This window comes from Hymenobacter nivis, from assembly GCF_003149515.1.
Classification (GTDB): Bacteria; Bacteroidota; Bacteroidia; order Cytophagales; family Hymenobacteraceae; genus Hymenobacter; species Hymenobacter nivis.
Genome location: NZ_CP029145.1, coordinates 802,175 through 858,551 on the forward strand (window position 1 = coordinate 802,175; position 56,377 = coordinate 858,551).

General features: G+C 63.6%; 54 protein-coding genes and 1 pseudogene (2 of these 55 cut by a window edge). 25 read left to right on the forward strand and 30 right to left on the reverse strand.

Going from position 1 to position 56,377, the window contains the following annotated elements; translation table 11 throughout:
• Together DDQ68_RS03370 and DDQ68_RS03375 are read right to left on the reverse strand one after the other, a co-directional pair.
• A protein-coding gene (locus DDQ68_RS03370) for a hypothetical protein (RefSeq protein ID WP_162549784.1) crosses the window boundary here: on the reverse strand, positions 1-400 show its 5' portion. Its footprint begins 362 nt before the window's first position; 400 of the gene's 762 nt are visible here — the first part of the coding sequence; the start codon lies at positions 398-400; its stop codon lies beyond the left edge, outside the window.
• Entirely contained in the window at positions 397-2,136 is a 1,740-nt protein-coding gene (locus DDQ68_RS03375; RefSeq protein ID WP_109654837.1) for a S8 family serine peptidase, read from the reverse strand. Before DDQ68_RS03375 ends, DDQ68_RS03370 begins: the two co-directional genes overlap by 4 nt.
• 124 nt (positions 2,137-2,260) lie before the next feature.
• Here DDQ68_RS03375 and DDQ68_RS03380 point away from each other — a divergent pair, with 124 nt between their 5' ends.
• Positions 2,261-3,058, forward strand: coding sequence for an OmpA family protein (locus DDQ68_RS03380; RefSeq protein ID WP_170121917.1), 798 nt, complete (start codon positions 2,261-2,263; stop codon positions 3,056-3,058).
• A gap of 350 nt (positions 3,059-3,408) precedes the next feature.
• On the opposite strand, the gene DDQ68_RS03385 is transcribed toward DDQ68_RS03380, so the two are convergent.
• The 7 genes from DDQ68_RS03385 to alaS form a co-directional block, all read right to left on the reverse strand.
• Positions 3,409-4,806 (reverse strand): M20/M25/M40 family metallo-hydrolase, encoded by a 1,398-nt coding sequence (locus DDQ68_RS03385; RefSeq protein ID WP_109654839.1) that lies wholly within the window; start codon positions 4,804-4,806, stop codon positions 3,409-3,411.
• Between the two features lie 47 nt (positions 4,807-4,853).
• The gene (locus tag DDQ68_RS24200; RefSeq protein WP_281271075.1) at positions 4,854-4,988 is read right to left on the reverse strand and encodes a hypothetical protein; all 135 of its coding nucleotides are present in this window, start codon (positions 4,986-4,988) and stop codon (positions 4,854-4,856) included.
• A 148-nt stretch (positions 4,989-5,136) separates the two neighbouring features.
• Positions 5,137-5,454, reverse strand: coding sequence for a transposase (locus tag DDQ68_RS24925; protein WP_162549785.1), 318 nt, complete (start codon positions 5,452-5,454; stop codon positions 5,137-5,139).
• 813 nt (positions 5,455-6,267) lie between these two features.
• Positions 6,268-7,722, reverse strand: a complete 1,455-nt coding sequence (gene gatB, locus DDQ68_RS03395) for an Asp-tRNA(Asn)/Glu-tRNA(Gln) amidotransferase subunit GatB (RefSeq protein WP_109654843.1) — start codon at positions 7,720-7,722, stop codon at positions 6,268-6,270.
• 234 nt (positions 7,723-7,956) lie between these two features.
• The gene (locus DDQ68_RS24205) at positions 7,957-9,591 is read right to left on the reverse strand and encodes an OmpA family protein (RefSeq protein WP_109654845.1); all 1,635 of its coding nucleotides are present in this window, start codon (positions 9,589-9,591) and stop codon (positions 7,957-7,959) included.
• 273 nt (positions 9,592-9,864) lie between these two features.
• Positions 9,865-10,767 (reverse strand): energy transducer TonB, encoded by a 903-nt coding sequence (locus DDQ68_RS03405; protein ID WP_109654847.1) that lies wholly within the window; start codon positions 10,765-10,767, stop codon positions 9,865-9,867.
• Positions 10,768-11,051: 284 nt separating this feature from the next.
• Positions 11,052-13,736: an alanine--tRNA ligase gene (gene alaS / locus DDQ68_RS03410; RefSeq protein ID WP_109654849.1), complete on the reverse strand. Its 2,685-nt coding sequence runs from the start codon at positions 13,734-13,736 to the stop codon at positions 11,052-11,054.
• Between the two features lie 60 nt (positions 13,737-13,796).
• On the opposite strand from alaS, the gene DDQ68_RS03415 reads away from it, so the two are divergent.
• The 3 genes from DDQ68_RS03415 (at position 13,797) to DDQ68_RS03425 (ending at position 16,754) form a co-directional block, all read left to right on the forward strand.
• A complete protein-coding gene (locus tag DDQ68_RS03415) occupies positions 13,797-14,150 on the forward strand; it encodes a MerR family transcriptional regulator (RefSeq protein ID WP_109654851.1) in 354 nt (117 codons plus the stop codon).
• Positions 14,151-14,376: 226 nt separating this feature from the next.
• The gene (dprA, locus tag DDQ68_RS03420; RefSeq protein ID WP_109654853.1) at positions 14,377-15,510 is read left to right on the forward strand and encodes a DNA-processing protein DprA; all 1,134 of its coding nucleotides are present in this window, start codon (positions 14,377-14,379) and stop codon (positions 15,508-15,510) included.
• A 428-nt stretch (positions 15,511-15,938) separates the two neighbouring features.
• Positions 15,939-16,754 carry an aminotransferase class IV gene (locus tag DDQ68_RS03425; RefSeq protein ID WP_109654855.1) on the forward strand — a complete coding sequence of 272 codons (816 nt, stop codon included), beginning with the start codon at positions 15,939-15,941 and terminating at the stop codon, positions 16,752-16,754.
• Here the strand turns inward: DDQ68_RS03425 and DDQ68_RS03430 are convergent.
• From DDQ68_RS03430 to DDQ68_RS03470, 9 genes are all read right to left on the reverse strand, one after another.
• On the reverse strand, positions 16,749-17,081 hold the full coding sequence (locus DDQ68_RS03430) for a hypothetical protein (RefSeq protein WP_109654858.1): 333 nt from the start codon (positions 17,079-17,081) through the stop codon (positions 16,749-16,751). The genes DDQ68_RS03425 and DDQ68_RS03430 overlap by 6 nt on opposite strands.
• A gap of 42 nt (positions 17,082-17,123) precedes the next feature.
• Entirely contained in the window at positions 17,124-17,651 is a 528-nt protein-coding gene (locus DDQ68_RS03435) for a hypothetical protein (protein WP_162549786.1), read from the reverse strand.
• A gap of 8 nt (positions 17,652-17,659) precedes the next feature.
• On the reverse strand, positions 17,660-18,454 hold the full coding sequence (locus tag DDQ68_RS03440; protein WP_109654862.1) for a thymidylate synthase: 795 nt from the start codon (positions 18,452-18,454) through the stop codon (positions 17,660-17,662).
• A gap of 358 nt (positions 18,455-18,812) precedes the next feature.
• Positions 18,813-20,264, reverse strand: coding sequence for a hypothetical protein (locus DDQ68_RS22470; RefSeq protein WP_162549787.1), 1,452 nt, complete (start codon positions 20,262-20,264; stop codon positions 18,813-18,815).
• A gap of 291 nt (positions 20,265-20,555) precedes the next feature.
• On the reverse strand, positions 20,556-21,482 hold the full coding sequence (gene rsgA, locus DDQ68_RS03450; protein ID WP_109654864.1) for a ribosome small subunit-dependent GTPase A: 927 nt from the start codon (positions 21,480-21,482) through the stop codon (positions 20,556-20,558).
• Positions 21,483-21,563: 81 nt separating this feature from the next.
• Positions 21,564-22,814, reverse strand: a complete 1,251-nt coding sequence (locus tag DDQ68_RS03455) for a 3-deoxy-D-manno-octulosonic acid transferase (protein ID WP_109654866.1) — start codon at positions 22,812-22,814, stop codon at positions 21,564-21,566.
• 83 nt (positions 22,815-22,897) lie between these two features.
• The gene (locus tag DDQ68_RS03460) at positions 22,898-23,497 is read right to left on the reverse strand and encodes a peroxiredoxin (protein ID WP_109654868.1); all 600 of its coding nucleotides are present in this window, start codon (positions 23,495-23,497) and stop codon (positions 22,898-22,900) included.
• Positions 23,498-23,660: 163 nt separating this feature from the next.
• A complete protein-coding gene (locus tag DDQ68_RS03465) occupies positions 23,661-24,437 on the reverse strand; it encodes an enoyl-CoA hydratase-related protein (RefSeq protein WP_109654870.1) in 777 nt (258 codons plus the stop codon).
• Between the two features lie 254 nt (positions 24,438-24,691).
• Complete coding sequence (locus DDQ68_RS03470; RefSeq protein ID WP_109654872.1) at positions 24,692-25,942, reverse strand: aspartate kinase; 1,251 nt, start codon at positions 25,940-25,942, stop codon at positions 24,692-24,694.
• A gap of 91 nt (positions 25,943-26,033) precedes the next feature.
• Here DDQ68_RS03470 and fbp point away from each other — a divergent pair, with 91 nt between their 5' ends.
• The gene (gene fbp / locus DDQ68_RS03475) at positions 26,034-27,047 is read left to right on the forward strand and encodes a class 1 fructose-bisphosphatase (RefSeq protein WP_109654874.1); all 1,014 of its coding nucleotides are present in this window, start codon (positions 26,034-26,036) and stop codon (positions 27,045-27,047) included.
• Positions 27,048-27,145: 98 nt separating this feature from the next.
• Here fbp and DDQ68_RS03480 read toward each other — a convergent pair whose 3' ends face one another.
• The 3 genes from DDQ68_RS03480 to yihA all read right to left on the reverse strand — a co-directional run bounded on the left by DDQ68_RS03480 (position 27,146) and on the right by yihA (position 29,038).
• A complete protein-coding gene (locus DDQ68_RS03480; protein ID WP_109654876.1) occupies positions 27,146-27,676 on the reverse strand; it encodes a DUF5606 family protein in 531 nt (176 codons plus the stop codon).
• Between the two features lie 205 nt (positions 27,677-27,881).
• On the reverse strand, positions 27,882-28,331 hold the full coding sequence (locus DDQ68_RS03485; RefSeq protein ID WP_109654878.1) for an energy transducer TonB: 450 nt from the start codon (positions 28,329-28,331) through the stop codon (positions 27,882-27,884).
• A gap of 89 nt (positions 28,332-28,420) precedes the next feature.
• Complete coding sequence (gene yihA, locus DDQ68_RS03490) at positions 28,421-29,038, reverse strand: ribosome biogenesis GTP-binding protein YihA/YsxC (RefSeq protein WP_109654880.1); 618 nt, start codon at positions 29,036-29,038, stop codon at positions 28,421-28,423.
• 414 nt (positions 29,039-29,452) lie between these two features.
• Between yihA and DDQ68_RS03495 the strand changes: the two genes are divergently transcribed.
• The 4 genes from DDQ68_RS03495 to DDQ68_RS03510 all read left to right on the forward strand — a co-directional run bounded on the left by DDQ68_RS03495 (position 29,453) and on the right by DDQ68_RS03510 (position 34,111).
• Complete coding sequence (locus DDQ68_RS03495; protein ID WP_109654882.1) at positions 29,453-31,693, forward strand: OmpA family protein; 2,241 nt, start codon at positions 29,453-29,455, stop codon at positions 31,691-31,693.
• Positions 31,694-31,841: 148 nt separating this feature from the next.
• Positions 31,842-32,570, forward strand: a complete 729-nt coding sequence (ubiE, locus tag DDQ68_RS03500) for a bifunctional demethylmenaquinone methyltransferase/2-methoxy-6-polyprenyl-1,4-benzoquinol methylase UbiE (RefSeq protein ID WP_109654884.1) — start codon at positions 31,842-31,844, stop codon at positions 32,568-32,570.
• A gap of 5 nt (positions 32,571-32,575) precedes the next feature.
• On the forward strand, positions 32,576-33,322 hold the full coding sequence (gene porT, locus DDQ68_RS03505; RefSeq protein WP_162549788.1) for a type IX secretion/gliding motility protein PorT/SprT: 747 nt from the start codon (positions 32,576-32,578) through the stop codon (positions 33,320-33,322).
• A 33-nt stretch (positions 33,323-33,355) separates the two neighbouring features.
• The gene (locus DDQ68_RS03510) at positions 33,356-34,111 is read left to right on the forward strand and encodes an SDR family NAD(P)-dependent oxidoreductase (protein ID WP_109654888.1); all 756 of its coding nucleotides are present in this window, start codon (positions 33,356-33,358) and stop codon (positions 34,109-34,111) included.
• Here the strand turns inward: DDQ68_RS03510 and DDQ68_RS03515 are convergent.
• Together DDQ68_RS03515 and DDQ68_RS03520 are read right to left on the reverse strand one after the other, a co-directional pair.
• Entirely contained in the window at positions 34,108-34,770 is a 663-nt protein-coding gene (locus DDQ68_RS03515; RefSeq protein ID WP_109654890.1) for an alpha/beta hydrolase, read from the reverse strand. The two genes, DDQ68_RS03510 and DDQ68_RS03515, sit on opposite strands and share 4 nt — an antisense overlap.
• 82 nt (positions 34,771-34,852) lie before the next feature.
• Positions 34,853-35,350: a cytidine deaminase gene (locus DDQ68_RS03520; RefSeq protein WP_109654892.1), complete on the reverse strand. Its 498-nt coding sequence runs from the start codon at positions 35,348-35,350 to the stop codon at positions 34,853-34,855.
• 75 nt (positions 35,351-35,425) lie between these two features.
• Between DDQ68_RS03520 and DDQ68_RS03525 the strand changes: the two genes are divergently transcribed.
• The 3 genes from DDQ68_RS03525 (at position 35,426) to DDQ68_RS03535 (ending at position 38,761) form a co-directional block, all read left to right on the forward strand.
• Positions 35,426-36,787: a saccharopine dehydrogenase family protein gene (locus DDQ68_RS03525; RefSeq protein ID WP_109654894.1), complete on the forward strand. Its 1,362-nt coding sequence runs from the start codon at positions 35,426-35,428 to the stop codon at positions 36,785-36,787.
• Positions 36,788-36,912: 125 nt separating this feature from the next.
• Entirely contained in the window at positions 36,913-37,980 is a 1,068-nt protein-coding gene (locus DDQ68_RS03530; protein ID WP_162549789.1) for a hypothetical protein, read from the forward strand.
• A gap of 88 nt (positions 37,981-38,068) precedes the next feature.
• A complete protein-coding gene (locus tag DDQ68_RS03535) occupies positions 38,069-38,761 on the forward strand; it encodes an ABC transporter ATP-binding protein (RefSeq protein WP_162549790.1) in 693 nt (230 codons plus the stop codon).
• A 14-nt stretch (positions 38,762-38,775) separates the two neighbouring features.
• Here DDQ68_RS03535 and DDQ68_RS03540 read toward each other — a convergent pair whose 3' ends face one another.
• From DDQ68_RS03540 to aroQ, 5 genes are all read right to left on the reverse strand, one after another.
• Complete coding sequence (locus tag DDQ68_RS03540) at positions 38,776-39,501, reverse strand: tRNA1(Val) (adenine(37)-N6)-methyltransferase (RefSeq protein WP_109654899.1); 726 nt, start codon at positions 39,499-39,501, stop codon at positions 38,776-38,778.
• A 229-nt stretch (positions 39,502-39,730) separates the two neighbouring features.
• Positions 39,731-40,204 (reverse strand): ribonuclease H family protein, encoded by a 474-nt coding sequence (locus tag DDQ68_RS03545; RefSeq protein WP_109654901.1) that lies wholly within the window; start codon positions 40,202-40,204, stop codon positions 39,731-39,733.
• A gap of 131 nt (positions 40,205-40,335) precedes the next feature.
• Complete coding sequence (locus DDQ68_RS03550) at positions 40,336-40,896, reverse strand: MarC family protein (protein WP_109654903.1); 561 nt, start codon at positions 40,894-40,896, stop codon at positions 40,336-40,338.
• Positions 40,897-41,062: 166 nt separating this feature from the next.
• On the reverse strand, positions 41,063-42,142 hold the full coding sequence (locus DDQ68_RS03555) for an aminotransferase class V-fold PLP-dependent enzyme (protein ID WP_245897271.1): 1,080 nt from the start codon (positions 42,140-42,142) through the stop codon (positions 41,063-41,065).
• Positions 42,143-42,270: 128 nt separating this feature from the next.
• Complete coding sequence (aroQ, locus tag DDQ68_RS03560) at positions 42,271-42,717, reverse strand: type II 3-dehydroquinate dehydratase (RefSeq protein WP_109654907.1); 447 nt, start codon at positions 42,715-42,717, stop codon at positions 42,271-42,273.
• A gap of 179 nt (positions 42,718-42,896) precedes the next feature.
• Between aroQ and xerD the strand changes: the two genes are divergently transcribed.
• The 13 genes and pseudogenes from xerD to DDQ68_RS22475 all read left to right on the forward strand — a co-directional run bounded on the left by xerD (position 42,897) and on the right by DDQ68_RS22475 (position 54,777).
• A complete protein-coding gene (xerD, locus tag DDQ68_RS03565) occupies positions 42,897-43,796 on the forward strand; it encodes a site-specific tyrosine recombinase XerD (protein WP_109654909.1) in 900 nt (299 codons plus the stop codon).
• 72 nt (positions 43,797-43,868) lie between these two features.
• Positions 43,869-46,799: an FtsK/SpoIIIE family DNA translocase gene (locus tag DDQ68_RS03570; protein WP_109654911.1), complete on the forward strand. Its 2,931-nt coding sequence runs from the start codon at positions 43,869-43,871 to the stop codon at positions 46,797-46,799.
• A gap of 131 nt (positions 46,800-46,930) precedes the next feature.
• Positions 46,931-47,578 (forward strand): outer membrane lipoprotein periplasmic chaperone LolA1, encoded by a 648-nt coding sequence (gene lolA1 / locus DDQ68_RS03575; protein ID WP_109654913.1) that lies wholly within the window; start codon positions 46,931-46,933, stop codon positions 47,576-47,578.
• Between the two features lie 149 nt (positions 47,579-47,727).
• Positions 47,728-49,035 (forward strand): DUF2851 family protein, encoded by a 1,308-nt coding sequence (locus DDQ68_RS03580; protein WP_109654915.1) that lies wholly within the window; start codon positions 47,728-47,730, stop codon positions 49,033-49,035.
• A complete protein-coding gene (locus tag DDQ68_RS03585; protein WP_109654917.1) occupies positions 49,032-50,360 on the forward strand; it encodes a hypothetical protein in 1,329 nt (442 codons plus the stop codon). Before DDQ68_RS03580 ends, DDQ68_RS03585 begins: the two co-directional genes overlap by 4 nt.
• A gap of 74 nt (positions 50,361-50,434) precedes the next feature.
• Entirely contained in the window at positions 50,435-51,067 is a 633-nt protein-coding gene (locus DDQ68_RS03590) for a NeuD/PglB/VioB family sugar acetyltransferase (protein ID WP_109654918.1), read from the forward strand.
• Positions 51,068-51,128: 61 nt separating this feature from the next.
• Positions 51,129-52,073: an oxygen-dependent tRNA uridine(34) hydroxylase TrhO gene (gene trhO, locus DDQ68_RS03595; protein ID WP_109654920.1), complete on the forward strand. Its 945-nt coding sequence runs from the start codon at positions 51,129-51,131 to the stop codon at positions 52,071-52,073.
• A 172-nt stretch (positions 52,074-52,245) separates the two neighbouring features.
• Positions 52,246-53,118 (forward strand): nucleoside phosphorylase, encoded by an 873-nt coding sequence (locus tag DDQ68_RS03600; protein WP_109654922.1) that lies wholly within the window; start codon positions 52,246-52,248, stop codon positions 53,116-53,118.
• A gap of 426 nt (positions 53,119-53,544) precedes the next feature.
• On the forward strand, positions 53,545-53,940 hold the full coding sequence (locus tag DDQ68_RS24585) for an IS1 family transposase (RefSeq protein ID WP_109658304.1): 396 nt from the start codon (positions 53,545-53,547) through the stop codon (positions 53,938-53,940).
• Positions 53,940-54,011 (forward strand): annotated as a pseudogene (locus DDQ68_RS24590) (hypothetical protein); the annotation flags it as partial. The gene DDQ68_RS24585 and the pseudogene DDQ68_RS24590, both read left to right, overlap by 1 nt.
• Before the next feature lie 70 nt (positions 54,012-54,081).
• Entirely contained in the window at positions 54,082-54,255 is a 174-nt protein-coding gene (locus tag DDQ68_RS24210) for an IS1 family transposase (protein WP_162549791.1), read from the forward strand.
• Positions 54,256-54,300: 45 nt separating this feature from the next.
• A complete protein-coding gene (locus DDQ68_RS03620) occupies positions 54,301-54,483 on the forward strand; it encodes a hypothetical protein (protein ID WP_109654927.1) in 183 nt (60 codons plus the stop codon).
• Between the two features lie 3 nt (positions 54,484-54,486).
• Positions 54,487-54,777 carry a hypothetical protein gene (locus tag DDQ68_RS22475; RefSeq protein WP_162549792.1) on the forward strand — a complete coding sequence of 97 codons (291 nt, stop codon included), beginning with the start codon at positions 54,487-54,489 and terminating at the stop codon, positions 54,775-54,777.
• Positions 54,778-55,495: 718 nt separating this feature from the next.
• Here DDQ68_RS22475 and DDQ68_RS03625 read toward each other — a convergent pair.
• Positions 55,496-55,795 (reverse strand): hypothetical protein, encoded by a 300-nt coding sequence (locus DDQ68_RS03625; RefSeq protein WP_109654929.1) that lies wholly within the window; start codon positions 55,793-55,795, stop codon positions 55,496-55,498.
• A 54-nt stretch (positions 55,796-55,849) separates the two neighbouring features.
• A protein-coding gene (locus tag DDQ68_RS03630) for an aldehyde dehydrogenase family protein (RefSeq protein ID WP_109654931.1) crosses the window boundary here: on the reverse strand, positions 55,850-56,377 show its 3' portion. Its footprint extends 489 nt past the window's final position; only the last 528 of its 1,017 coding nucleotides appear in the window; its start codon lies beyond the right edge, outside the window; it ends in the stop codon at positions 55,850-55,852.

A 56,377-nucleotide genomic window follows, 5' to 3' on the forward strand; every position in this document is an offset into this window, starting at 1 on the left:
AGCGGTGCAGGCCGGTACTGGGAAAGGTTTTGGCGGCCGTTTGGTCGAAGCCGTAGCGCAGGTAGGCGTAGCGCAGGTCGGCAACCGCGGCCACGTTTTGGGTGAAGCGCCGCTTGAGCCGCCCACCCAACTGCAGCTCGGCCGACGGTAGCCCGTGGCGCAACGGGGCGTCAGGGGCCCCGGGGCCCGCCACCAGCCCCGCCCCCACGTAGAGGTGGCCGAAGTAGCGGCGGTTGGGGCCCGTGCGGTTCAGCAGGGTATCGTCGGCCACGTTGGCGCGCAGCAGTACTTGCTGGGCGCGGGCCGCGCCCGGCAGCAGCAGGGCCACCGCCAGGGCGCGGGCGGCGGGCCCCAGGTTCGTCCAAAATTCGCGCAAGCGTCGTTCCGTAAGTAGGCTCATTCCGAGTACGTGGCCGTGTAGCCTTTGAATTCCACCCGCAGCGCGTCGCCGCCGCGCAGCAGCCGGCGCGGCACTTGCAGCACCAGGCGCTGCGTTACGGCGCGCACTTCGTAGCGGCGCAGCACGCCGCGGCGGTCGGCAAGGTGCCAGTAGAGGTAAGGGGGGAAATCGGGCGCCGGGGCGGGGGCCGGTTCGCCGGGCGGCGGGGGCCCCGGGGCGTCGAGCAGCTCGGCCACTAGGGGCAGCTCCTGGGCCGGGCGCGTGGCCGCGGCGGGCCGCAGCACTATGGCCACCAGCGAATCGTTGGGCACAAAATCAAAGGTAGGCCCCACGGGGCTTACGGGACCTTTTTCCAGGAAAAAAGCCGCTCGGGGTAGGCCGTAGCCGCTGGCGTAGTCGAAATATGGGTAAAGGCCGCCCGCCTCCCGCAGTTGCCCGTAGAGCTGGGCCGCCGTGAGGCCCCGGCGCTGCTGCCAGGCGCAGGCCGCAAAGCCCGCTACCAGCGGTGCGGCAAACGAGGTGCCCTCCAGCCGCTCGTAGCGGCCACCGGGCGTGGCACTCAGTACGATGCCGAAGGCCGACACGTCGGGCTTCACGCGGCGGTCGGCACTGGGGCCTACCGAGCTGAAGGCTAGGTGCAGGCCCGTGGCGGGGTCTAGCCCGCCCACGGCCAGCACCGAGTCGGCGTCGGCCGGCGTACCAATGCGCACCCAGTCGGTGTCGCCATCGTTGCCGGCAGCGCAGACAACCAGCATGCCCTTGCGGGCGGCCAGGGCGGCGGCGCGCCCCACCAGGCTGCGGCGGCCGTTCATTTCTTCGGGGAAGTAGCGCTGCTCGGTGTAGGCCAGCGAGGAGTTGATGATGTCGGCGCCCTCGCGGTCGGCCCACTCGGCGGCGGCCAGCCAGGCTTCTTCCTCGCTCAGGGTTTCGCGCAGGGCCCGCTCGGTGCGGGCCAGCAGGTAGTCGGCGGCGGGGGCCAGGCCCAGGGCGGGCCCGGTGGCCAGGGCCGCGCTGGGGCCCCCGGGCAGGCGGCCGGCCAGGCAGCCCAGCACCTCGGTGCCGTGGCTACCGCCGCGGTACACGTCGGGCCGGTTAGCCAAAAAGTCGTGGGCGGCCACGATGCCGTGGCGCGCCCGCAGCGCCGCAAACGCCGGGTGCCGGTCCACGCCCCGAAATCCTACATCAAACAGCGCAATGCGCAGTCCGCGGCCGTCCAGGCCGGCGCGCTGCCAGGCAGGGGCCCCCAGCACGGCGGTTTGGCGGCGGGCCAGCAGGTAGTCTTCGGGCGAAATGTAGGGCGGTTCGTCGGCCGGCTTTTGGCCCGCCGGGGCCCCTGCGCGCCGCGCTGCCACGGCGGGCCGCGCCGGCTGCTGCGGCCACGCGGCCACGGCGCGCACGCCCGGCAGGGCCCCCAGCGCGGCGGCCTGGGCGGGGGTGGCGCGCACAGCCACGGCGTTGAACCAGCGGCTGACGAGCGTCACGGTATCCACGGCGGCGCGGATGTGGGCTACGTAGTCGGCGCGCACGGGCCGGTCCGATTCCTCGAAGGCGGGCAGGTGCTGGCGGGCGCGGCGGGCGCGGGCCGGGGCCGAGAAGTAGGTTTGGGGGTCGAAGGCCGTCCCGTCTTTATCGGCCAAAGCCACCCAGTAGCGGGCGGGCGGCGCCGCCGATTGGGCCCGGGCGGCGGGGGCCCCGGCCAGGGCCCCCAGGCAAGCAACAAGTAGGAAACAGCGCACGACAACAGCGGAAAGCCCAAAGGTAACCCTGGCCGGCCGCGCCCGTTTTAAGCCCAACGTTGCGCGGGCCCGCCGGCTACCGCTGGGCCCAAGCTTTTTTCTCATCCTACTAGCTTTATACTCCATGATGCGTTCCTTCGCCCCCGCCCTGCTCGTGGTTGCCGCGCTGGCCCTGCCCGGCTGTAACCAGAAAGAAATTGCGGCCCTGCAACAGCAAAATAGCGACCTGACCAGATCACGCGACCAACTTCAAGTCGAAAAATCGGCCCTCGCGTCCGAGAAAAACCGCAGCGAGGAAAGCCTGCGCGGTAGCCTGCTCAACAAAAACAACCAAGTGAACCAGCTCAACTCCACCCTGGGCACCACTGAGCAGGACCTGGCCGGCAAAAACGCCCGCATTGCGGAGTTGCAGCGCATCCTCGACGAGAAGGACGCCGCCACCAAGGCCCTGCGCCAGCGCGTGAGCGACGCCCTGCTCGGCTTCAACGCCCAGGACCTGCAAGTGAACGTGAAGAACGGCAAGGTGTATGTGTCGCTTTCCGAGCAGCTACTCTTCAAATCGGGCTCGACGAAAGTGGATCCCAAGGGCCAGGACGCGCTGCTCAAGCTTGCTAACGCCCTGAAAGACAATAAGGACGTGAACGTACTGGTGGAAGGCCACACCGACAATGTGCCCATCAAGGGCGGCTTGGTGAACGGTGCCAAAGATAACTGGGACCTGAGCGTGCTGCGGGCCACCGAAATCACGCGCCTGCTCACCTCCGCTGGCATGGACCCCGGCCAGGTAACGCCCTCGGGCCGTGGCCAGTACCTACCCGTCGTAGCCAACGACACGCCCGCCGACAAGGCTTTGAATCGCCGCACCGATATTATTCTGACGCCAAAACTAGACGAGCTATTTTCGATTTTGAACCCCAACTAATTTGGGTGCCCTAGCGCACAGAAAAGGCCTGGTTAGAAACAACCAGGCCTTTTTGCGTCAAACAGACTGTCAACCACTTGGACCAATTTATTATTTTGGGCGGTGGTCCAAAGCGAGATGATTTCGGTATTTCACTCAATTTGTGGTGTATGAATATTCGTCCTTCCAGCTTTCCTGACGTGTTTTTAAGCTGACTTAATTAACAAACTAAAGGTCCGGCATCATCCTGCTTTGGACCACCGCCCGTTCAGTAAATGCCTGAAAATGCACACCGCCCGAATTAAAATTATCATCGATAACCATAACCTCAATATCACCCTAGATTAGACCACCACCATAAATTCTTTCAGTTACAAACTATACTTGGCTAGCAAATAAATCAGCGCGGCCATGCTGCCGGCTCCTAGTTCCAGCTCGCGGCGGTTCACCTTGTCGAACGTATCGGCGGTAGTGTGGTGGATGTCGAAGTAGCGCTGCGAGTCGCAGTCGTAGCCGATAAGGGCTTTGGGGTGCACGGCGGCTTCGAGGGGCTCGATGTCGGTACCCGCGTGGCCGGGCATAATGTCGGCGGCGTGGTAGGGGCGCAGCAGGGGGGCCCAGGCCGCGATTTTGCGCTGCACCTCGGAGCTGCCCTGCATGGCAAAGCCGCGGGGCGTGAAGCCGCCGCCGTCGCTCTCAATGGCCGCCAAGTGGGTTTCCTTGTTTGCCTGGGCCAGGCGGGCGTACTCGTTGCCGCCGCGGGTGCCATTTTCCTCGTTCATGAAGAGCACGGCGCGTACGGTGCGCTCGGGCTTGAGGCCGGCGGCGTGCAGCAGACGCAGGGCCTCCATGCTCTGCGTCACGCCGGTGCCGTCGTCGTGGGCCCCCTGGGCGAGGTCCCACGAGTCGAGATGGCCGCCGACGGTGATGATTTCCTGCGGGAATTTCGAGCCCCGGATTTCGCCCACCACGTTGTAGCTTTTTACGTCGGGCAGCATCTGGCAGCCCATTTCCAGCTCAAATTTCAGGCTTGGGTCGGCCTTCAGCAACAGGCTGAGGCGGTCGGCAGCCAGGGTGCTGAGGGCCGCGCCGGGCACCTGCGGCGCCCCCGCTGCGTACTGCGTAGTGCCGGTGTGGGGGTTGTCGTCGCGGGCGCTGGTGAGGGAGCGCACCAGGGCCCCCACGGCGCCGCGGCGGCCGGCCTCGGCGGGGCCGCTGCGGCGCTGGTCGCCGGCGGCGCCGTAGGCCTGGCCCGGCTCAATGAGGGCATCATCGAAGGGCCGGTTGAAGAACACGAACTTGCCCTTTACAGCGGCGTCAGGCAGCTTTTTCAGCTCGTCGAGACTGTGCACCTCCACCACGCCGGCACGCAGCTTGCCGCTGGTGCCCACCGAGTTGCCCAGCGCGCACACGGCCACGGGCACGCTCTTGCCCTTGTTGCCAATGATTTCGCCACGCTCCTTGGGGCCCCGCACCCAGTGCGGCACCATCACTTCCTGCAAGTACACCTTGTCGAAGCCCGCTTTTTCCATCGTGCGCTGGCCCCACTCCACGGCCAGTTGGGCCTGGGGCGAGCCCGAAAGCCGCCCGCCAATGGTGCCGGTGAGGTAGCGCAAATTCTCGTAGCACTGCCCGCGCAGCAGGGCCTCGTCAAAGATGCGGCGGATATTGAGCGAGTCGGTTTTGGGCCCCGCGGGCGCGATTTGGGCACGGGCGGCGGGGCCACCAGCCAGCAGGCCGGCCAGGAGCAAAGCAGAAAAATAGCGCATCGGTTGAACAGTAAAAAGGCGAGGCAATCGGCCAAAAGTACCCACTATTACCGCTTGGGCCACACGCCGGGCCACAGCCCGCACTGCCGTAGCATCCGGGCCACGGGCGAATCGGGCTGCAGCAGCGGGATGAGTTCAGCGTAGGGAATGGTGGTGTCAATCGGGCCGTATATATAGCGCACTATTTCATAAGTCCTGTGCTGAAATAACAGCCCTTCCTCAACCATACCAAGCCCATGATTGGGCAACGGCACCAGCAGCGGATTGACTTCGGACGTGTTTATTAGAGCAAATCCCATGTCATTGTGCATGATACCCACAATGGTCAAACTAGTTTTTGGCATCCTGTTCGGTTATCCACCCGGCCGCGGCCCGGATGGCGTCCTCGAGCAAGTCGCGGGTACGCGCCTGGGCCGTGCGCAACCAGGTTTTGAGTTTACTAAAGGCTAACCCAATCGGGTTGAAGTCCGGAGAATAGGGCAGCAGGCACAGCAGACATGCCCAGTATTTTTGAACAATTTCGTCTAAGCCCGCTACTTTGTGGACCGAGAGGTTATCGCACACCACTACGTCGCCGGGCTGCAGCGCGGGGCGGGGCACTTGGTCGAGGCAAGCGGCAAACACGTCCCCGTTGACGGCCCCGTCCACGCTCCGTAGGCGCCCAGCCCGTCGGGGGTGAGCGCGGCGATGAGCGTCACGTTGGGCCCGGCGTGCAGCGGCCCGGCTTGGTCCACGCGCCGGCCGGCCGGGCCACGGCCGTAGCGGCGGCAATAGGGCAGGTTCGTACGGGTTTCATCGACGAAGACAAAACGCATCATCTCTTCGCGCTGAACGTGTTCTGTAAACGAGCGCCGTAACTCAACGACGCGCTCCGTGCCGCGTTCGGCGGCGTGAATGCTTTTTTTACGGTCCCAGCCCCGCCCGATGACGGCGCCCCCAGGGCCGATTGACTCAGCTTCGAGCCCCCGGCCGCCACTAGAGCCGTGCAGCGTTCGTTCAGTTCCACATCGGGCTGCGCCACCAGACAGGCCACCAGGTGGAGGCACCCCGCCGGGTCCAGGCGGGGCGCCGGGCCACCACCGGCCGGAAGAACAGCCAGCGAGCCGCTCTTACGTTTTCGACTTAATAGCTTGTTCACAAAAGAAATAGGGACGCTGAATTGGGCTGCCACCTGATAAATCCGAGCCTTTGACTCAGTACAGGCTGCCGCGATGCGTTCCCGCAAATCAATCGAATATGCTTTCGTACCTAAAGTTGCGTGAAACTCTATACAATAACTTGGGAACCGTTCTAACTGCCCATTGGGTTCTTGGAGACTTTTAGTGGAGCTGAGGCAATTTGAGCATTTGCTGTGGTACAAATTACTGAAATTAAATAGGTTATGATTAACCGCCTATCCGCTAAGTAGCTGCTCCACTAAAAGTCTCCAAGAACCGCCCATTGTTAACTGACAGCTGATTTTCAGCCTTCTAGGGCGGCGCGCAGCAGCTGGTTGGCCTGCTTGGGGTCGGCCTTGCCACCGGTGAGCTTCATGAGCTCGCCCATGAACATGCCGGTGAGCGATTTTTTGCCGGCCCGGTACTCGGCCACTTTGGCCGGGTTGGCGGCCAGCACCTGCGCCACCAGGGCCCCCAGCGCGTCGCCGTCGGTTTTGCTGAGCAGGCCCAGGGCCTCGGCTGCCCCAGTGGCGTTGGCCGTGGGATGCTCCAGCAAGTACGGAAATAACTGCTTGCTGGCCACCGAGTAATTGATCTTGTCCTCGTCAATCAGTTCAATGATGCCAGCAAGCTGGGCGGGGTCGAGCGGGAAGTCTTCCATCGCCAGGGCCCGCTCGTTGAGGTACGACTTCACGGGGCCCATCACCCAGTTGGCGGCGGCCTTGGCGTTGGGCGTGAGGCGGGCCAGGCCGTCGAAGTACTGGGCCACTTCCTTCTGGTCAATCAGCACCGAGGCGTCGTAGTCGCTCAGCCCCAGCTCGCCGGTGAAGCGGGCGTAAAGCTGCTGCGGCAGCGCCGGCAGCTCGGCCTGGATGCGGTGCAGCCAGGCGTCGTCGATGATGAGCGGCGGCAGGTCGGGCTCGGGGAAGTAGCGGTAGTCGTTCAGCGTCTCCTTGCTGCGCTGCCCGTTGGTGGTGCCGGTCACGGCGTCGAAGCCGCGGGTTTCGCTGGCCACTTCCTCGCCGGCCTCCACGAGGGCAATCTGGCGCTCAATCTCATAGGCAATGGCGCGCTGCACGTTGCGGAAGGAGTTCATGTTCTTCACTTCCACCTTCACACCGAACTCGGGGGCTCCGTGCAGCATCACCGAGATGTTGGCGTCGCAGCGCAGCGAGCCTTCCTCCATGTTGCCGTCGCAGATGCCGAGGTACTCCACCAGCTTTTTAATTTCGGTGAGGTAGGCGTAGGCTTCCTCGCTGGTGCGGATGTCGGGTTCGCTCACAATCTCAATCAGCGGCACGCCGGCGCGGTTCAGGTCGACCAGGGTTTCGGTTTCGCCGGCCAGGTGTATCGATTTGCCCGCGTCCTCTTCCATGTGGATGCGCGTGACGCCGATGCGCTTCACTTCCTCGCCCACCCGCACGTCGAGGTAGCCGTCGTAGCAAATCGGGGTTTTGTCCTGCGTAATCTGGTAGCCCTTAGGCAGGTCGGGGTAAAAGTAGTTTTTGCGGGCAAACAGATTGTCGCGTCGGATGTGGCAGTTAGTGGCCAGGCCCATTTTCATGGCAAAGTCCACGGCCGTACGGTTCACCTTGGGCAGGGTGCCGGGGTGGCCAAGGGTGATGACCGAGAGGTTGGTGTTGGGGGCCATGCCATACTCGTTCTCGTCGGACGAGTACATTTTGCTGCGCGTGAGCAGCTGGGCGTGTACTTCCAGCCCAATCACGGGTTGGTACTTGGCAAGCAGGGCGTCGTCCATATAATACAGCGAATGAGTAGGCCGCGGCCAATGCCGCCGCAACCCAGCTGCAAGTTAAAACCGATTCGGCCCCCGGTTTTGTTCGCGGCCGGCCGGCGTACCCGGGCCGGGGCCCCATACCGGCGTTTTTCACCGGGGCCCCAGCAGCAGCTGGGGCGGGGGGGGCATAAAAAAAGCAGCCCGCTCAACGGAGCGGGCTGCTTTTCAATAGGAGCCAGAAAGGCTGGCCGGCGCTTACTTACGCTTGGCAGGGGCCTTTTTAGCGGGAGCCTTTTTCATCGGCGCCTTGCGGCTGCGGGGCGAGCCGGTGCCGATGGTTTTCTTGCCCGGCAACTTCTTGCCTTCGGCTTTCAGCTCGCTGATGGTGGGGGCGGCGCCGTATTTCACTTCGGCGGCGTTGGTTTCGCCGGTGAGGTAGGGGTCGAAGTCCACGCGGCGGTTTTTAGCCTGGCCGGCGGCCGTCTTGTTGTCAGCAATCGGGTGGGTCTCACCGTAGCCACGGGCCTCGATGCGCTCGGCGGGGATGCCTTTGCTCAGCATGTACTTACGGGCCGCGGCGGCGCGCTCGTAGCTCAGGCGCAGGTTGTAGTTGTCGTCGCCCTTGCTATCGGTGTGGCCGGCGATGCTGAGCGAGTAGTCGGGGTACTCGTTCATGATTTGCACCATCTGCTCCAGCTTGGGGAACGACGAAGGCTTCAGGGTCGACTTGTTGAAGTCGAAGTTGATGTACTTCGTGGCTTCGTTGAGCACCTTCTTGGTTTCGGCCTTCATCTCGGGGCAGCCTTTGTTGCTGGCGGGGCCGGCACGGTCGGGGCACTTGTCCTGGTAGTCGGGCACGCCGTCACCGTCGCGGTCCAGCGGGCAGCCGGTGGCGTCCACTTTCACACCAGCGGGCGTATTGGGGCACTTGTCGAGGTAGTCGGCCACGCCGTCGCCGTCGGCATCAAGCGGGCAGCCGGTGGCGTCCACTTTCACGCCGGCGGGGGTATTGGGGCACTTGTCGTCGTTGTCGGCCACGCCGTCACCGTCCGCATCCGGGCAGCCTTGCAGGGCAGCCAGGCCTTTCACGTCGGGGCACTTGTCCTGGTAGTCGGCCACGCCGTCGCCGTCGGTGTCAACCGGGCAGCCGTTAGCATCCACTTTCACGCCAGCGGGCGTGTCGGGGCACTTGTCTTTGCGGTCGGGTACGCCGTCACCGTCGGTATCCTTAGACTTACCCAGGTTAGCGGTCAGGCCGGCCGAGAATTGCAGGTAGCGGTCGTGGTTGTAGTAAAAGCCGGTGGCGTTGCTGGCCGAGCCGTCGAGCTTGTCGTCGCCGGTGACAAGCATGTGCTCGCCCGCCTGGGCAAACAGGCTGAAACCAGGCGTGATGCGGAAGTCCAATCCAATGGCGCCAGCGGCGTCAAAGGAAGTAAAATCAATGTGGTTAGCTGCCGCGGTCGGCGAGGCGTAGCGGTCGGAGTTGACGCGGGCCACGCCCGGCTGAATCAGGAAATAGGGCCGAATGGCGGCCTCGTCTTTCAGGGGTAGCTTGAACTTGAAGCCCAGGCCGTAGGTGCTGATGTTGGCGTAGAAACGGGTGCCGTTGTTGGCGGATGCGCCCGTGGGCGACGGAAAGCGCAGCGTGGCTTGGTTGGCCGACAGGTTGATGTCGAAGCCTTTGCTGATATAGCGGCTCAGGGTGAGGCCGCCGCCGTAAGTGCCGCCCTTGGCCTTGAAATAGGTATTACCCAGGTCGCCCATGTACTGGAGCGTGGTGGCGTACCCGCTGATGCCAAACTTTTTATCGGCCGACTGGGCTTGGCTGCGCGGGGCCGCGGCCAGCAGACCCAGGCCCAGCAGAGTCGTTGTAGATAACAGGTGTTTCATAAAGATTTGGGTAAAAAATGGGGAACTTCCCCGTTGGTATGCGTGTCAAAAAAAGTGCAAATTATGGCGCCTAGGCTGCGCTACAGTGCCGAAATACGAGAGACACTGAAAGGAGGTTTTGCGCAATCCGCATTAGTAATCAAAAAAAACGCCCCGCATCCTTCGGCGCACGGGCGCCAGCCCCCGGGCGCAGGGTGCTACGCAGGGCCCCACGCCCCGCGCCAAGCAACCATTGGGGCTGGAGGAAGCTCACCGCAGGGCCCCCAGCCGGCTTTACAGCCGCCGCCTCGGGCTGGGGCCCTGCGCCGGCGTAACGTAGAACACCACTGGCACGCGGCAGGTGGAGCGCACGGTTTGGCCGTCGAGCTGCCCGGGGCGGAACCTTTTGGTTAGGCCGCGCACCGCGGCCAGCACCTTCTCGTTCAGCCACGGAGCCGACGATCGGGCCACGTAGGGGTCGGCCACCTCGCCCTGCTCGGTGATGGTGAACACGACGTCGATTTGGCCCACCGGCCAGCGGGCCGCGCCCGGCGCCACGGGCAGGATTGCGCCCGGCGCCTCGCCCGGCGCCGCCCCGTAGGCACTTTCCCACATCATCGGGCCCGACGTGGCGAAGCGGTGCATTTCGGTGGCGTTGGGCCGCACGTGCCGCGTCACGTCGTGGTACAGCACCAGGGCCCCACCCGGGTACAGGGGCGGCTGCTCGTAGGGAAAGTACGGTACGGGGCGGCCGTCGGGGCCGTAGCAGGCCCCCAGCATGTTCTGGTCGGCCACGAACCGGTCGCGCCGCTTCAGAGTGCCGTCGGGGTAGTAGGTGAGCAACTCGCCCTGGCGGCGGCCCCGGAGGTATTCTTCCTTGGTGCACAGGCGGCCGTCTTCGTACCACGTTGTGCGGGTGCCGTGCACCACGCCCTGGCCCAGGTCGAGGTAGGGCGTGTAGGCTTGCAGGGCCCCCGCGGCGTAGTAGCGCCGCACCACGGCGCTGCTGCTACTGTCGGGGCGCAGGGTCTCGACGCGGTAGGCGGCGCTGTCGGGGCCCGGCAGCGGGCGTTCGTCGGCGTCCAGGTAGGCTACCGTCGTCTGCGGAAACGCGGGCGCGGGCGCGGTTTGAGCACGCGCCACGCCCCCCAGCCCCCAGGCCACTAGCAACGGCAGCAAGAATCGAAATGCAGGCATCGGACGGTCCGGGTAGGGTTCGGCCAACGGAAAAGAAACTGGGGCCCCGGCCCGGGGTCCCACGGCACCAAATGTAAGCCTTAACGAACCTCTTGCCAACGGCCTACGCCCACCAGGGCCCCGGGCGGGGCGGGGCTACGCAGCAGAGCTTTCCGAGGGGATTTTTAGCAAGCGCACGCAGCCCCGGCCAAAAGCCCCCTGGCATGCAACAGGACCCCGGGCCCACGCACCGTTGCACGCACCCCCGGGGCCCTGTTTCTAATTTCCAACGGATGCCGGAGGCGTTAGCCTAGTAGCTGGATAACCAACCCCTCCGCCTTGGCGATGGCTGTGCCCAGGCCCGCCAGGTTTTTGCCGCCGGCGGTGGCGAAGAATGGCTGGCCGCCGCCGCCGCCCTGGATTTCCTTGGCCAGCTCGCGCACCAGCGCGGTGGCGTTGAGCTTGCCGGCTTTCGCCAACTCGTCGTCGAGCATCACGGCCAGCTGGGGCTTGCCGTCGATTTCGGCGCCAAGCACCAGCACGAGGTTGGGCACGGCCTGGCGTAGGTTGAAGGCCAGGGTTTTGAGGCCCTCGGCGCTGGTGGCCTGCACCTGGGCGGCGAGGAAATTTACGCCGTTCAGGGGCTTCACCTGGCCGGCGAGCTGGTCCTTCTGCTGGTTGATGCTTTGCTGGGCAAACTGCTCAATTTGCTTGCGCAGGGCCCCCATTTCCTCGGTTTGCTTTTCGAGCGACGTCAGCAAGTGCTGGGGATTACCGAGGGCCCCGCGCACCTGGGTGAGCAGGTCAAGCTGCTGGTCCACGTAGGCTTCGGCGGTGCCGGCCGTCACGGCCTCGATGCGGCGCACACCGGCCCCCACGGCACTTTCGGCCACGATTTTGAAGTAGCCGATGCTGCCCGTGTTGGCCACATGCAGGCCGCCGCACAGCTCCACCGAGTAGTCTTTGTCGAAGGTGATGACGCGCACGAACTCGCCGTACTTCTCGCCGAACAAGGCCATGGCACCCAGCGTTTTGGCCTCGGCAATGGGTACGTTGCGGCGCTCGATGAGCGGGATTTGCTGGCGGATGCGCTCGTTCACGAGCTGCTCAATCTCGCGCAGCTGCCCGTCAGTCACCTTCGTGAAGTGCGAAAAGTCGAAGCGCAGCAGCTTGTCGTTCACCAGCGAGCCTTTCTGCTGCACGTGCTCGCCGAGTACGCGGCGCAGGGCAGCTTGCAGCAAGTGCGTGGCCGTGTGGTTGTTGCGGATGAGCGTGCGCCGCACCGCGTCGGGCCGGGCCCGGAAGTCGGCCGTCAGTTCCTGCGGCAACTCCAGCACGGTGTGGATGATGAGGTCGTTCTCGCGCTTCGTGTCCAGCACGCGCAGTCGGTCCACGTCGCTTTCGAGGTAGCCGGTGTCGCCAATCTGGCCGCCGCTTTCGGCGTAGAACGGCGTCTGATCGAGCACCAATTGGTACTCTGTTTTGCCCTTCTTGTCGATTTTGCGGTAGCGCAGCAGGCGGGCGGTGGCCTCGTCGTGGTCGTAGCCCACGAACACGTTGGGCCCCTCGGCTTCGGCCACCGTCACCCAGTCGCTCTGCTCGGTTTCCTGGGCGTTGCGGCTGCGGTTTTTCTGCTGGGCCAGCGCCTGCTGGAAGCTGGCCTCGTCCACCGTCAGGCCCTTTTCGCGGGCAATGAGGGCGGTGAGGTCGAGCGGGAAGCCGAAGGTATCGCTCAGCTCAAACGCCGTGGCGCCGTCGATAACGCCGCCATTCTGGCGGGCGGCTTCTTCCAGCGCATCCAGCCGACGCAGGCCGGTTTCGAGCGTTTTCAGGAAGGCAATTTCCTCTTCCTCAATCACCCGCGTCACGAAGGCCTGCTGGGCCTTCAGCTCGGGAAAAATGCTGGCCATCTGATCGGCCAGCACCGGCACGAGCTTATATAGAAATGGTTGCTTCTGGTTGAGGCTTGAAAAGGCGTAGCGCACGGCCCGGCGCAGAATGCGCCGGATCACGTAGCCGGCCTTCACGTTGCTGGGCAGCTGGCCGTCGGCAATGGTGAAGGCGATGGCGCGGATGTGGTCGGCCAGCACCCGGATGGCGATGTCGGTGCGCTCGTTTTCGGTGACCGGCTGGTCATGCACGGTGGCCGGCGAGGTGCCGTGGTACTCAATGCCTACCTCCTTGGCAATGAACTGGATGAGCGGCTGGAACACGTCGGTGTCGTAGTTCGACTTTACGCCCGACACGGCCATCATCAGGCGCTCGAAGCCCATGCCCGTGTCCACGCTTTGGGCCGGCAGCTTGATGAGGGATTTGTCGGCCAGGCGCTGGAACTCCATAAATACGTTGTTCCACACCTCTACCACCTGCGGATGGTCGGCGTTCACAAGCTGGCTGCCAGGGGTTTGGGCGCGCTCCTCAGCGGTGCGCAGGTCCACGTGGATTTCGGTGCAGGGGCCGCAGGGGCCCGTGTCGCCCATCTCCCAGAAGTTGTCCTTCTTGTTGCCGGGCAGGATGCGGTCGTCGGTGGTATACTGCCGCCACAGGGCCTGCGTTTCGGCGTCGGGGCCCAGGCCGTCGCCTTTATCGCCCTCGAAATAGGTGACGTAGAGCCGGTCTTTCTCGATCTTGAACACGTCGGTGAGCAGCTCCCAGGCCCAGGCAATGGCGTCCTTCTTGAAGTAATCGCCGAACGACCAGTTGCCAAGCATCTCGAACATCGTATGGTGGTAGGTGTCGTAGCCGACTTCCTCCAAATCGTTGTGCTTGCCGCTCACGCGCAGGCACTTCTGGGTATCGGCGATGCGCTTGAAAGGCGCAGGCTTATTGCCCAGGAAGTAGTCCTTGAACGGGGCCATGCCGCTGTTGATAAACAGCAGCGTGGGGTCGTCTTTCACCACCAGCGGGGCCGAGGGCACGATGTGGTGGCCTTTGGAGGCGAAGAAATCGAGGAATTGCTGGCGGACGTGCGAGGCGGTGGGGAGCGACATAGAAAAACGGCCGAACGGAGATTTTTGGGTACTTTTCGGCTGAATCGCAAAGGTAACCCCATGCCCTACAAAGAGCGCACCATCGAAAAACAGTACTTTACCATCGGCGAGGTGGCAGCCCAGTTCAAGGTGGCCGAGTCGCTGGTGCGCTTCTGGGAAACCGAGTTCGACGAGTTGAAACCGCGCCGCAGCAAAAAGGGCAACCGCCTCTACACGCCGCAGGACATCGACACGTTCCGCACCATTTTCCACCTCGTCAAGGAGCGCGGCTACACCATCCCCGGGGCCCGCGAAATGCTCAAGCAGAAGGGCCCCCAGCTCAAGGATAAAATCGACGCCGTGCAGGGTATCGAGCGCGTCCGGGCCTTTCTGGTGAGCCTGAAGAAGGAGCTGGACATGGCCCGGCCGGAGTAGCGCGGGGCCGCTGGGGGCACCAGGCCCCTGGGGGCCCAACCAGTCATTTTGCGGTGCTGGTGCTGGCTCCTGGGCCGTCATGCAGAGCGCAGCGAAGCATCTTTTCTGCGGCAGCAACCATAATTAGTTAAGCAGGAAAGATGCTTCGCTGCGCTCTGCATGACGGCCTAATTGACTCACAAAAAGTAGTTTATCAATATTTTATACCCCGACTTATTCCCTATCGATGCCCCAAACCGTTACTGACGATTTATTCCACGAACTGGCTCTGACGCTCATTCCCGGCATCGGCCCGCAGATTACGCGGCAGCTGATGAGCTACGGCGGCTCGGCCAAAAACGTGCTGCTGATGCCGCCGGGTAAGCTGCGGCGCATTCCCGGCGTGGGCCCCAAAATAGTAGCCAGCCTCACGGGTCCTGAGCGCGCCACGGCCCTGGGCCGGGCCGAAAAGGACCTGCGGCAGGCCGGGAAAGAGGGCGTAGAAATCCTGTTTTATACCAGCAAGCGCTACCCGCACCGCCTCAAACTCATTCCCGACGCGCCCGTCATTCTCTACTACCAGGGCCCCGCCGACCTCAACGCGCCCAAAATCGTGGCCATCGTCGGCACCCGCCAATCCACGGAGTACGGCCGCGAGCAAACCGAGCGCATCGTGCGGGGCCTGGTGCCGCACCAGCCGCTGGTGGTCAGCGGCTTGGCCTACGGCATCGACATTCTGGCCCATCGCGCTGCATTGCAGGAGGGCCTGCCCACGGTGGGCGTGATGGCCACCGGCCTCGACGTCATCTACCCCGCCGCACACCGCAAAACGGCCGAGAAAATGCGCGAAGTGGGCGGCCTGCTCACCGAATTCCCGTTCGGCACACCGCCCGACCGCTACAATTTCCCGGCCCGCAACCGCATCATCGCCGGCCTGGCCGACGGCACCGTAGTGGTGGAAGCTACCGCCAAGGGCGGGGCCCTCATCACCGCCGAGCTGGCCCTGAGCTACGACCGCGACGTGCTGGCCGTGCCCGGCAACCTGGGCGCACTGGCCTCCGAGGGCTGCAACGCGCTGATTAAAAATAACAAAGCCGCCATCTATACCGAACCCCGCGACCTGGAGGTGACCCTCAACTGGGACGCGGCCCTGCACTCGGGCAAGTTCAAGCCCGCCCCCGCCTACGCGCCCGACGATTTCACGGCCGATGAATTCGCGCTCATCGCCGTGCTGGCCGCCGCCCCCGGCCGCGAAGCCCAGATGGACGACCTCGCCTGGCGGGCCCAGTTGGCCATCCACGCCGTGGCCGCACTGCTGCTGGGCCTGGAGTTCCGGGGCGTGGTGCGGGCCCTGCCGGGCAAGAAGTTCGCGCTTGTCTGAACCACGGATTTATCGGATTTGTCGGATTGCGCGGATTTTGGGGACGATTTACGGGGGTTGGCTAAAAAATTTTAACGAGGCTGTTTAGGAAATCGTCAGACCGTCATGCTGAGCGCAGCGTAGCGGAGTCGAAGCATCTCTACTGCTCAACTAATCAGGATTACTGCCGCGGGAAAGATGCTTCGACTCCGCTTCGACTCCGCTTCGACTCCGCTGCGCTGCGCTCAGCATGACGGTCAGCCTAGAATTCTCGAACTTCCTAGACAGCCTCAACAACAGCTTGGATTATGCACGGCCCAGGCTGCTGGCTTTTCCGCCGGCTACTCGGTAATCGTTGAGAAACTCCATCAATCCCCAGGTTCCGCGCCAATTGCTGGGGCCCCCACCGACCACCTTACCATACCCGTTTCACTGCCCCCGCCGCCGCTATGTTTCTGCTTCACAACGGCCAGCTGGTGGCCGCCGATTCCTTCGCCCTGCCCCTGCCCAACCGCGGGCTGGCCTTTGGCGACGGCTTTTTTGAAACCCTGGTTTTCACGAAAAACCACCTGCGCTACGCCGACGGCCACCTCGCCCGGATGCAGCAAGCCGCCGCCGCCCTGTACCTGACGCTGCCCGCCGCCCTGGCCACGCCGGGGGCCCTGGCCGCCACCCTGGGAGCCCTGGCCGCCGCCAACGGCCTGCCTACCGCCCGCCTGCGCTTGCAGCTCTGGCGTGGCGGCGGCGGCCGCTACGCCCCGCCCACCGCCGCCGTCGAGTGGTTGGCCACCGCCGAAGCTTTCGCACCCGACGAAACGCCGGTTGCGAAAGCCGATTTTGCCCAGGAAACGCATTCCCTGTTTTCGCCGCTCAGCTTCTGCAAGGGGCCCCAGGCGTGGCTCTACGTGCGCGCCGCCCACGAGCGCCAGCAGCGTGGCCTGGACGAAATTATCCTCTGCGACGCGGCCGGACACGTGGCCGAAGCCGGTGCCGCGGCCATTTTCTGGCTAAAAGATGGGGTCCTCTTCACGCCGTCGCTGGCCAGCGGCTGCGTGGCGGGCGTGCGCCGGGCCCAAGTGCTACAAGCTGCCCAGGCGCAAGGCGTAGCGTGCCGGGAAGGGCTTTTTCCGAAGGAAGAATTATCGGCAGCCGACGCGGTTTTCACGGCTAACGTGGCGGCGGTGCGGGCGGTGCAGCGCATTGGCAGTGCTTACTTTATCAAGCAAATAAGTCTCCCACTACTATACTTACTAGACACCTTATAATCCAGTCAGTTTACCAACGCCGTAGAGAACCGCACTTATTCCCAGCAGCGCCAATGCAATCAATAACCCCGCGGTTGAGTATTCTGCGGCGAGCAGCGTATGCTGCCGGCCCAAGCGGTGCAGTTCTACCGGCCCGTGGTTGTGCCATAATTCCGCAAAACCGTTAGCACTTTTCCACCACGCGCGCCCCCAGCCGATGCCGAGCAGCAAGGGGTAAAATAAAATGTGGAACACCCAGGCCAGGGCCGACAACAGGGCCCCCAGCAAGGGGTAAAAAATCATATCGGCCAGAACATTACCGAGGAAACCGAGCAGTTCGCCTAACACAAGGGCAAGGTATTCCGCAGCGCGCAACTTGGCCCGGGGCCCCTACTCCGCGATGAAGCGGATGGGCACGAGCAACGAATCCTGCGCGGCCTTGGAGCGCACGAAGCGCAGGGCCCCCAGCACCCGCTGCGCCTCGGCGTCGAGGGCGTGGAGGGCGGCGGGGAGGTAGGCAGTTTCGGGCTGGGCCAGCTCGCGCTTAGTGACGCGCGGGGGCTGGCGCACCGAACCGTCGGGCCGCACCTGGATGCTCACCAGCAGGCGGCCGGTGGGCAGCAGGGCGTTGGGCTGGGCCGCCGTGGGCCGGGCAGCCTCCGGGAACTTGGCCTGCGCCGACACGAAATCGAAGAACTTGTTGCGGCCCGCCGACTGTCGCTCGGGGTCGGGCTCGTGCCAGAAGCGGGGCAGCACGGGCGAAACCAGCTTGGGGGGCCCCGGCGCGGGCAGCGGCTGGCGGCGCTGCGGCAGCATTGGGAAGCCGGGGGCGGCGTACTCGCCGGTTTGGGCGCGGGCCGGCCGGGCGGCCAGTAGCCCGCTCCCCGCCAACATCAGCCCAATTATCCAGTTTTTCATTCGGATCATTATACGGCCACCGGGGCCTTAATGGCCGGCCACGGGTCGTAATTCTCCAGCTTAAAATCGTCGTACTGGAAGCCGAAGATATCTGCCACGGCCGGGTTAAGATGCATCTGGGGCAGCGGGCGCGGGGCGCGGGCGAGCTGCAACTCCGCCTGTTCCAGGTGGTTGCTGTATAAATGCGTGTCGCCGCCGGTCCAGATGAACTCGCCGGGTTGGAGGCCCGTCACCTGGGCTACCATCAGCGTGAGCAGCGCGTAGGACGCAATGTTGAACGGTACGCCCAGGAATACGTCGGCCGAGCGCTGGTAGAGCTGGCACGAGAGGCGGCCATCGGCCACGTAGAACTGGAACAGGGCGTGGCAGGCGGGTAGCTTCATGGCCGGCAGGTCGGCCACGTTCCAGGCCGACACCACCATGCGGCGCGAATCGGGCGAGGTTTTGAGCTGCTGGATAATTTGGCTGATCTGATCGATGTGGCCGCCGTGGCCGTCGGGCCACGAGCGCCACTGGTGGCCGTACACAGGGCCCAGGTCGCCGTTGGCATCGGCCCACTCGTCCCAGATTTTTACGCCGTGCTCTTTTAAGTAGGCAATGTTCGTGTCGCCCTGCAAAAACCACAGCAATTCGTGGATAATACTCTTCAAATGCACCTTTTTGGTGGTGACGAGCGGAAAGCCCTCGGCCAGATCGAACCGCATCTGGGGCCCAAAAACCGACTTGGTGCCGGTGCCGGTCCGGTCGGTTTTGACGGTGCCGGTGTCGAGGATTTGGCGAAGTAATTCTTGGTATTGGCGCATAACCAGCCAAAGGTAAAACGACCAGGGCCCCCACCAAGGCTTTGCGGCCGCTCACGGGTCTTGCTCAGGTTTTTTGGTACCAAAAACCAAGATGGTACTTTGCATTTGGCACACATAGAAAATATTTAAACTTTTTGAAGTGAAATTATGGTTTGTAACGAACTATAGTTTAGGGCGGTGGTCCAAAGCAGGATGATACCGGACCTTTAGTTTGTTAATTAAGTCAGCTTAAAAACACGTCAGGAAAGCTGGAAGGACGAATATTCATACATCATAAATTGAGTGAAATACCGAAATCATCTCGCTTTGGACCACCGCCAAAAAGCATTTGATTCAGCGGCCACTGGCGACTGTGCCTTTACCGGGGCCCTAGCGAATCGGCCCCCGGCACCGCTGCTGGCGCGTCCAGCACCGAATCGGGTGCGGCCGGGGCTTCCCTGGCTACCTCGAGGGGGGCGGGAGCCTCGTTGGGCACGGCGGTTTCGGTGTCGGTGGTTGGAATTGCGGCAGGCTCCGTAAACGCCCGGGTCTGCGTTGAGTCGGCCGCGTTTTCATCGTCCGAATCACCCGTTGGGCTGACGAAAGGGGCCGGCGCCAGTTGCGGGCCCCCTACGCGCACGGGGCCCCAGGCGTGCAGCAAGCTCCAGCCGCCCACACCCAGGCCCGCCGCCACGGCCAGCCCGGCCGCTAGCCGCGCCGCGGCCCGGGCCGCCACCGGCAATCGCCAGGGGCCCCGGGTCGGCCGGCGTGCGGATGCCCTGGCGGCTAGCGCCCGGGGCCCGGCTGGGGCCGCCAGCGCCGCGGGCGTGGGGCTAGCGGGCGCCGCCGCCTGGGCCCGCAGCTGCTCGATGAGGTGCCCCAACTGCTGAATGCGCTCGTCGAGGGCTTGGTTGCGGGCGGCGGTTTCGGCGCGCCACGCAGTGGCTTGAGTGGCTTGCTGGGGCCGCTCGGCGGGGGCAGGAGCGGGGGCGAGGGGGCGGGCCAGCTGGGCGCGCAGCTGGGCAAATTCCTGCTCGTGGGCGGCCTGGTGGCGGGCGGCGGCCTGCCGGTGCTGGTGTAGCTCGGCCAGCAGCTCGCGGCGCAGCTGCTCGTGCTGGGCCAGCGCGGCGGCTGGGGCATCGCCGTAGGGCGGGTCGGCGGGCACGTCGGCCGCCCCTAGCCACTGCCACAGCTGCCGCGCCTGCTGCATCCAGAAACTGGCCGGGGCCCCCGGCGCCGCGTCAAATTGCTCGGGCGAATTTGATTCTTCCTCCGTGCCAAACGCGGCTTGCCAGCGCCGGGCCAGGGCCCCCAGCGCCGCTGCATCGAGGGCGTGGACGTCGGCGCGGGCGGTTTGCAGGCGCCGCGGCAGTTGCGCGGGGCCCCGCACGAGCTGGAAGTCGCCGGCCGATTGGCGCAGGTGCTCCTCGGCCTCGTTGCCGAACGTAACGGGTGTAGCAAATACCGCCGCGCCGGCCAGGAACACCGCGGGCGCGCCGGGGCCCTGGCTCAGCTCGGTCCCGAGCCAGGCGGCCACGGCGGCGCGTTGCTGCCGGTAGTGGGCGTAGGGGTTGGGGGCCCCGCCGCGGCCCGCCAGCGGCTGGCCGCTGAGCTGCCAGGCGCCGTGCGCCAGCGCAGGCACCCGCAGCGCACCGCCCTGCGGTACCAGCACCAGCGCCGTGGCCTGTTGCGGCCGCAGCACCAGCGCATCGATGTCGAGGCCCGCAGGCAGCGCCGCCAGGTTGCCCAGCAGCAGGGTGGTGGGGCCCCCGGCGGCTCCAGCCGCCGCCAGGGCCGCGTGCACGGCCTCGTACTGTGCCTGTCGGTCCACATCGGCAAAAGGTGCATACAGGCCAGTGGTACAGCATAGCAGAGGGTGCGCCGGGGCTATTCGTGGCCGCTACCAGCCCGGCCCTTTGGCTTCGCAAATTTACGGGTTTTGCGGGCGGAAATCGGTGGGCCGTAGCGCGTTCCGCCACTAATGCGTAGCGCGGACTTCAGCTTCGTTGACCTTCGGCTGTAGTCTGCGGCTCTGAACAGTCGCCTAATGATAATCGGTAGGACGAAGCGAGAGCCGGGGCCCAAAACCGAAGGTCAGCGAAGCTGAAGTCCGCGCTACGCATTAGTGGCGGTTGTCGTCGTCGGCCAGCATGCTCAAGTAGCTGTCGTAGCGGGGTAGGGCGATGCGGCCGGCGTCCACGGCTTCGCGCACGGCGCAACCGGGCTCGTGCACATGCTGGCAGTTGTGGAAGCGGCACTGGTTGAGCAGGGCGCGCATTTCGGGGAAGTAGCCGGCCAGCTCGGCGGGCTTGATGTCGACGATGCCCAGCTCCTTGATGCCGGGCGTGTCGATGATGTAGGTGCCGGGGCGCACTTCCAGCATTTCGGCGAAGGTGGTGGTGTGCACGCCCTTGTCGGAAAACTGGCTGATTTCGGCCGTTTTGATGTCTAAATCGGGTACCAGGGCGTTGATGAGCGTGCTCTTGCCCACGCCTGAGTGGCCCGAAAGGAGCGAGGTTTTGCCGTCGAGCAGCGCATCCACGGCCGCCACGCCGGCGCCAGTGCTGGCCGTGCACGCGCGGCTGGCGTAGCCCAGCGAGCGGTACATGCCGGCAATTTCTTCCTGGTAGGCCAGCCCGTCGGCATCCAGCAAATCGGCCTTGTTGAACACCAGCACCACAGGAATGTGGTAGGCCTCGGCCGTCACCAAAAACCGGTCGATAAATCCGAACGACGTGGTGGGCGATACGAGCGTGACCACCAGCAGGGCCTGGTCGAGGTTGGCCCCTACAATGTGAGCGTGCCCCGTGGTGTGCACCGAGCGCCGCACGATGTAGTTGCGGCGCGGCGCGATGTGCGTAATCACGGCGGTGCCCTCGGCCTGCTGCTCGGGCTCGAAGGTCACCAGGTCGCCCACGGCCAGCGGGTTGCTCACCTTCAGGTTCTTGATTTTGAACTTGCCCCGCAGCCGGCAGCGGTACAGCTGCTCGGTGGCCGCGTCGCGCACCACGTACCACGAGCCGGTAGATTTTACAACGGTGCCGGTCATATAGTAGTTATCAGTTGTTGGTTAACAGTGAGCAGTGAACGGTTTAGCAGCAAGGGGTTAGCAAACATGAATGAACACTGCTCACTGTTCACTGCTAATTGTTAACTGAGAAAGAATGCGCGCCGTGGCCCCGGCCTGCTGGTGCACGTATTCGAGGGCCTGGTCCTGCATTTTGAGGCGACGCGGCTCGTCGGCCAGCAAGCGGGCGAAGGCCGCCTCCAGCTCGGCGGCGGTGCGCACGGGCGTAGCGCAGCCCAGCGCCACCAGGTCCACGGCCTCCTGGAACTTGCCGTAGGTGGGCCCGAAAAACAGCGGCAGGCCGAAGGCCGCGGCTTCCAAGGTGTTGTGCAGCCCCTTGCTAAACGCCCCGCCGACGTAGGCAAACTGCCCGAACCGGTAGAGCTGGCTGAGCAGCCCCACGTTGTCGAACAGCAGCAGCCGGGCCCCCGCCACGGTGCCGGCTTCGGCCTGCGAGTAGCGCAGCACCTGCCCCGGCAGCACGGCCTCAATTTGCGCCAGGTGGTTTTCCGTGATTTCGTGGGGGGCCAGCAGCACCCGAATTTGGCCGGCGTAGCGGCGTAGCAGGGGCCCCAGGGCGGGTAGGTCTTCGGGCCAGGCGCTGCCCACCACCAGCACCGGGGCCCCGTCGGCCACAAAGGCTTCCACGAGTGGCAGCGGGCGCGGCGGGGCCAGGGCGGTGGCCGCCACGGTGTCGAAGCGGGTGTCGCCGGTCACGCTTACGCGGGTTAGGCCGTGCTGGCGCAGCAGGGCGGCCGAGGCCTGGTTTTGGGTGAAAATGTGCGAAAGCTGACCCAGAATGCCCCGAAAAAACCCGCCCCAAGGCTTAAAAAACACCTGCTCGGGCCGAAAAATGGCCGATACCACCACGGCCGGCACGCCCAGCCGCCGCGTTTCCGTCAGGAAGTGGTACCAGAATTCGTACTTCACAAATACTGCCAGCTGCGGCTGCACCGCGTCGAGGAAGGCGCGGGCATTGGCCCGGGTGTCCAGCGGCAGATAGAAAATGTAGTCGGCCCCCGGCCAGTCCTTCCGCACCGCGTAGCCCGAGGGCGAGAAAAACGTGAGCACGATTTTCGTGTCCGGGTGGGCCCGGCGGTAGGCCTCCATCAGCGGGCGCCCCTGCTCGAATTCGCCTAGCGAAGCGCAGTGGTACCACACCCGCGGGGCCCCGTCGGCAGCCAGCGCCGCGCCGATGCGCGGCAGCAGCCCGCGCCGCCCGGCCACCCAGGCCGCCGCTTTGGGCACAAAGGGCGCGGCCAGCCGCAGCAGCAGCGCGTAGCAAAAAAGGGCGAAGTCGTAGAGCAGCGTCAAGGCCGCGAAATTACGGCTGAAAAAAAAAGCGGACGGAGCCAGGGGCCCATCCGCTTTTTCGGCGTCAAAAAAAACCGGCGCATTTACCGGGTGGGGTTCAGGGCGGCCTCGCCCTCGCGCCAGTCGGCGGGGCAAAGGGCCCCGTGCTGCTCGTAGTGCTGGAGGGCGTCGACCATGCGCAGGGCCTCGTGGGTGCTGCGGCCCAGGGGCCCGTCGTTCACCGACTGGTGGCGCACAATGCCGTCGCGGTCAATGAGAAACAGGCCGCGGTTGCTGGTGGGCGTGCCTACAAAACTCATCTCGCCCTGCTCGTTGTAGTCGTAGTGGCCGGCCAGCATGTCGTAGTTAGCCGCAATGGTTTTGGTGGCGTCGGCCACCAGCGGGTAGGTCACGCCCATGATGCCGCCCTGGTCGCGGGGCTGCCGCAGCCAGGCGCGGTGGCTCTGGTGGCTGTCGGTGCTGCACGCCACCACAGCCACGTTGCGCGCCTCAAACTTGGGCAGCAGGTTCTGAAAAGCCAGGATTTCGGTGGGGCACAGCAGCGAAAAGTCGGCTGGGTAAAAGTAAAAGAGCACGTGCATCTTGCCCAGGTAGCGGTCGAGCGAAAAGTCGTTCTCAATATCGCCGTCGATAACGGCCGTGGCCCGGAAAGAAGGGGCGCGCTTGCCCACGAGAACTGCCATTTAATTAAATATGAAGATGTAGGGGAATGTGAAGATGTGGGAGCGCGTAAAGATGTGGGAGAATGCGAAAAGCGTTTGATTACGGAAAAAAGAAAAGGAAGGGGGCAATAATAATTACTCATTCCGTACATTTCTCCACATTTAATCATGTTCCCCACATTTTCTACCGGCCGGTAAATTCGGGTGCCCGCTTCTCCAAAAAGGCCGCCATGCCCTCGCGCTGGTCCCCCGAGGCGAAGGTGAGGTAGTAGTTGCGCCGCTCGAACTGCAGGCCCGCGGCCAGGTGGCTTTCGAAAGCGTAGTTCACGGCTTCCTTGGCCAGGCGCACGGCTACCGGCGGCTGGGCCGCAATGTGCCCCGCCAGCCGGAAGGCCTCCTCCAAATGCTGACCGGCGGGCACCACGCGGTTCACCAGGCCCAGGCGCAGGGCCTCGGTGGCCGCAATAAAGTCGCCGGTGAGCACCATTTCCATGGCCTTGGCCTTGCCCACGGCGCGGGCCAGGCGCTGGGTGCCGCCGCCGCCGGGCAGCGTACCCAGCCGGATTTCGGGCTGCCCAAACTGCGCCGTTTCGGCCGCCACAATCAGGTCGCAGGCCAGGGCCAGCTCGCAGCCGCCGCCTAGGGCGAAGCCCGCCACGGCGGCCACCAGCGGTTTGCGCATGAGCCGCAGCTGGTCCCAAAACGTTACGTGGTCGGCCAGCAGCATGTCCACCGGGCTCTTGCCGGCCATGGCCCGGATGTCGGCCCCCGCAGCAAACGCCCGGTCATTGCCCGTGATGACCACCGCGCGCACCGCCGCGTCGGCGTCCAGGGCCCCCAGTGCGTCGCGGATTTCGTGCATCAGGGTCAGGTTCAAGGCGTTCAGCTCCTTCGGGCGGTTGAGTTGAAGTAGCGCCACGCCCGGCCGGGCCTGGGGCGTAACGAGGAGAAATTCGGGCATAGTAAAAGAAGTAAAAGTGCGGGCCCGGGGTAGGCCGCCGACTTTTCGCCGGCTGCCCGCCAACCGTTGCGCCAAGTTGAACGGGTGGCCTGGGGCCCCAAAGGTCGCTCCAGGGCCCCCAGCAATTACCGGGCAGCCGGCAAAAGTCGCCCGGCCCATTGTGTACCGGGCCTGAATTAATTACCCATTAAGTTGGGCGCAACAACCTTATTATTAAAAAGAAAGCTGATGGCTATCAGTTAAAGGCTCAATATTTACCGGCATACAAACTGAAAGGTGCTGCGCGTACGCTGCTCCAATAGCAGTTCGCGGCCTCCGGTAAGGCGGGCCACGCTGGCCGCATCGTAGTTTTTGATGGTAAAGATCGTAAGATCAGCGTTGTAGTGTACCCGAAACTGACCGGCCAGCAGGCCCAGTAGCTGCTGCACGCGGCGCTCCGAGAAATCGGTGCACACCGAAAAGCTGATGGCCGAGTTTTGCATCAGGTTGATTTTGAGCCGCGCCTGTGCCAGGGCCCCAAAAATCACTTCCAGATTTTCCTCCGAAATAAACGCGAAATCCTTACTCTCAAAAGAGAGCAGGCACTGCCCCGTTTTGCGGATGAAGGCCGGCGCCAGCGCTGGGTGCTGGCAGTCATGGATGAGCGTGCCGGGGGCCCCGGGGTCCAGGAACGAGCGCACCTGCAGCGGAATGCCGCGCTCGGCCAGCGGCTTCAGCGTTTTGGGGTGAATGACGCTGGCCCCGTAGTAGGCCATTTCAATGGTTTCCTGGTAGCTGATTTCTGGGTAGCGTACCGCGTCGGGGAAAATCTTGGGGTCGGCGCTGAGCAGCCCGGCCACGTCCTTCCAAATTGTTACCGACTCAGCCCCCAGGCAATACGCAAAAATAGCGGCCGAGTAATCGGAGCCCTCGCGGCCCAGTGTAGTAGTGAGGCCCCCGGCCGTGCCGCCCACAAAGCCCTGCGTGACGATGGGCCCCTGGGCCAGTAGCGCCGGTAGGGCGGCCTGCACCAGCCGCTCGGTGGCCGGCCAGTCCACGCGGCCCTCGCGCCAGGTGCGGTCGGTGCGCACCAAGGGGCGGCAGTCGAGCCACCGGGCCCCCAGCGCCTGCGCCACCAGCTGCGAGGCCAACAGCTCGCCGTAGCTCACAATTTGGTCGTACTGTCGGTCGTAGTGGTCGGGATTGACGCCGGCCAGCTGCTCGCGCAAATCGTGCAGCGTTTGCTGCCAGGGCCCCGGAGCGGTACCGGGGCCCACCAGCGCTTCGGCGGTGGCGGCGTGAAAGTCGCGCACGGCCCCTAGCGGCGCATCGTAGGGCTGGCCGCGGTGGGCAAGGTCGAAAATCTCCTCCAGCGCGTTGGTCGTTTTGCCCATCGCCGACACCACCACGAGCAGGGGCCGGCCCGCGGCCGTGGCTTCCACAATTCGCTGGAGGTTGAGAATAGCCGCCGCGTCCTTCACCGAAGCGCCGCCGAATTTGTAAACCAGGGGGGAATGTGCTGCCATAGGGCCCCAAAAGTAGGGCCGTAGGTGCGCAGGCGGGCAAAATCACCCTAGCTTTGCGCGTACCACTTGCCCCTGAGACTTTTCGCTTATTATGGACCACAACAAAATGGCCCTGCCCGTCGGCGCCACCCTCGACCGCTTCATCATGCGCAAGCAGGAGGATTTTCCCTACGCCACCGGGGAGCTCTCGCAGCTGCTGCGCGACATTGCGCTGGCTGCTAAAATCGTGAACCGCGAAATCAACCGCTCGGGTCTCATCGACATCGCCGGGGCCTATGGCAGCCAAAACGTGCAGGGCGAGGACCAGCAGAAGCTTGATGTGGTGGCCAACATCCGCTTCATCCGGGCCCTGCGCAACGGCGGCGAAGTGTGCACCATCATCTCGGAAGAGGACGAGGACATGATCCAGACCGGCAACGTGCAGGGCAAGTACGTGGTGGCCATCGACCCGCTCGACGGCTCGTCGAACATCGACGTGAACGTGAGCATCGGTACTATTTTTAGCATCTACCGGCGCATGTCGCCCACCGGCCTCGACGGCACCACCGCCGACTGCCTCCAGCCCGGTACCCACCAGGTGGCCGCTGGCTACATCATCTACGGCTGTAGCACCATGCTCGTGTACACGACCGGCAACGGCGTGAACGGCTTTACCTACGAGCCCTCGCTGGGCGAATTTTTCCTCTCGCACCCCAACATCCAAACGCCCGCCACCGGCACCGTTTATTCCGTCAATGAGGGCTGCTCCGAGTTGTTCGAGGCCGGCGTAACGGCCTTCGTGCGTCAGTGCAAAGAGCGGCACTTCTCGGCCCGCTACGTTGGCTCGCTGGTGGCCGATTTCCACCGCAACCTGCTCAAGGGGGGCATCTATTTCTACCCCGCCACCACCAAAAGCCCTGGCGGCAAGCTGCGCCTCATGTACGAGTGCAACCCGCTGGCCTTCATCGTGGAGCAGGCCGGTGGCAAAAGCTCAAGCGGTACCCGCCGCACCATGGAAATCGAGCCCCAGGCGCTGCACGAGCGCTGCCCCGTTTTCATCGGCAGCAAAGAGCTGGTGGAAGAAGCCGAGCGGCTAATCGCCGAAAGCGCCGGGGCCCCGGCGTAGCCCCAGCGGCTCTCCAATAAAAAAACAAAAAGCCCTGCTGGGTATCCAGCAGGGCTTTTTGTTAAGTTACAGCAACGGCCGCCGCCCGTGGGCAAGGCCTACTTAGCGGTGTCGGCGGGTGTGGCTTCCGGGTTGCCGGGGGCCCCGGCCGTGGCGGCGGGTTCGGGGGCGTCAATTACGCCGCCCGTGCTCAGGGGCTCGCCCTCGGCGGGCTCGGCGTCGGCCGCGGCGGCAGGCTGGTAGGGCAGGTGCTGGCTCACTACGCTGTACCAGCTGGCCAGCTTCTTAATGTCGGAAAAGTACACCCGGTCCCGGTCGTAGTCGGGCACGGCCTGGCCCATAAACTCAGCCAGCTCGGCCTCGCCCGACTTGTTGGTCACGGGCAGGTTGGTACCGTAACGGGCATGAATTTGATCGAATACATCGGTTAGGGGCACGTTCACGTCGTAGTCGGTCGTGTAAATTGAAATCTCCGCGAGCAGCGATACCTTGTTGCGGGCCGGGGCCATGCTGCGGATGGCGCGGGCGTCGAGGCTTTCCACCAGCACGCCGTGGCGGGCAGCTTTCAGCAAGCGGTACAAGCCAGGCATGCCACTGATTGCGGCGATTTCTTTCAGTTCGTAAGGCATTCTCTTGAAAAATTATGAATTAGAAATTAGAAATTATGAGCTGAAAAACCATGAATAAAAGTGACCCAAAGAGCCAAGTAAGTAAGTAGTCAGGATGAAGTAGCAAGACCGTAATGACCTGATAAATAGGTATCAGCATAGTTCTTACTACTTATTGCTTTTGACTTGCTACTTAATAATTCATAATTTATAACTCATAATTAATTTATTCGGTGGTGTTAGAGCCTGTCACGCCGAGCTTGAAATCGATGGGCAGGCTGGTGAGGATGGGGTAAGCGGGTTTTTTAAATTTGAGCAGGCGCACCACGCGCAGGGCCTCGTCGCCGGTGCCGCCGCCCACTTGTTTCACCAGCTTCACGCCCGACATGGTGCCGTCGGGGTTCAGCGTGAAGCTCACGATGCAGCGGCCCTGGATGCGGTTGCGCTTGGCCAGCAGTGGGTACTTCAGCTCCTGGGCAATGAAGGCGTACAGGGCCTCCTGGCCCCCTTCGTAGTATTCGGCCACCGGAACTACGGCCCCCACGCGGCCCGTGCCAGCCCCGGCTTCGGGGGCCGCGTGGGCGGGCGGTGGGGTATTGGGCGGTGTGGTCTGGGCCGCCGCTGGCGCCGTAAGCAGCAGGCCCAGGGCCAGCAGCGAGAGCAAAGGTTTCAACATGGTATAAGTAGGAGCGAAATAAAATAAGGCCGTTGCGCAGGGCCCCCGCTTAGGGCCGGCCGGGGCCCTGCGCAAAAGCGGGGCCAAAGCTACGCACCCGGGGCAGCGGCGGCCAACTGCTGGTTCACCTCATCGATGAAACCCAGCAGCTCGTCGCGGCCCACCTTGGTGCTGGCCGAGGTGAGGAAATGCCGCGGCAGCTCGTCCCAGGTTTCGCTCATCTTGGCCAAATATGCGGCAATGAGTGTGCGCGTCTGGGACGCCGACTGCTTGTCGATCTTGGTGAACACCATCACAAACGGCACCCCCATCTCGCCCAGCTTTTCCATAAATTCCAAGTCGCTGGTCTGCGGGGGTAGGCGCGAATCGATGAGCACACACACGCAAGCCAGGTTTTCGCGGCGCTGCAAGTAGGCGTTGATCATCTTGTGCCACTCGGCCCGGGCGGTTTTGCTCACCTTGGCGTAGCCGTAGCCGGGCAAGTCAACCAAGTACCACTGCTCGTTGATGAGGAAGTGATTAATAAGCTGGGTTTTGCCGGGCGAGGCCGACGTTTTGGCCAGGCCCGCCCGGCTGGTCAGGGCGTTGATGAGCGACGACTTACCCACGTTGGAGCGCCCGATAAAGGCGTATTCTGGCCGGTCGGGGGGCGGGCACAGCTCCACGCGGGTGTTGCTCGTCAAAAACCGGGCGTCACGAATAATCATAGGCAGGAGCAAACAAAAAGGAATGCCGGCCCAAACACGGGGCATGCGCCGCAAAAATACACCCGCCAGCTTTTCAAATGCCACAAGATAAGGGATTGACTGAGCGCGTAATCACTTGCATTCATCTATATTTGTGCAGCTCCTTGGGCCATTTTGGTCTGCGGTGAATAGTTTGCTGGCTGGCGCTGCGCTATTTCCCCGCGGCTGCCCGGGGCCCCTGCGCTACCTTTGTGCTAGTGCGGGCCCAGTAAAGCGCCTTAGATTCTGTATTTCCCGCTATTCCGTACCAAACCCTGCGCTTTGATTTCAGTATAATGCGGAAATAGTTGCTATACTGTCCTGTTTTTCGCTGATTTTTGCCACGCCGCTACTCAACATCCCTTCGAAACTCTTTTTCTAACTCCTTCTTTTACAATGGATAAATTATCCAAACGGTTATTGCAGGCTTCCTGCGTCGTAGCTCTAAGTGTCGCCGCTACCCAGCCCGGCATGGCCCAAAGCACGGGTAAACTGCTAAAAACCGGTAACAAGTTTTTTGAGCAGGAAAACTACCGCGCTTCGATTCCTTATTACGAGCAGGTGCTGGCCAAAGACCCCAACAATGCCAAGGCGCTGTTCAACGCCGGTATTGCGTACCTCAGCTTCGATAAGGAAAAAGCCAGCGATTATATCTATAAGGCCCAGCGGCTTAAGCCCAAGGTTTCGAAAGACGTGGAGTATTGGCTCGGCCGCGTCGACCACCTGAATTATAATTTTGACGAAGCCATTGCCCACTACCAGTCGTATAACGCTACGCTCAAAGCCAAAAAGAGCAACGAGGTACGCCGGCAGGAAGTAGCGCAGCTAATCCAGCACTCGAAGAACGCCAAGGTGATCTTCAACTCACCCAAGGACATCTTCGTGAAGAACCTGGGCCCGAGCATCAACACGCAATACGCAGAGCACAGCCCAGTCATTTCGTCGGATGACAAAGTGTTGCTTTTTACCTCGCGGGGGCAATATACAGGTGCCGCTACCAACAAGAAGAAGCTGGCAGCCGATGGCGAATACTTTGAGGAAATTTATGAATCGCGCCGGATTGACGACGAGAACTGGGAAAAGCCCCGCTCACTGGGCCCAGCCCTTGTGACCAAAGGCCACGACGCTTCGATTCAGCTCTATGACAACGATTCGAAATTGCTGATGTATCGCGACGATGAAAACGGCGATATCTTCAGCTCAGACAAAGTAAGCGGCGAATGGACGGCTCCTAAGAAACTGAACAGTAACATCAACTCGAAGGCTTTCGAGTCGGATGCTTACATTACGCCCGATGGCAAAACGTTGTACTTCTCGACCGGCAAGTATTCGGAAGACGGTACACTTGACCTGTATTATTCGACCCGCGGCTCGGATGGTGACTGGGGGCCCGCCAAGTCGATGGGCGGCGCCATCAACACCAAGTACGATGACGACAGCCCGTACGTGAGCAAAGACGGCAAAACGCTCTACTTCTCGTCGCGCGGCCACAACACAATGGGTGGCTACGACATCTTTAAGAGCGCCTACGACAGCATTGGGCACAAATGGGGGGCCCCCGAGAACATGGGCTACCCCATTAACACTCCCGATGACGACAGTTACTACCGCCTGAGCCCCGACGGCTCGTATGCTTATCTAAGCAGCTACCGCATCGGTGGCTACGGTGAGAAGGACATTTACACCATCAACTACATCAAGAACGCCACTGTTAAAGGCAAAGTATTCGCCAAGGACAGCACCACGGTAATTCCAGGCGTGGAACTGGTCTTCAGCGGCAAGCAAGCCGATAATACGCCGCTGAGCTTCCGCGATGTAAGCAAGCCCGATGGCTCGTACCAAGTGGCCATGCTCTCGGGCCGCACCTACCAGGTGGCCGTGAGCAAGGACGGCAAGAACGTTGAAACCCAAGAGTTTGCCATTCCGGTTTCGACCAACGATTCGACCACTATCACCAAAAACTTCTACATCGCCTACATCGACACGTCGATGTCCAGCATGTATCCGTTCAGCAAAATTTACTTCGATACCGACAAGTACAAGCTGCGGCCGGAGTCGATTGTGGTGCTAAATGACATCGCCCAGAAACTGGTAGCTACCCCGGGCCTGAACATTCAGGTGGAGGGCCATTGTGACTCGCGCAACACGGACGAGTACAACATGGTGCTCGGCCAGAACCGCGCCAACGCTGCCAAGAAGTACCTGGTTACCAAAGGCGTGGCCGATACCCGCCTGACCACGGTGAGCTACGGCGAGCGTCGCCCGGCGGCCCCGAACGATTCGCCGGAGAACATGCAGCTTAACCGCCGCGACGAATTCCGCGTGGTGCTGAAGGAAGGCGAAACCATGCCGACGGCGACTTCCCCGCGCCCCGCCCCGGCCGCTGGTGCGCCAGTGGGGGCCCCCATGGCGCCTCCTGCTGCCCCGCAGCTACCGCTGCCCGGTAAGAGCAAAGCCAAGATGGCCGATGGCACTAAGGTGAAAACCAAGGTGGACGAGAATTCGGATAAGGTGAAAATCAAGACCAAAGGCCCGGCCGGTGAGAAATCAAAGACCGTATCCAAGAATGGCGAGGTGAACTCGAAAGCCAAGGATGCTACTGGCGCCAAGGACAAAGTGAAGATTAAGCCGGACTAGTAACCGGTAGCGTTGCCTTGAGCGGGCCGGGCGTTATGTCCGGTCCGCTTTTTTTATGATTGGCCACCAGCGGGGCCCTAAACAAAACCCAGGCCCAGCCGTTGGAACAACACAATTTCTCGCTTTTTCGCCGTTCTTTGCATCACCCATGGCCGTTGTCCCCTACAAAGAAGATTCTGCCGACAAGAAGTCGCAGGTAGCCACGATGTTCGATAGCATCGCGGGCAAGTACGACTTCCTCAACCACTTCCTGAGCGCGGGCACCGACATTTACTGGCGCCGTAAGGCGGTGGATGAGTTGAAGGCGCTGCGCCCGGCCCGCATCCTGGACATTGCCACTGGTACGGCTGACTTTGCCATTGAAACCCTGCGGGCCGCCGCGCCCGACGCGCACGTAACAGGCGTGGATATTTCAGAAGGAATGCTGGACGTGGGCCGCCGCAAGTTGGCCGAGAAGCACTTGGGCCACCGCATTCAGCTAGAACTCGGCGATTCGGAGAATCTGCCTTTTGCCGACGGCTCGTTTGACGCCGTAACGGCCTCGTTTGGGGTGCGCAACTTTGCGCATCTGGAGGTGGGCCTGGCCGAGATGCGCCGGGTGCTGCGCCCCGGTGGCAAGCTCGTGATTCTGGAGTTCAGCAAGCCCACGGCGTTTCCGCTCAAGCAAGCTTATAATTTTTACTTTCGCCGGGTGCTGCCCGTGTTTGGGAAACTGATTTCCAAGGACCGGGCCGCGTACACGTACCTGCCCGAATCGGTGCAGGCCTTTCCCGACGGCTCCGACTTTCTGGCCATCCTGGCCCGGGTCGGCTTTAAAAACCCCGCATGGCAACCCCTTACCTTCGGCATCAGCTCCATTTATACCGCCCACAACTGAGCCGATTGCTGGCCCTGGCCTTGCTGCTGGTCCTGCCATTTCTGGGCCAGGCGCAGCAGCGGCTGCGGCCGGCCAAGGCCAGCCGCAGCCGGGGGGGCAACTTAAAAGGCGTGACGGTGGACAATTTATCGAACTACGACGACCGGTGGTTTCACCCGGGATTATACTTCGCACCGGGTTTCTCGCGGTTCTTTATCGAGCAGTCGGCCACGTACATTCAGCGGCAAACGATAACGGCTAATTCGATCATCAGCCCCGATTTTGGGGTGGGCATCATTGGCGATGTGCGGCTGGGCAAAGCGGGTTCGCCGTTCATTCTGAGGTTTGCTCCGGGCGTGAATTTCCGCACCCGGCGGGTCGAGTTTGGGGCCCACGGCGGCACGCCGCCCGACTCCACATTTACCCAGGAGGTTAGCTCGACGGTGGTGGATTTTCCCTTGTTGCTGAAGTACCAATCGAAGCGCCGGGGCAATACCCGGGTGTACATGATTGCCGGCGTGAAGCCAAGCGTGAGTGTGACCACACGCCGCAGTGACTTGCTGCGCAACCAAGTGCAGGTGAGCGACAACGACCTGACCCTGGAATATGGCGTGGGGCTGGACTTGTTCTACCCGCTGTTCAAGTTTGCACCGGAGCTGCGGTTTTCCTACGGCCTGCGCAACCTGCTCGTCAACCGGCCTGATGTGTACAGCCAGAGCTTGCAAAGCCTGCGCACCAGCACGGTGACCTTGTACCTAAACATTCAGAACTAAGCGGCGCACAAGCAGCTTATTATCAACGATCACATGGTAAAAACAGCATTTGTAACGGGGGCCTCGTCCGGCATTGGGCGCGCCACAGCAGTGGCCCTGGCCGGGGCCGGCTTCCAACTGGTGGTGACGGGCCGGCGGCGTGAGCGCCTCGATGAGCTAGCGGCGGCGGTGGCCCCTACGCCGGTACACATTCTGACGTTTGACGTGCGCGACCGCGACGCCACCACGGCCGCCGTGATTGGGCTGCCACTCGAATTTGCAGCCATCGACGTGCTGGTGAATAACGCCGGGGGGGCCCACGGTCTCAACCCCATCCAGGACGGTGACCCGCACGACTGGGACGTCATGCTCGACGCCAACGTGCGTGGCTTGCTGAACGTGACCCACGCCGTACTGCCCGGCCTGACGGCCCGCAAAACCGGCTTTATCATCAACATCGGCTCCATTGCCGGGCGCGAAGCCTATGCCAACGGCAACGTGTACTGCGCCAGCAAAGCGGCGGTGAGCATGCTCACTAAAACCATGCGGCTCGACTTGCTGCCTTTCGGCATCCGGGTGGCAGAGGTGGCCCCCGGCGCGGTGGAAACGGAGTTTTCGGAAGTGCGCTTTAAGGGTGATGCTGAGCGCGCGGCCAAAGTATACGACGGCTTCGAGCCGCTGCGGGCCGAAGATGTGGCCGATGTGGTGGTGTTCATGGCAACGCGCCCGGCCCACGTTAACGTGGCCGACGTGCTGCTGCTGCCCGCGGCCCAGGGCGCGGCGGCAACAATATTTCGGCAGCCGAGCTAACTGACTTCGGCCTGGCCCAGCTGGGCAATGATCTCCTGGTTCAGGGCGTGCCCGCCGTCGAAGGTGCGCACCGCAAGTAGGGCCCCCAGCTGCTGCAAGTGCGCTTGCTGTTGCGCAACGGCAGCTGGGGTCAGGTATTCGTCGTGGTTGCCCACTACAAGGGTGATGGGCAAGCCCCGGACCAGCTGCCCGGTCGCTTCTGGGTCGGTGTCGGGCGGAAACGTGCCGGCCCACAGCACCAAACGCGCCGGCCGGAACGGGGCCTGCACTAGCCAGCGGCCCGCAGTGGCCGTGCCCTGCGAAAAGCCCAGTACCGTAACCGGCACGCCGGCTGGGCAGCGGCCCAGCACGTGGCCGGCCAGTTGGTTGAGGAAGCCAATTTGGTCGTCAATTTCGTGTTGGCGGTCGTCGCGGGTCATCCAGCTGGCTCCCACGCGGCCGTTGTGGCCGTGCAGGTAGAAGCGCGACAAGCCTTCGGGGGCCACCACCACCAAGCTAGGATCGGCCGCCGCCCAGGCAGCAAAGTGCCGGATGAAGTACGCTGCCAGCTGCCCGTAGCCGTGGCACACAAACCATACCCGCCGCGTGGCGGCCGAGGGCGTGCCCAGCTGGTGGTAGCGGGCTGTGCGCGGCACAACCAAGTGGTGTTCAGTAGACATGAACTAAAGGAATAGTTGGCAGTTATGTGTTGTCAGTAAATGCACAGGCCACTGACTGAAAACTATACTGCGCAGTGGGGGCCTACGCGCTGGGCAGGTCGTCGGCCAGGAAGGTAAACGGCATCAAATCGATCAGCGCGGCGAAGCGCAGGATGCTGCCGCGGCGGCTGGGCAGCAGCAGCGAAATGGGCTGGCCCTGCCGCGCTTCGTACTCAATCATCACCTGGCGGCAGGCCCCACAGGGCATGGCAGGGCCAAAGCCGCCAGCTGCGGGCCGGGCCGCCACGGCCATGCCCACGATGGGCGCGTGGCCCGGTTGGGCGGCGGCCAGCCCAAACAAAGCGGTGCGTTCGGCGCAGAGGCCTGAGGGGTACGCGGCGTTTTCCTGGTTGGTGCCTTGGAAAATGGTGCCGTCGGCCAGGAGCAGGGCGGCCCCCACGCAGAAGTGCGAGTATGGCGCGTAGGCGTGGGCAGTAGCGGCGCGGGCGGCGTCCCACACCAAAAGCTCGGTGGGGGAGAGGTCGGCGGTAGCGTCGAGTTCGTCGTAGGCCAGGGCAAGCTGGCAGGAAGTGCGGGCCATGTAGAAATTAAAATGGGGCGACGAAGGTAGGCGTTGCGCCGTGGTTGGCCGCCGGGCCCGTGTACATTTGCCCGTATGACGACAACCCGCTTGCTGTTGCTCGGGGCCGGCCGTTCCGCCGCCTCGCTCATTGAGTACCTGCTGCGCCACGCGCCCACCGAAGGCTGGTTCCTGACCGTGGCCGACGCCAACCCATCCCACTTGGCCCCCGTGCTGGCCGCCCACTCGCAGTATGCCCGCGCCGTGCCCTTCGACGCGGCCGACGCCAGGGTCCTGGATGCCCGCGTGGCCGAGGCCGACGTGGTGGTTTCTATGCTGCCGGCCGCACTGCACCCGGCCGTGGCCCGAGCCTGCCTGCGCCACGGCCGCCACTTGGCCACGGCCAGCTACGTGGGCCCCGAAATTCAGGCCCTGCACGCCGAAGCGGAAGCTGCCGGACTAGTGTTTCTGATGGAGTGCGGCCTCGACCCCGGCCTCGACCACATGTCGGCCGTGCGGGCCCTGGCTGATATTCGGGTGCGGGGCGGGCGGGTCACGTCCTTCAAATCGTACTGCGGGGGCCTGCTAGCCCCGGCCGCGGAGGCCGACAACCCCTGGAAATACAAGTTCACCTGGAACCCGCGCAACGTGGTACTGGCCGGCCAGGGCGGTCCCGCCCGCTACCTCGACCGCGGCCACCCGCGCTTTATCCCGTATCAGCACCTGTTTGCGCGGGCCGAGCCCGTGGCCGTGCCTGGCCACGGCGACTTCGAGGGCTACGCTAACCGCGACTCGCTCGGCTACCGGGGCCCCTACGGCTTGGCCGACGTGCCCACGGTACTGCGCGGCACCCTGCGCCGCCCAGGCTACTGCGCCGCCTGGCAAGCCTTGGTCAGCCTGGGCCTCACCGATGATAGCACCCGCCTCGGCAACGCCGAAACCATGAGTTGGGCCGCGCTGGTGGAGGCCTTTTTGCCCGTGGCTAAGGTGCCCGGCTTGCCGCTGCCGCTGCGCGTGGCCTATTACCTGGGCCTGGCCCCCGAGGGCGAAGAAATGGGCCGCCTGAACTGGCTGGGCCTGTTTTCCGACCAGCACCCCGTGGGCCATGCCGATGCCACGCCCGCCCAACTCCTCGAACGCCTGCTGGCCCATAAGTGGCAGCTGGGGCCCCACGACTGCGACCTCGTGGTGATGCAGCACGTGTTCGAGTATGAGCTGGCCGGCCGGGCACACCGCCGCACCTCGTCGCTGGTGGTGACGGGCGCCGACGCTACCCGCACCGCCATGGCCCAAACCGTGGGCCTGCCCCTGGGCATGGCCGTGCGGCGGCTGGCCCGGGGCGAAGTGCCGCAGCGCGGCGTCGTCATCCCCGTCGTGCCCGAGCTGTACGGGCCCATCCTGGACGAGCTGGCGGCCGACTACGGCATTGCGTTTCAGGAGGAGGAAGCGGGGGAATAGTTGTCAGTAGCGTATTGTCTGCTTTCAGTCAATAGTTTATCAATAAACCATTGACTGATAAACTATTGATTGCTAATTGATAATGAGCAACTGGCAACCATTTTGCGTTTGAACGACCGTTTAAAATGACTACAAATCGCCCTGCCCTAGCGCCCCCTGCGCCCCTTGCGGCATACCTGTGCCTGCGGGCCCGCACGGTGGGGCGGCAGTTGCGCGAGGTGGGTTGGGTGCGGTGGGCGCTGCTGCTGCCGTTTCTGTTGGCCTTGGCCGTCCAGGTGCTGCGAACGGCCACCCCGCACCCATGGGGGCGCTGGGCGCTGCCCATAGGCTGGGCCCTGTTCGTAGTGCTGCCCCTGCACCGCCAGCGGCCCGACTGGCGCTTCCTGGCTGCTGCCGCGCCGGCGTTCCGGCCGTGGCTGGCCGCCGAGTACGCCCTGCTGACCGTGCCGCTGGTAGTGGGCATGGCGGCGCTGGGAGCCCCCGGGCCGGCCGCGCTGGCGTTGGGGCTGGCGGCGGCCGTAGCCGCGGCGGGCCCGGCCCAGGAGATTTTTTCGGCGCAGGCGCGGCGGCGCAGCTGGTTTCGCAGCGCGGCGTTTGAGTGGGTGAGCGGGCTGCGGGCGGGCCGCGTAGTCTGGGCCTGGCCGGTGCTGCTGGCCGGCGCGGGGTGGTGGCGGGCTACACCGGTGGGGCCGGTGGCCGCGCTGGCCGCCTGGCTGCTGGTGGTGGCCAGCTGCTATGGCACCCCCGAACCGGCCCCGATGCTGCTGCTGGGGGCCCGCACGCCGGGGCAGTGGCTGCGGCAGCGCCTGGGGTGGGGCCTGGGCTACACCTTGCTCACCGCCATACCTTTTCTGGGGCTGATGGCCGTGGGGCCGGCTGGCCCGGTGGGGGCCCTGGTGGCGGGTGCGGCCGGCCTGGGGCTGGTGGCGCTGATGATTTTTGCCAAGTACGCTTTCTACCCAAGTGGCTTCCAGATTCGCTTTTCGCAGGGCCTACTGGGCCTCTGCTTGCTGTACCCGTGGCTGCTGCCGCTAGTGGCGGCGGTGTTGCCCTGGCAGAGCCACCGCCGCTTGCGCGACGTGCTGGGGGCTCAGTTAAAAGCTGAAAAAATGCCAAACCAGGTGGCACTTATTGGGCGTCCTGAAGAAAGCAGTGCTACTGCTTCGTTGTACGATGGGGTTGGTCAGCGGTAGGGAGGCGCCGGCTGCGCGGACGCCAGATGAGCACGAGCGCCTGTCCGGCCGGGAGCTTCAACAGTTTTTACCTTTTAACTGAATTTCCGTGCTCGAAATTATTGACCTGCGCCAAGCCTACGGCCGCCACGAGGTGCTGCAGGGCGTGAACTTAACCTTGCGGCCGGGCATCATCCATGGGTTAGTGGGGGCAAACGGCGCGGGTAAAACCACGCTTATCAACTGCCTCTACGGACTGGAAAACGGCTTTACGGGCATCGTGCGGGGCCCCGGCGGCCGGCCCGTGCGGGCTTGCACGGGGCTGGTGCCCTACGAGCCGTTTTTCTACCCCCGCCTCACGGGGCGCGAGTACCTGGAGTTTTGCGTGCAGGCGCGGGGCGGGCCGGCCCGCGACTTTGCCGGCTGGAACCGTGTGCTGGAACTGCCCCTCGACCAGTATGCCGACGAATATTCGGCCGGGATGCGCAAAAAGCTGGCCCTGCTGGCCGTGCTGGCCCAGGATTTTGCCTACCTCATCCTCGACGAGCCCTTCAACGGCCTCGACCTGGAAGCCAACCTGCTGCTGAAGGAAATTTTGCGGCGGCTGCGCGACCGGGGTACGGGCATCCTGCTCACCTCGCACATCCTGGGGGCCCTTACCGAAACGGCCGACGAGATTTCGGTGCTGGTGGGCGGGCGGGTGCAGCGCCGCTATACTGCCGCCGAGTTTGGGGCCCTGGAAGCCGACCTGCTCGACGCCCTGCACCGCGAAAAGCTGGGCCTGCTCGACGCGCTGGTGTAAGCCGCAACAGCCTGCTAAAGTGCCAGGTAAAACCCCGCCAGTAGCGCCTGAAACGCGGCCGAATAAGCTGCGTCGTCATCGGCTGGGTGGATGGCTAGTTCCTGCTCCACCGGGGGCCCCGGGGCCCGCCCGAATGCCACGACGTGGCGCAACACGCGGCTATCGGGCCGGTGGCGCAGTGCCAGCCGCGTGGCTGGGTGCAGGCCCACGGCCGCCGCATCCGCGCTGAACTGCGCCATTTCGGGCACGGGCAGTAGCAAGGTGAGGCGGCCGCCGGGGGCCAGAAAGTCAGCGGCGAAGCGGCTGATTTCGGCGAAAGTGAGCGATTCGGGCGCGGCGTGGCGGGCGGTAGTGCGGGCGGCATTGGGCGAGCGCAGGGCCCTCTGAAAAAACGGCGGGTTGCACACGATATGGCTAAAAGACGCAGGCCCCGCGGCGGCGTAGGCCGCTAGGCTGAGCGCGTGCATTTGGATGCGGGGCCCCCAAGGGCAGGCGGCTGCGTTGGCGGCGGCCTGCGCGGCGGCTGCGGGGTCAAGCTCCACGGCTTCGATGGCGACCGTGGGGTGGCGCTGGGCGGCCATGAGGGCCAGCAGGCCGGTGCCGGTGCCCACGTCCAGTAGGCGGGTGGCGCCGGCTAGGTCCACGGCCGCGCCGAGCACGCAGGCGTCGGTGCTCACCTTCATGGCGCACGCCGCCTGCTCGATGCGAAACTGCTGGAACTGGAAGTAATCGTTGGGCACTGGAAACGATAATTGGGATGCCAGTTGCCGGGCCAATTGTGCAGGCCGTAGTTTAGCGCGCAGCGCGTAACTACTGAATGGTCAGTGCCTTGAGTTTATAGCTCACGGCCGCGCAGCGGACAGGCGGGTTGTGTAAACAGGCTGTTCTATGTCGCGAGTTACAAACTCGCCCCGTTGGCCGGCCAGTAGTTACGCGCTACGCGCTAAACTGCGGCCAGCGCCGCAGCGGCTACAGCAGCGAAGTTGCGGCCCGGGCCCGCTCGAAACCTTCGTCTATGAGCAGGCCTTTGCCGAGGGCACTTTGCACGGCCAGCACGTCGCAGCGCTCGTTTTCGGCGTGGCCGGCGTGGCCTTTTATCCAGCGGAACGACACTTTGCGCTGGCGGTACACGGCCAGGAAGCGGCGCCACAAATCGGGGTTAGCCTTCTTGCCGAAGTCGGGTTTTTTCTCCCAGCCAAACACCCATTTTTTCTCCACGGCATCGACTACGTACTTCGAATCGGACACGACGAGCACCGGAATGTCGGGGCGCGTCACGGCTTCCAGGCCCACAATCACGGCCAACAGTTCCATGCGGTTGTTGGTGGTGCGGCGGTAGCCCTGGGCCAATTCTTTTTCGTAGGGGCCGTAGCGCAGGATGGCGCCGTAGCCGCCGGGCCCCGGGTTGCCACGGGCCGAGCCGTCGGTGAAGAGGGTAATCAAATTAAAAAAATGTGATAAATGTGACGGATGTGGAAAATATGGAAAATTGTGCTAATTGCGAGGAGCTAAAACGATTTTTACCGCTCCACATTCGAGCGCGTCTTCACATTTAGCCACATTCCTACATTTGATTAAAAGTTGGCTTTAAAGAGCTTGATGGCGATGGCCAGCAGGATGACGCCGAACACGCGGCGCAGCACATCTTCGCCGGCTCTGCCGAGCTGGCGCTCAATCCAGGGGCTGGTCTTGAGCACGGCGTAGACGAACACCAGGTTTAGGCCAATGCCGGCCAGGATGTTGGGCAGGGCGTAGGCGGCGCGCAGCGAGAGCAGCGTGGTCATGGTACCAGCGCCCACGATCATGGGAAACGCCAGCGGCACGATAGAGCCCGTACGGGCCGTCATGTCGGATTTGAACAGCTCGATGCCGAGAATCATCTCCATGCCGATGAGGAAGATGATGACAGCCCCGGCCAGGGCAAAGCTCTCGTTATCAACCCCGAACAGGTGCAGAATGCTCTGGCCCAGAAACAGGAACGTCACCATCAGCCCGCCCGCCACCACCGTGGCCAGCTCGGCCTTGATTTCGCCCTCGCGCTGCCGAATCTGAATGATGATCGGCACCGAGCCGATGATGTCGATGATGGCGAACAGGGTGAGCGTGACGGAGAAGATTTGCTGGAAGTTGAACATGGGGCAGGAAAATGTGGCAAGCGCGGGGCGGGCTGTCGGCTTTTTGCCGGCTGCCCGCTAATCGTTGCGGGAAATTGCGGAATCGTTGCAAAAAGCAGCTGGGGCCCCTAATTGCTCCCGGCGATTACCGGGCTGCCGGCAAAAAGCCGGCAGCCCGGGCGGGGCCCTAGGCGGCCACATATTCCTTTACAAAAAACTGCACCAGAGCCTCCATTGCGGCGTCGGATACGGCCGGGAAGTTGGCGATGCGAATGGAGGTGTTTTTCAGGGGCCCGTAGCCGCTGCCCAGCGTGAGGCCGGCTTCGAGGGCCTTGCGCTTGATTTCCTCGATGAGCGCGGGCTCGCCTTGCAGGCCGATGACGGTGGTGGAGCGGGCGTCGTGGTTGGCGATGAGCGGCTGCAAGGGCGTGGCCTGCTCGAAGAAGTCGTAGAGCTTCTGGGCACGGTCGGCCAGGTGCTGGGCCACGGCCTTAATGGGCTCGCGGTCGGCCATCACGCGGCTCAACAGGTAAATGCCCAGCACGTTGGGCGTGTAGTTGGTCTGGTGGTTGAGCATGTTGCTCAGGGCGGCGGGCAGGCCGTTGTAGTGGGCGCGGTCGTTCACCTCCTTGGCCCTGGCCACGGCGCGGGGCGAGAGGATGAGCACGCCCAGGCCGGCGGGCAGCCCGAAGCACTTCTGCACCGAGCCGAACCACACATCGGCCTTGATGAACTTGAGGTTGAGGCCGGCCAGCGAGCTGGTGGCGTCCACGGCCAGCAGGGCCCCGCCGAGGCGATTATAAAGCTGGAGGATGTGGGTTTCGCGGATTTGGGTGGCCGTGCTGGTTTCGTTCTGGGTGAGGCACACCAGGTCGGTATCCTCGCCTACGAAGGGCAGGGCCCCCATGTCGGGCACCTCTTCGAGGCCAAACTGCACGTCGGTGGTTCCGGGCCGCAGGGCCCGGGCGTAGTCGAACCACTTCTTGCCAAACTCGCCGTTGTAGAGGTGGAAGCTGCGGCGCGGCGTAAGGCCCTGGGCCAGGATTTCCCAGCACTCGGTGGCCGAGCCGGTGAACAGCACCGTGTAGTCCTGCGGAATGTTGAGCTTGAGCTTGAGGTCCGTTACAGCCTGGCGCACCAGGCTCGTGAACCGCTCACCGCGGTGCGGGGCCGAAAGCCAGCCCTCGTCGTAGGCGTCTTGCAGGTATTGCCGCACGGCGGGGTACACGGCCGCGGGGCCAACGTTGAACGTGAATTGCTGAGGCACGGGAAGGGTCGGGTAAGGTCGGAGGGATGGAATGGGGCCCAGCGCGCCGCCCGGCGCCGTTCGCCCCGCAAAGGTCGGGCGCGGGGCCCTCATCTAACCCGAATCTTTTGGGGATGTTGCCCGGGGCCCTACCGCCCGAAACCTACACGTTTGGGCCGCTGGCTGGTAAACCACTGCACGGCCAGCCGGTAGCTTTCGAGGCCGAAGCCGGCGATGCTGCCCGCGCAGTGCTTGGCGATGAGGCTTTTGTGGCGAAATTCTTCGCGGGCGGCGATATTGCTCAGGTGCACTTCCACCACGGGCGTGGCAATGCCGGCCACGGCGTCGCCGAGGGCCACGCTGGTGTGGGTGAAGCCGCCGGCGTTCAGCACGATGCCGTGGTGGGTGAAGCCGACCTCGTGCAATTTGTCGATGAGGGCCCCCTCGTGGTTGCTCTGGAAGTGCGTCAGCGTATGGTCGGGAAAGGCTTCCACCAGCTCCGGGAAAAAGTCGTCGAACGAGCGGCTACCGTAGATGCCGGGCTCGCGCCGACCTAACAAGTTAAGGTTGGGGCCGTTGATAATGAGAAGATCCATATTTGAAGAGCGAAATAGCGAGGGATTACAGCCCAAAGAACGTCATGCTGAACGCAGTGAAGCATCGCTAATACAGCACTAACCAAATCGGGCACCGAAACGGGAGAGATGCTTCGGCCGTGCGGACGCAAGATGGCATGACGTTCTTTGGGCCTTTCCTTCTCCCTATACTTGAAAACATGACCTGGCCCCAGGCCCTCCGGCAATTCCAGGGCTACCTGCAGCTCGAAAAATCCCTCTCGCCCAACTCGGTGGAGGCCTACGTGCGCGACGCCACCAAGCTGCACCAGTTTCTGGTGGGGGAGGGGGTGCCCGCCCGCCCCGAGCAGGTGACGACGCGGCTGCTGCGCGACTTCCTCAATACCCTCACTGGCCTTGGGCTGGGGGCCACTTCGCAGGCGCGCACGCTCTCGGGGCTGAAGGCATTCTTCAGCTTCATGATCATGGAGGACCTCATCAGGCTTGACCCCACCGATACGCTGGAGGCCCCCAAAACCGGCCGCCACCTGCCCGACGCCCTCAGCTACCCCGAAATCGAAACCCTGCTCGGGGCCATTGATTTGAGCACCGACGAGGGCCTGCGCACTCGTGCCGTGCTGGAGGTATTGTACTCCTCGGGCCTGCGCGTGAGCGAGTTGTGCGAGCTGAAGCTCTCGAATATTGCCGCCGAGCAGGGCTTTATGAAGGTGCTGGGCAAGGGTAACAAGGAGCGCCTGGTACCCGTGGGCCGCGAGGCCCTCAAGCAACTCAACTTTTACCTGCGCGGGGTGCGCGGCCACCTCGACATCAAGCCCGGGGCCGAAGACCACGCCTTCCTAAGCCAGCGGGGGCGGCCACTCTCTCGCATCACCGTCTTCACCACGCTCAAGAAGCTGGCCGAGCAGGCGGGGCTGCGCAAAACCATCAGCCCGCACACGCTGCGCCACTCCTTCGCCACCCACCTCATCGAGGGCGGGGCCGACCTGCGCGCGGTGCAGGAAATGCTGGGCCACGCCAGCATTACGACCACCGAAATCTACACCCACCTCGACCGCGACTACCTGCGGCAGGTCATTACCGAGTTTCACCCGCGCAGCTGAGAGGGCCCCACGGGCCCCTAGCGGCCCACTGGTCCGCTGTGCGTAAATTTGGCTTTTCCGCTGCCTCCCCGCATGGCTGATAACCGCTATAAGAACCCCCCGCCGGACGCTTCCGCCAACCGCCCCGCCGAGGGCCGGCCGGCCGCCGCGCCGCGCGCCAACGCCCCCCGGCCCGCCGCCGAGCCGGCCCCCGTGCCTGCGCCCCGTCCGCCGCGCCCCACCGCCACCAACCAGCCCAAGGCCGCTAAAGCGGCTACCCAGGCCCAGGCCGCCCGCGCCCCGCGGGGCCCCCGTGGCCCCATACCCGGCGTGGTTGGCTTAAAGACGCTGCTGCGCGACCGGCGCTTTCACCTGTTCATCGGGTTTGGCCTGCTGCTGGGCAGCTTGTACCTCACCATCGCCTTCACGTCGTTCCTGTTCACGGGCCACGCCGACCAGAGCGTGGTGGCGGCTATGGGTACCATCCCCACGAAAGAAGCGGGGCAGGAATCGAATAACTGGCTGGGGCTGCTGGGGGCCTGGGCGGCGCAACTATTTATTTATAAGTTGTTTGGGGTAGCGGCGTTTGTCCTTATCCCCATCGTGTTTTTCCTAGGCTACAAAATCGTGTTCCGCACCGCCACCGGCTCGGTGAGCTACGTGCTGGCGCTGGGCCTCTTCACGATGGCCTGGCTGAGTATCCTGCTCGGTTACGTGGTGGTGGCGCTGGGGGCCCCCGCACCGGGCGCCGATCCGGCCCTGGCCCACCGGCTCGACTTTTTGTGCGGCGGCGTGGGCTTCGAAGCAGCCTCCTGGCTGAGCAGCCTCATCGGCTGGGGCACCGTGTTGCTGCTGGCCTTCGTGCTGATTTCGTTCGTGGTGTTTTTCTTTAACATCACCACGTTGCCGTTCAGTTTTGGTCGCTCGGCCGCCCAGGCTGAAGCCGATGAAGACGCCGAGCTGACCGCCGAAATCGAAGCCGAGGAAGCCGCCAACGCCCGCCCGGCCGCCGCGCCCAAGCCCGCACCCCGGGCCCCCGCGCCGCTGGCCCCGGCCTTCGCCGCGGAGGGAATTGAAGACGAATACGCAACCGATGGGGCCCCCGCCACGGTCGAGTTTGAGCCCGCGCCGCAGCCCAGCCCCGGCCTCGCCCTGAGCGTGGCCGGCCCGCTGGCTGCCTCGGCCGTGGCGCTGGTCGTAGCTCCGGCCGCCGCTGCTAGTGGCGCGGCAGTACCGTTGGCAGTGAGCGGCCCCTTGTTCACTGTGGAGATGCCGGCGCCCGAGCCCGAAGTGGCGTTTGTGGCACCCGTGGCCACGGTACCCACGCCGCTTTCGCTGGCCGACTTGGCCGACGGGCCCCTGGTAAAACCGGCGGCGGGGCCCCTGGGCGTAGAAAATAAGAAGCTGGAAATCACGGTGCCGAGCCGCGACGACTTGGACCCCAATGCCGGGGCCGCCATCGCGGCGGTGGCCGACGAAAGCGAGGACGAGGACGCCATGCCGGACGTGAACTACGACCCGACGCTGGACCTTTCGCGCTACCAGTACCCCACCCTGGAGCTGCTCAACGACTACGGCCAGCCCAAAGCCCAGGTGACCAAGGAGGAGCTGGAGGCCAACAAGGACCGCATCGTGGAGACGCTCGGGCACTACGGCATCGCCATCGCCAGCATCAAGGCTACGATTGGGCCCACGGTGACCTTGTATGAGATCGTGCCCGAGGCGGGGGTACGCATCAGCAAAATTAAGAGCCTGGAGGACGACATCGCCCTGAGCCTGGCCGCGCTAGGCATCCGCATCATCGCCCCAATTCCGGGCAAGGGCACCATCGGCATCGAGGTACCGAACGCTAAGAAAGAAATGGTGAGCATCCGCTCGGTGCTGGGCTCGGAGAAGTTCGCCCGCACGGAGATGGACCTGCCCATCGCCTTCGGCCGCACCATCACCAACGAGGTATTCGTGGCCGATTTGGCCAAGATGCCGCACTTGCTAATGGCCGGGGCCACGGGCCAGGGCAAGTCGGTGGGCCTGAACGTGATTCTGGCCTCGCTGCTCTACAAGCGCCACCCGGCGCAGCTCAAGTTTGTGCTGGTGGACCCCAAGAAGGTGGAGCTGAGCATCTTCAACAAGATCGAGCGCCACTACCTGGCCAAGCTGCCCGACTCGGAGGAGCCCATCATCACGGATACCAAGAAGGTGGTGCACACGCTCAACTCGCTGTGCATGGAAATGGACCGGCGCTACGACTTACTCAAGGAAGCGGGCTGCCGTAACCTGAAGGAGTACAACGCCAAGTTTGTGCTGCGCAAGCTTAACCCGAAGAAGGGCCACCGCTACCTGCCCTTCATCGTGCTCGTCATCGACGAGTTGGCCGACCTGATGATGACGGCCGGTAAGGAGGTGGAAACGCCCATCGCCCGCCTCGCCCAGCTGGCCCGCGCCATCGGCATCCACCTCATCGTGGCCACCCAGCGCCCCTCGGTGAACGTGATTACGGGCATTATCAAGGCCAACTTCCCCTGCCGGATTTCCTTCAAGGTGACCAGCAAAATCGACTCGCGCACCATCCTCGACACCGGCGGCGCCGACCAGCTCATCGGCCAGGGCGACATGCTGTTTTCGGCCGGCTCAGACATTATTCGGGTGCAGTGCGCCTTCATCGACACGCCGGAGGTGGACCGCGTGTGCGATTTCATCAGCGAGCAGCAGGGCTACTCCGATGCCTACCTGCTGCCCGAAGTGGCCGGCGCCGAGGGCGACGACGGCAGCGGCCAGGACGCCGGCGATCCCACCGAGCGCGACACCATGTTTGAGGAAGCCGCCCGTTGCATCGTGCTGCACCAGCAGGGTTCCACCAGCCTGCTCCAGCGCAAGCTCAAGCTGGGCTACAACCGCGCCGGCCGCCTCATCGACCAGCTCCAGCACGCGGGCATCGTGGGGCCCTTCGAGGGCAGCAAGGCCCGGGATGTGCTCGTGCCCGACGAGTACCAACTGGAGCAACTGCTGAATTCTATGCCTCGGTAGGGCCCCCAGGGCTCTTGCAACGGTCGGTCAGCACAGTTTTTCTCCAGAAAAGCTATTCTGGCCGACCTTTTGATGAGGGGCTGCGTATCAGGTCCTGCGGGGCCCCAACGCCCTCTTTTCTATTTATTTATATGACGACCAAATCGTTTTTGCTGCTGACATTGGCTGCCACGCTGGCCCTGCCCGCTGCGGCTCAACAAGACCCCAAAGCCGGCAAAATCCTCGACGCTATGAGCGCCAAGTACCAGGCCCTGAACGCCTTCGGTGCCAACTTCACCCAGACGCTGGAGAATCCTTCGGCTAAAGTGAAGCAGAACATGAGCGGCGACATCCTGGTGAGCGGCAAGAAGTTTCACCTGAAGATGAACGGCCAGGAAGTCATTAACGACGGCAAAACCACTTGGACCTACCTCAAAAACGAGAACGAGGTAAACATCGCCGACGCCGATGCCGACAGCCAGGATATGTCGCCCTCGCAGATTTATACCATGTATAAGAAGGGTTATAAATACGCCTACGTGCAGCAAGCTCAGGACGGCGGCGAGGCCGTGGACGTGATTGAGTTGACCCCGGAAAATCGCACCAACGAAGTAATCAAAGTACGCCTGAAAGTGCGCAAGAAAGACCAGACCGTGAAAAGCTGGCAGATGTACAAGAAGAACGGTAACCAATACACGTTCAACATTAAGAACTTCAAACCCAACCCACCCATCACGGCTAGCACCTTCGCCTTCGACAAAGCTGAGCATAAGGGCGTGAAAGTGGTGGACCTGCGGTAGGTTAGTTGTCAGTTATTCGTTGTCCGTTGTTAGCTCAACGACCTGCGGCGGCCTGCTTCGAAAGAGGCGGGTCGCTTTCATTTATGGACGAAACAAGCCGCGTTTTTCTTAACAACACACAACGGGCAACTGACAACTAATTTTGCCTCATGCGCGAAGATTTCCTCCACTACGTTTGGCAGCACCAGTACTTCGATAAGACCGATTTGCGCACGGCGGGCGGCGAGGAAATCCTGGTATTAAAACCCGGGCACCGCAACGCCGACGCGGGCCCCGACTTCCTGAACGCCCGCCTGCGCCTGGGCGATGTAGAGTGGAACGGCGCAGTAGAAATCCATTTAAAAGCCTCTGATTGGCAGCGGCATAACCACCAGGTGGACGCTAAGTATGACCAGGTGGTGCTGCACGTGGTGCACACCCACGACGCCGAAGTGGCCCGCACCAACGGCAGCCGCATTCCGGCGCTGGCCCTGGGGCCCCGGCTGGGCCCCGAGCTACTGGCCCGCTACCAGGCCCTGGCCAACGCCCCGGCGGCGGCGCCGCTGCCCTGCGCCCCGCTGCTGGGGCAGGTGCCCGAAATCATCAAAATCATGATGGCCGAGCGGGCTCTGCTGGAGCGCATGGAAGCCAAGGCCGACGCCGTGGCTGCGTTGCACGAGCGCCTGGGCCACGACTGGGAGGCGACGGCCTACCACGCCTTGATGGCCGCGTTCGGTTTCCAGAAAAACAGCGAGCCGCTGGCCCGCCTCGCTAAGGCCGTGCCGCTGGCCGTGCTGCGCCGCCACCGCCACGACCAGCGCCAGGTGGAGGCATTGCTGTTTGGCCAGGCCGGTTTTCTGGTGGAAAACGACGAGACGGCGGCCGATGCCTATATCCAGGGGTTGCGGCAGGAACACGAGTTTCTGCGCCATAAATACGACCTGGGGGCCCCCGCCCTGGCCGTGCACGAGTGGAACTACCTGCGCCTGCGGCCCGCCAATTTCCCGCCCGTGCGCCTGGGCCAGCTGGCCGGCCTGCTGCACGCCCGCCCCGCGCTGTTCGACGCCTTGCTGACGGCCCAGAGCGTGGCGGCGCTGGCCGAGTTTTTTAGGGCCCCGGCGCCGGCCTACTGGCGGGCGCACTTCCGCCCTGGTCGGCCGGGCAAGGTGCCCGATTTGGGCAAGAGTAGTATTGATTTGCTGATTACCAACGTAGTGGTGCCCCTGCGCGTGGCCTATGCCCGCTCGGTGGGCCAGCCCGCGCTGGTCGAAAGCAGCGTGGCCCTGCTCACGGAGCTGCCCGCCGAGCATAACCAGTTTACCGACGTGTATGGGGCCCTGGGCTTCGGCCACCGCACCGCGGCCGACTCGCAGGGCCTGCTAGCGCTGCACAAAAGCTACTGCGCGCCGCGCCGCTGCCTGCACTGCGCCATCGGCAGCCGCCTGGTGCAGGGCCCCCAGTTGCGCGCCACCCGATGAAGCTGGCGCTGGCGCTTGTGCTGAACGCGGCCTTGCTGGCCGTGCTGCTGCCGTGGCTGCGCTGCGAGTGGCGCAGCCTGGGCGCGGCTTGGCGGGCAGCATTGGTGGCGGGGTTGGCGGGACGCCTGCTGGTGGGGGCCCTGCGCGACGCCCGCCCCGTGAACGACGGGGCTTATGTGCAGCACCTGAGCGAACTACTCACTGCCCAGCTGTGGCACGATCCCGCCAGCGGCCTCCGCTCGCTGACGGGCGAGGTGGTGCAATTTGCTGGCGAGCGGGTGGTGTACTACGGCATGTCGAACACGCTGTTTCTGGCCAAGGTGCTGGCCCTGTTGAACTTGGCTTCGTTGGTAAATCCTTGGCTCAATGCGGTGTACTTGAGTTTATTCAGCTTTATGGGGTGCTGGCAACTGGCGCGCACGCTGGCCGAAAGGCTGCCGGCTACGCCGGCTGGTGCCGGACTAGTGGGGCTGGTGCTGTGGCCTTCGGTGGCGTACTGGGCCGCCGGCCTAAACAAAGAAGCCATCCTATTGGGCAGTAGTGCCTGGCTATTAGCGTTGGCGATCAATAAGTTGTACGCCGAGGTGAGGGCAGCCCCGCGCCCGTGGTGGTGGGGCCCGGCCGCGGCTGGCCTGGCGCTGCTGTGTTTTAAGATGCGCTATTTTTTCGCGGTGCCGCTGCTGGGCGGGCTGCTGGGGCTGGCAGTCGTGCAAGGGCTGCGGCGGCACGGCTGGGCACAGAGGCGCGGCGCCCAGGTACTGGTGCTGGTGGCCCTGCTGGTGGCGGGCGCGGCGGTGGCCCCCGAGGTCAGCGTAGCATTTCGGCTCAATAAGTTTACGAGCCAGGTGCTGCGCATCTACGACCACGACTTGCTGGTGTCTGCCGGCCGGCCCCACTTCGCCTACGCCGACCTGCGGCCCACGGCGGCAAGCTTTCTGGCCCACACCCCGCAGGCCATCTGGAACACCCTTACCCGGCCCTGGCTAGGCGAGTCGGCCGAGCCGCAGTACGTGGCCGCGGGACTGGAAAATGCCCTACTGCTAGCGCTGGGGGCCCTGGCTTTGACGGCTTTGGTACGGGGCCGCCCCGGGCGCCTGCCGTTTGCCTTGGCCGTGGTGCTGCTGGGCTACTGCCTGCTGCTGGCCGCGCTCATGGGCCTGAGCACGCCCAATTTGGGTACGCTCGGCCGCTACCGCAGCGCGATGCTTTCCCTTTGGGTGCTGCTGCTGTTGCAGAACGACTACGCCGCTGCGGCCCTGCGCCGCCTGGGCCTGGGGGCCCCAGCGGGGCCGGCCCCGGCCCCATTCTCAGGCCCGGGGGCGTAACTTTGCGCTTTGCAACGGCGAGACCAAGCCCGGGTTTGGGTTGTTCTTGCCGCTTACTTCGCTCAACGCTATTCATGGAAAACCCCGTTATCATCCTCGGCGCGCAAGCCGTGGGCACGGCCGCCCTCGACGCCTTTCTCTCCAACGACCTGGTGGTGTACTGCCTACTCGACGACGACCCCAAACTGCAAAAAAGTGAGCTGCTGGAAGTGCCCGTGATGGGCGCTACCGACGACGCCGAGCTGCTGAAGCTGCTGGGCAAAAAGTGCGAAGTATTCGTGGCCACCGACGACGCGGCCAGCCGCCGCAGCCTCACCCAAATGCTGCGCCAGGAGTACGAGGCCGTGCCCGTGAACGCCATTCACCAGCGGGCCAGCGTATCGGCCCACGCCACGCTGGGCCACGGCAACTACGTGGGGCCCAACGCTGTGGTGGCCGCCCTGGCCACGCTCGGCAACGGCTGCCTCATCAACGGTAACGCCGTGGTGGAGGCCCGCGCCACGGTGGGCGACTACGCCCAGCTCGGCAGCGGGGCCCTGATCGGGGCCGGGGTTACGGTGGGCGAGCTGGCCTTCGTGGGGGCCGGCGCCGTGGTGGTGGCCGGCGTTACCATCGGCGAGAAGGCCCGCATCGGGGCCGGCTCGGTGGTAGTGGCCAACGTGCCCAAGGGCCAAACCGTGTTCGGCAACCCGGCGGTAAAAGTCTGATTTCGACCGTGGGCCTTTGCTTGGTGGCGACGGCTCGTGGTTATCACCTAATAGCTTCAACATGGATTACCAAGTTCTGCTTTACTACTGCTACGCGTCCATCGAAGACCCCGCGCAGTTCCGCGACGAGCACCATCAGCTGTGCCTGGCGTTGGATTTGCGCGGGCGCATCATTGTGGCGGCCGAGGGGCTGAACGGCACCGTGTCGGGCACGGCGGCCCACTGCGTGGCCTACATGGCGGCGGTGAAGGCCGACCCGCGATTTGGGGCCCTGGAGTTCAAGGTAGATGCTGCCGCTGGGCACACATTTCAGAAGCTGCATGTGCGCGTGAAGCCTGAAATTGTGCACAGCAGCCTGGCTCACCTCAAGCCGCAGGAAAAAACCGGCCAGCACCTCTCGCCTCAGGAATTTAGGGCCCTGAAGGACCGCGGCGATGTAGTGGTGGTGGACGTGCGCTCCGACTACGAGTACAATCTGGGCCGCTTCCGCAACGCCGTAACGCTGGACATGGAAAACTTTCGCGACTTTCCGGCCCGGGTGGAGCAGCTTAAGCAGTTCAAAGACAAGAAGATTCTAACTTACTGCACCGGCGGCGTGAAGTGCGAGAAGGCCAGCGCCTACCTGCTGGAGCAGGGCTTCGAGAACGTGTACCAGCTGCACGGCGGCATCATCAAGTACGGCATCGAGGCCGGGGGCGAGGATTTCGACGGCAAGTGCTACGTGTTCGACAACCGCGTGGCCGTGGACGTAAACCGCGTGAATCCGCGCGTGATTTCGCGCTGCTGCGTCTGCCGCGAGCCCTCGGCCCGGCTCATCGACTGCGCCAACCCGCAGTGCAATGCCTATATGGCGCAGTGCGAAAGCTGCGGCGATGTCATGCAAGGGGCCTGCTCCGAGGCCTGCGCCGCGCACCCCGCCAAGCGCCCCTACGACGGCACCGGGGCCTACCCCAAAGCCAGCAACCATTACCAGCCGGCCCAGGGCCTGGCCTCGTATAAGGGCTGAAGCAATCTTTGAAGAGTAGTTTCTGGCCGTACCGCCAAGCTGCGCTTGGCCTTGCTCCGGGGCCCTAGTATAGCCTACGCAAGGCCAAGCGCAGCTTGGCGGTACACGCTAAGTCTCAGCACAACGGTTTTTTTGGCCGCTTCCCACTCCACGCTTCCCGCTCCCGACAACCATGATTTCCAACGCCGAGCTCATCCTCAACCCCAACGGCAGCATTTACCACCTGCACCTGCTGCCCGACCACATCTCCGATACCATCCTCACCGTGGGCGACCCCGCCCGGGTGGCGCAGGTGAGCCGCCACTTCGATTCCATCGAGTTTGAGGGCGCGCACCGTGAATTCGTGACCCACGTGGGCTACTACAAGGGCAAGCGCCTCACGGTGCTGAGCACGGGCATGGGCACCGGCAACATCGACATCGTGATGAACGAGCTGGATGCCTTGGTGAACATCGATTTCGTGTCGCGCACGGTGTGGCCTGTGGAGGAGCAGCTGCGCCTGCGCATCGTGCGCCTGGGCACCAGCGGCAGCTTGCAGCCCGACGTGCCCATCGGCGCGGTACTGGCCACCGAGCACGCCGTGGGCCTCGACTCGCTCATGCAGTTCTATCCGTTAGTGGAAACCGGTCTCGAAACCCAGGTGGGAACCGCCCTGCAAGCCACGCTGGGCCTGCCCTTTACGCCCTACGTGGTGCGTGGCGACGACCTGCTGCGCGAGCAGCTCGGGGCCGGCGCTGTGGTGGGCAACACCCTTACGTGCCCCGGTTTCTATGGGCCCCAGGGCCGCCGCCTGCGCCTCGATGTGACGCCCGTCGACTACCTGGAGCGCCTGCGCAACTTCCACCACGAGAGCGGCGAGGGCGAGTTCCGCCTCACGAATTTCGAGATGGAAACCGCTGGCTACTACGCCCTGGGCCGCCTGCTGGGCCACCAGGTGCTCAGCCTGAACGCCATTGTGGCCAACCGCGCTACCGGCGAGTTTGCCGCCAATGCCAACGCCATAGTCGACGCCATGATTGAGCGCACGCTGCAACGGCTGGTGTAGCCTGGCGGAACAACGAAAAGACGGGGCCTCGTGAACAGCAGTTGTTCGCGGGGCCCTATTTCTTAGCATTTTATACGGCACTCGCAGAAAATGGAAAAGCTCGTTCCTTCCTCAAAGCCCGGAAAGGGGCTGCGGGGCCCCCAACTTGCCTGGTACGATTTTCGTGCGCCGGGCATGGGCGTCCGCCGGGGTAGTGCACTTCCGGCTTAGCGGCGGTGAGCCGGGCCAGGGCCCCCGGGCGCGGGTGGCCACCCGCGCCGAGCGGCTTTCGCTGTTCAGGCGCAGGGCCCAGGCTTTGAATGTTGACTCTTAAGTACTTAGTTAGAATTAAGGGTCGTGTATTAGGGGTGTAGATAGTTAAAAGAAGAAATGGAATATGAATAATGGGTCGTGTGTTGAGTATGTGGAGAGGGCATATTTTTTGGGATGGTTTTAGAACCCGTTCTCTGCCCGTCCTGTCAGCAACCGGATGCCGTCTATCGGCACGGCAAAGCCACCGATGGCACCCAGCGCTACCGCTGCACGGCCTGCCGCCGCACCTTTCAACTGCGCTATCGCCATAAAGCGCATGCGGTGGGCGTGCGGGCTAAAATCACGGACATGGCCCGGAATGGCAGCGGGATACGGGATACAGCCAGGGTGTTGGGCATCCGTCCTCAAACCGGGATGGGCGAGCTAAAAAAAAGATTGAAGCCGGAAGGCACTGCCCCCCGTGCCATCCCACTTACGCGCCGGAGCCGGGAGCTAACTTGGGGCAGTATGCCGACGAGAGGTGGTCGGTTGTACGCGGCAAAAAGCAGCAGCGCTGGCTCTGGTGGGTAGAAGATGCGGCGAGAGGGCAAGTCGTGGCGTTTGTGTTTGGGCGGCGTACCCACGCCACGTTTCGGCGGTTATTGGCCGTGCTGGCAGCGGCCGGCTGGGCCGTGGAAACCTGGTTTACCGATGCCTGGGGGCCTTGCCTGTTTGCCCGCCGAGCAGCGCCAAACAGGCAAGGCCCCCAGGCAACGGCTGGAACGCAAGCACCTGCCCTTGCGCACCCGTTTCAAACGGCTGACGCGCCGGAAGAATTGCTTCTCTAAAAAGCAATTCTTTCACGACGGCCTGATTACCTTATTCATCTTCCATTTCTTCTTTTAACTATCTACACCCCTAACACACGACCCTTTTTCCGTATCGTGAATAATGCTGAAAGCCCTGTTTATTATGGGTGGCCTGGCCGTTGCCGCTTTAGGTAGCGTGGCGTGGATTTTTTCGCTGGGCCAGTGCTCGATTACCTACGTGCTCCACCTCACGGTGCGCGATGTGCAGGGCCAGCCCATGCCCGGGCAGCCCGTTACCGTCTGGCGGCGGGGGTACCCGGCCTAGCCTTTGCAACTCGGCGCAGCTGGGCAGCTCTCGGTGCTGGCCACGGAGTCGTTTGGGGCCAGTGCCCTCACCGGGCCCAGCCGCCCGGCGGTTTTTGGCGTTCGGCTGCAACTGCCGGGCGTTTCGCCCCTGTTCTATTGGTCCGACGTGGCGCGCCTGGGGCCGCGGGGCCCTACAAGGTGTACAATGATTCCTGTCTCCGCCAACTACACGCAGTGGGTGGGGGACTTCGACGCCGCAGGCTCCACGCACCGCCAAACCAAGCCCGCCGCGCCGAGGCCGTGGCGCCGGTAGGGGGGTAAGGTGCTGCGCTGGTCGGGCACGGCCACGCTCCAGCGTGCGGCCAACACGGCGGACGGCTGCCGCCAGTACGCGCTGGCGCTGGTGCTTCAGCAACAGGGCGAAACAGTGTGGACGGTAGCCAGGGCCTGCTCCAATGGCAGCCAAAGGCTTAAATCCGGGCAAGTTGGGCAGCGGTTCCGTTCCGAACTGGTGCGCAACTCCGGACGGCCCGAAAGGGCCAGGCCAAACAATCGGCCGGCCAAGGAGCTTGACCGCGCCGCTCATAACTCACTTAATAATTTCACCGACCCCAAGAAATGCTTTCGGGGGTGGTAGGCACAGCGTGGGCTATGTTAGCCAGCCCGTAGTTCGCAAGCGTAAATATTTCGCCGCGTTAAGTAACCCATGCCCAAGGCTCCCGAATACGCCGCTACCCGGGCGGCTTTGGGCATGGCACCGAAAGCAAATAGCCAACTACCTGGCGTAACAGGGAATCTGCCAAAGAAGGTCTGCATAATGAGTGGAAGCGCGGGCAGTAAGGAATTAGAGCGGTTTCCAAATCGCTGTACAGCTTGCTACGTACGGGCTACCAGCTTTTCGGTAGTACAAACGGCGCGAATGGCTGGGGAAGAGCTGGCGAAGAGCCGGCAGCCAGCCCAGTACACAGCCTTGGAAACTGCCCTGGGCGCAAGCAGCAACAATGACCGGCAGGGCACAACTGGCCCTTCGTTTAGCAAAACTCTATGCCCAGCACGGCGCGCAGGGGCAAGGCCATGCCAGTTTGCAGCACCACATAATCGCCGTCGACCGCCCACACGCAGGTTTGGAGGCGGTGCAGGGCCCCGTCGGCGGTGCGGAAGGCCACAGCGAGCTTGCCGCGGTAGGTACTTCCTAAAATAGCGGCGCGGGCAGCTTCGGTGGCGCGGCGGCAGCGCTCATCAGCGGTGGGCAAGACGTCGGCGTCGGCGAAGCGCAGTCGCGCAAACAACTCGGGGGCCTGGATGGGGGCGAGGGTTAGGGCGGGAGACATGGCGGACAGTTTGAGTGTGCAGCAGCCAGCCGGTTGGCGGGCTTAGCTGAACTATCACAGCAATTCCGTCGCCAGAAAGGCCATCGTGTCCACACCGTCGGCATAATCGGCCACGCCCGGCTGCTGGGCCCGCCCAAACGGCACGCTACCGGCCCACCGCCCGCCGGCCGACACCACGCACTGAATGCGCGGGGCTACGTCGGTGAGTTGGTCTACTAAGTCAATTTCCTGCGAATACTCGCTATAATGCAAAACTGAGATGGGTGATACCAAGGCGGTATTGGGGGTAACTAACAGAAAACCAGAGTCGAGGTGCGGTACGGCGTTGACCAGCAAAATGCTCTTGTTATAATCGTAGTTGTTTTGGTACTTGTGGTGGTTCAGCACACCGCTGCAAATCTGAAGCGCGTCGAGCAGGGGTGTAAAATCGTAGGCCTCAGGGACGTAGAGCTTGCTCACGTTGCGGCAGCCCAGGCCGTAGTATTGGAAGATGTCTGGGCCCAGACAGGCCAGCTCAGCGTCGGTTTCGTGGCCCGTGAGCACGGCCACACTCGTGCGGTTTCGCCGGATCAGGTTCGGTTT

Coding starts and splice junctions, on each gene's coding strand:
- DDQ68_RS03435 (WP_162549786.1), bottom strand. CDS start 17,651: ATGAAAAACTGGATAATTGGGCTGATGTTGGCGGGGAGCGGGCTACTG.
- DDQ68_RS03380 (WP_170121917.1), top strand. CDS start 2,261: ATGATGCGTTCCTTCGCCCCCGCCCTGCTCGTGGTTGCCGCGCTGGCC.
- DDQ68_RS03550 (WP_109654903.1), bottom strand. CDS start 40,896: ATGTTCAACTTCCAGCAAATCTTCTCCGTCACGCTCACCCTGTTCGCC.
- DDQ68_RS03480 (WP_109654876.1), bottom strand. CDS start 27,676: ATGCCTTACGAACTGAAAGAAATCGCCGCAATCAGTGGCATGCCTGGC.
- aroQ (WP_109654907.1), bottom strand. CDS start 42,717: ATGGATCTTCTCATTATCAACGGCCCCAACCTTAACTTGTTAGGTCGG.
- DDQ68_RS03570 (WP_109654911.1), top strand. CDS start 43,869: ATGGCTGATAACCGCTATAAGAACCCCCCGCCGGACGCTTCCGCCAAC.
- DDQ68_RS03600 (WP_109654922.1), top strand. CDS start 52,246: ATGATTTCCAACGCCGAGCTCATCCTCAACCCCAACGGCAGCATTTAC.
- DDQ68_RS03460 (WP_109654868.1), bottom strand. CDS start 23,497: ATGGCAGTTCTCGTGGGCAAGCGCGCCCCTTCTTTCCGGGCCACGGCC.
- DDQ68_RS03405 (WP_109654847.1), bottom strand. CDS start 10,767: ATGCCTGCATTTCGATTCTTGCTGCCGTTGCTAGTGGCCTGGGGGCTG.
- DDQ68_RS03495 (WP_109654882.1), top strand. CDS start 29,453: ATGGATAAATTATCCAAACGGTTATTGCAGGCTTCCTGCGTCGTAGCT.
- alaS (WP_109654849.1), bottom strand. CDS start 13,736: ATGTCGCTCCCCACCGCCTCGCACGTCCGCCAGCAATTCCTCGATTTC.
- DDQ68_RS03580 (WP_109654915.1), top strand. CDS start 47,728: ATGCGCGAAGATTTCCTCCACTACGTTTGGCAGCACCAGTACTTCGAT.
- DDQ68_RS03620 (WP_109654927.1), top strand. CDS start 54,301: ATGCTGAAAGCCCTGTTTATTATGGGTGGCCTGGCCGTTGCCGCTTTA.
- DDQ68_RS03525 (WP_109654894.1), top strand. CDS start 35,426: ATGACGACAACCCGCTTGCTGTTGCTCGGGGCCGGCCGTTCCGCCGCC.
- DDQ68_RS03415 (WP_109654851.1), top strand. CDS start 13,797: ATGCCCTACAAAGAGCGCACCATCGAAAAACAGTACTTTACCATCGGC.
- ubiE (WP_109654884.1), top strand. CDS start 31,842: ATGGCCGTTGTCCCCTACAAAGAAGATTCTGCCGACAAGAAGTCGCAG.
- DDQ68_RS03510 (WP_109654888.1), top strand. CDS start 33,356: ATGGTAAAAACAGCATTTGTAACGGGGGCCTCGTCCGGCATTGGGCGC.
- DDQ68_RS24205 (WP_109654845.1), bottom strand. CDS start 9,591: ATGAAACACCTGTTATCTACAACGACTCTGCTGGGCCTGGGTCTGCTG.
- DDQ68_RS03385 (WP_109654839.1), bottom strand. CDS start 4,806: ATGCGCTATTTTTCTGCTTTGCTCCTGGCCGGCCTGCTGGCTGGTGGC.
- DDQ68_RS03585 (WP_109654917.1), top strand. CDS start 49,032: ATGAAGCTGGCGCTGGCGCTTGTGCTGAACGCGGCCTTGCTGGCCGTG.
- lolA1 (WP_109654913.1), top strand. CDS start 46,931: ATGACGACCAAATCGTTTTTGCTGCTGACATTGGCTGCCACGCTGGCC.
- DDQ68_RS03515 (WP_109654890.1), bottom strand. CDS start 34,770: ATGTCTACTGAACACCACTTGGTTGTGCCGCGCACAGCCCGCTACCAC.
- DDQ68_RS03530 (WP_162549789.1), top strand. CDS start 36,913: ATGACTACAAATCGCCCTGCCCTAGCGCCCCCTGCGCCCCTTGCGGCA.
- yihA (WP_109654880.1), bottom strand. CDS start 29,038: ATGATTATTCGTGACGCCCGGTTTTTGACGAGCAACACCCGCGTGGAG.
- DDQ68_RS03625 (WP_109654929.1), bottom strand. CDS start 55,795: ATGTCTCCCGCCCTAACCCTCGCCCCCATCCAGGCCCCCGAGTTGTTT.
- DDQ68_RS03590 (WP_109654918.1), top strand. CDS start 50,435: ATGGAAAACCCCGTTATCATCCTCGGCGCGCAAGCCGTGGGCACGGCC.
- DDQ68_RS03425 (WP_109654855.1), top strand. CDS start 15,939: ATGTTTCTGCTTCACAACGGCCAGCTGGTGGCCGCCGATTCCTTCGCC.
- gatB (WP_109654843.1), bottom strand. CDS start 7,722: ATGGACGACGCCCTGCTTGCCAAGTACCAACCCGTGATTGGGCTGGAA.
- DDQ68_RS03440 (WP_109654862.1), bottom strand. CDS start 18,454: ATGCGCCAATACCAAGAATTACTTCGCCAAATCCTCGACACCGGCACC.
- fbp (WP_109654874.1), top strand. CDS start 26,034: ATGGACCACAACAAAATGGCCCTGCCCGTCGGCGCCACCCTCGACCGC.
- DDQ68_RS24585 (WP_109658304.1), top strand. CDS start 53,545: ATGGTTTTAGAACCCGTTCTCTGCCCGTCCTGTCAGCAACCGGATGCC.
- DDQ68_RS03470 (WP_109654872.1), bottom strand. CDS start 25,942: ATGGCAGCACATTCCCCCCTGGTTTACAAATTCGGCGGCGCTTCGGTG.
- trhO (WP_109654920.1), top strand. CDS start 51,129: ATGGATTACCAAGTTCTGCTTTACTACTGCTACGCGTCCATCGAAGAC.
- dprA (WP_109654853.1), top strand. CDS start 14,377: ATGCCCCAAACCGTTACTGACGATTTATTCCACGAACTGGCTCTGACG.
- DDQ68_RS03465 (WP_109654870.1), bottom strand. CDS start 24,437: ATGCCCGAATTTCTCCTCGTTACGCCCCAGGCCCGGCCGGGCGTGGCG.
- xerD (WP_109654909.1), top strand. CDS start 42,897: ATGACCTGGCCCCAGGCCCTCCGGCAATTCCAGGGCTACCTGCAGCTC.
- DDQ68_RS03520 (WP_109654892.1), bottom strand. CDS start 35,350: ATGGCCCGCACTTCCTGCCAGCTTGCCCTGGCCTACGACGAACTCGAC.
- DDQ68_RS03485 (WP_109654878.1), bottom strand. CDS start 28,331: ATGTTGAAACCTTTGCTCTCGCTGCTGGCCCTGGGCCTGCTGCTTACG.
- rsgA (WP_109654864.1), bottom strand. CDS start 21,482: ATGACCGGCACCGTTGTAAAATCTACCGGCTCGTGGTACGTGGTGCGC.